The 57671-nt window shown below is 61.8% G+C and carries 49 protein-coding genes, 1 tRNA gene, 1 pseudogene, 1 riboswitch and 1 other annotated feature (1 of these 53 running past the window's edge); of the genes and pseudogenes, 24 read left to right on the top strand and 27 right to left on the bottom strand.

The features are described from left to right. Window positions 1-55 precede the first annotated feature (55 nt). The gene (locus SAJA_RS04710; protein ID WP_123657514.1) at window positions 56-367 is read right to left on the bottom strand and encodes a hypothetical protein; all 312 of its coding nucleotides are present in this window, start codon (window positions 365-367) and stop codon (window positions 56-58) included. 243 nt (window positions 368-610) lie between these two features. Between SAJA_RS04710 and msrB the strand changes: the two genes are divergently transcribed. Together msrB and msrA are read left to right on the top strand one after the other, a co-directional pair. After that, complete coding sequence (gene msrB, locus SAJA_RS04715; RefSeq protein ID WP_123657515.1) at window positions 611-1057, top strand: peptide-methionine (R)-S-oxide reductase MsrB; 447 nt, start codon at window positions 611-613, stop codon at window positions 1055-1057. Continuing rightward, window positions 1054-1563, top strand: coding sequence for a peptide-methionine (S)-S-oxide reductase MsrA (gene msrA / locus SAJA_RS04720; protein WP_123657516.1), 510 nt, complete (start codon window positions 1054-1056; stop codon window positions 1561-1563). The genes msrB and msrA overlap by 4 nt, the downstream gene beginning before the upstream one ends. Window positions 1564-1637: 74 nt before the next feature. Here the strand turns inward: msrA and SAJA_RS04725 are convergent, their stop codons facing one another. Then, window positions 1638-2597, bottom strand: coding sequence for an ABC transporter substrate-binding protein (locus SAJA_RS04725; protein ID WP_123657517.1), 960 nt, complete (start codon window positions 2595-2597; stop codon window positions 1638-1640). Window positions 2598-2813: 216 nt separating this feature from the next. On the opposite strand from SAJA_RS04725, the gene SAJA_RS04730 reads away from it, so the two are divergent. Beyond that, window positions 2814-3164: a hypothetical protein gene (locus tag SAJA_RS04730; RefSeq protein ID WP_123657518.1), complete on the top strand. Its 351-nt coding sequence runs from the start codon at window positions 2814-2816 to the stop codon at window positions 3162-3164. On the opposite strand, the gene SAJA_RS04735 is transcribed toward SAJA_RS04730, so the two are convergent. Further along, a complete protein-coding gene (locus SAJA_RS04735) occupies window positions 3161-4051 on the bottom strand; it encodes a polysaccharide deacetylase family protein (protein WP_123657519.1) in 891 nt (296 codons plus the stop codon). The two genes, SAJA_RS04730 and SAJA_RS04735, sit on opposite strands and share 4 nt — an antisense overlap. A 79-nt stretch (window positions 4052-4130) precedes the next feature. On the opposite strand from SAJA_RS04735, the gene SAJA_RS04740 reads away from it, so the two are divergent. After that, window positions 4131-5012, top strand: coding sequence for a DNA ligase (locus tag SAJA_RS04740; protein ID WP_123657520.1), 882 nt, complete (start codon window positions 4131-4133; stop codon window positions 5010-5012). On the opposite strand, the gene hmuQ is transcribed toward SAJA_RS04740, so the two are convergent. Continuing rightward, complete coding sequence (gene hmuQ, locus SAJA_RS04745; protein WP_123657521.1) at window positions 5009-5311, bottom strand: heme-degrading protein HmuQ; 303 nt, start codon at window positions 5309-5311, stop codon at window positions 5009-5011. The genes SAJA_RS04740 and hmuQ overlap by 4 nt on opposite strands. A gap of 115 nt (window positions 5312-5426) precedes the next feature. On the opposite strand from hmuQ, the gene SAJA_RS04750 reads away from it, so the two are divergent. Then, on the top strand, window positions 5427-6299 hold the full coding sequence (locus SAJA_RS04750) for an AEC family transporter (RefSeq protein ID WP_123657522.1): 873 nt from the start codon (window positions 5427-5429) through the stop codon (window positions 6297-6299). A 746-nt stretch (window positions 6300-7045) separates the two neighbouring features. Here the strand turns inward: SAJA_RS04750 and SAJA_RS04755 are convergent. Together SAJA_RS04755 and SAJA_RS04760 are read right to left on the bottom strand one after the other, a co-directional pair. Further along, window positions 7046-7657, bottom strand: a complete 612-nt coding sequence (locus tag SAJA_RS04755; RefSeq protein WP_123657523.1) for a class I SAM-dependent methyltransferase — start codon at window positions 7655-7657, stop codon at window positions 7046-7048. Window positions 7658-7781: 124 nt separating this feature from the next. Then, window positions 7782-9713, bottom strand: coding sequence for an aconitate hydratase (locus tag SAJA_RS04760; RefSeq protein WP_123657524.1), 1932 nt, complete (start codon window positions 9711-9713; stop codon window positions 7782-7784). A 289-nt stretch (window positions 9714-10002) separates the two neighbouring features. On the opposite strand from SAJA_RS04760, the gene SAJA_RS04765 reads away from it, so the two are divergent. The 13 genes from SAJA_RS04765 (at window position 10003) to nuoN (ending at window position 24724) form a co-directional block, all read left to right on the top strand. Beyond that, window positions 10003-10455: an NADH-quinone oxidoreductase subunit A gene (locus SAJA_RS04765; RefSeq protein ID WP_123657525.1), complete on the top strand. Its 453-nt coding sequence runs from the start codon at window positions 10003-10005 to the stop codon at window positions 10453-10455. 29 nt (window positions 10456-10484) lie between these two features. Next, on the top strand, window positions 10485-11138 hold the full coding sequence (locus SAJA_RS04770; protein WP_123657526.1) for an NADH-quinone oxidoreductase subunit B: 654 nt from the start codon (window positions 10485-10487) through the stop codon (window positions 11136-11138). A 4-nt stretch (window positions 11139-11142) separates the two neighbouring features. Further along, window positions 11143-12891 carry an NADH-quinone oxidoreductase subunit C/D gene (gene nuoC, locus SAJA_RS04775; RefSeq protein ID WP_123657527.1) on the top strand — a complete coding sequence of 583 codons (1749 nt, stop codon included), beginning with the start codon at window positions 11143-11145 and terminating at the stop codon, window positions 12889-12891. Next, the gene (gene nuoE / locus SAJA_RS04780) at window positions 12888-13358 is read left to right on the top strand and encodes an NADH-quinone oxidoreductase subunit NuoE (protein ID WP_123657528.1); all 471 of its coding nucleotides are present in this window, start codon (window positions 12888-12890) and stop codon (window positions 13356-13358) included. The genes nuoC and nuoE overlap by 4 nt, the downstream gene beginning before the upstream one ends. Further along, window positions 13358-14677 carry an NADH-quinone oxidoreductase subunit NuoF gene (nuoF, locus tag SAJA_RS04785; protein ID WP_123657529.1) on the top strand — a complete coding sequence of 440 codons (1320 nt, stop codon included), beginning with the start codon at window positions 13358-13360 and terminating at the stop codon, window positions 14675-14677. The genes nuoE and nuoF overlap by 1 nt, the downstream gene beginning before the upstream one ends. Before the next feature lie 18 nt (window positions 14678-14695). Next, window positions 14696-17383 (top strand): NADH-quinone oxidoreductase subunit NuoG, encoded by a 2688-nt coding sequence (nuoG, locus tag SAJA_RS04790; protein ID WP_123657530.1) that lies wholly within the window; start codon window positions 14696-14698, stop codon window positions 17381-17383. Further along, on the top strand, window positions 17383-18357 hold the full coding sequence (gene nuoH, locus SAJA_RS04795; RefSeq protein ID WP_123657531.1) for an NADH-quinone oxidoreductase subunit NuoH: 975 nt from the start codon (window positions 17383-17385) through the stop codon (window positions 18355-18357). Before nuoG ends, nuoH begins: the two co-directional genes overlap by 1 nt. A 63-nt stretch (window positions 18358-18420) precedes the next feature. Continuing rightward, window positions 18421-18969, top strand: coding sequence for an NADH-quinone oxidoreductase subunit NuoI (nuoI, locus tag SAJA_RS04800; protein ID WP_123657532.1), 549 nt, complete (start codon window positions 18421-18423; stop codon window positions 18967-18969). Between the two features lie 10 nt (window positions 18970-18979). Further along, on the top strand, window positions 18980-19540 hold the full coding sequence (gene nuoJ / locus SAJA_RS04805; protein WP_123657533.1) for an NADH-quinone oxidoreductase subunit J: 561 nt from the start codon (window positions 18980-18982) through the stop codon (window positions 19538-19540). Further along, window positions 19537-19845 (top strand): NADH-quinone oxidoreductase subunit NuoK, encoded by a 309-nt coding sequence (gene nuoK / locus SAJA_RS04810; RefSeq protein ID WP_123657534.1) that lies wholly within the window; start codon window positions 19537-19539, stop codon window positions 19843-19845. The genes nuoJ and nuoK overlap by 4 nt, the downstream gene beginning before the upstream one ends. Continuing rightward, window positions 19842-21695: an NADH-quinone oxidoreductase subunit L gene (gene nuoL, locus SAJA_RS04815; protein WP_123657535.1), complete on the top strand. Its 1854-nt coding sequence runs from the start codon at window positions 19842-19844 to the stop codon at window positions 21693-21695. Before nuoK ends, nuoL begins: the two co-directional genes overlap by 4 nt. Window positions 21696-21707: 12 nt before the next feature. Further along, complete coding sequence (nuoM, locus tag SAJA_RS04820; protein WP_123657536.1) at window positions 21708-23243, top strand: NADH-quinone oxidoreductase subunit M; 1536 nt, start codon at window positions 21708-21710, stop codon at window positions 23241-23243. A gap of 23 nt (window positions 23244-23266) precedes the next feature. Beyond that, complete coding sequence (gene nuoN, locus SAJA_RS04825) at window positions 23267-24724, top strand: NADH-quinone oxidoreductase subunit NuoN (RefSeq protein WP_123657537.1); 1458 nt, start codon at window positions 23267-23269, stop codon at window positions 24722-24724. Between the two features lie 542 nt (window positions 24725-25266). Here nuoN and SAJA_RS04830 read toward each other — a convergent pair. The 5 genes from SAJA_RS04830 to SAJA_RS04850 form a co-directional block, all read right to left on the bottom strand. Beyond that, entirely contained in the window at window positions 25267-25968 is a 702-nt protein-coding gene (locus SAJA_RS04830; RefSeq protein WP_123657538.1) for a hypothetical protein, read from the bottom strand. Window positions 25969-26180: 212 nt separating this feature from the next. Further along, the gene (locus SAJA_RS04835) at window positions 26181-26780 is read right to left on the bottom strand and encodes a short chain dehydrogenase (protein ID WP_123657539.1); all 600 of its coding nucleotides are present in this window, start codon (window positions 26778-26780) and stop codon (window positions 26181-26183) included. A 23-nt stretch (window positions 26781-26803) separates the two neighbouring features. Continuing rightward, entirely contained in the window at window positions 26804-28546 is a 1743-nt protein-coding gene (locus SAJA_RS04840; RefSeq protein WP_123657540.1) for a flavin monoamine oxidase family protein, read from the bottom strand. Between the two features lies 1 nt (window position 28547). Further along, window positions 28548-29720 (bottom strand): FAD-dependent oxidoreductase, encoded by a 1173-nt coding sequence (locus SAJA_RS04845; RefSeq protein WP_245963232.1) that lies wholly within the window; start codon window positions 29718-29720, stop codon window positions 28548-28550. A 370-nt stretch (window positions 29721-30090) separates the two neighbouring features. Beyond that, window positions 30091-30894 carry a helix-turn-helix domain-containing protein gene (locus SAJA_RS04850; RefSeq protein WP_123657542.1) on the bottom strand — a complete coding sequence of 268 codons (804 nt, stop codon included), beginning with the start codon at window positions 30892-30894 and terminating at the stop codon, window positions 30091-30093. Between the two features lie 379 nt (window positions 30895-31273). Here SAJA_RS04850 and SAJA_RS15580 point away from each other — a divergent pair. Next, window positions 31274-31463 (top strand): annotated as a pseudogene (locus SAJA_RS15580) (IS3 family transposase); the annotation flags it as partial. Then, window positions 31333-31448, top strand: a sequence feature (AL1L pseudoknot). It overlaps the preceding pseudogene by 116 nt. A gap of 811 nt (window positions 31464-32274) precedes the next feature. Here the strand turns inward: SAJA_RS15580 and SAJA_RS04855 are convergent. The 9 genes from SAJA_RS04855 to SAJA_RS04895 form a co-directional block, all read right to left on the bottom strand. Next, window positions 32275-33702: an FAD-binding oxidoreductase gene (locus SAJA_RS04855; RefSeq protein WP_123657543.1), complete on the bottom strand. Its 1428-nt coding sequence runs from the start codon at window positions 33700-33702 to the stop codon at window positions 32275-32277. Window positions 33703-33704: 2 nt separating this feature from the next. After that, a complete protein-coding gene (locus SAJA_RS04860; RefSeq protein ID WP_123657544.1) occupies window positions 33705-34595 on the bottom strand; it encodes a TIGR01777 family oxidoreductase in 891 nt (296 codons plus the stop codon). Between the two features lie 67 nt (window positions 34596-34662). Next, window positions 34663-36495, bottom strand: coding sequence for an allophanate hydrolase (atzF, locus tag SAJA_RS04865; RefSeq protein WP_123657545.1), 1833 nt, complete (start codon window positions 36493-36495; stop codon window positions 34663-34665). Window positions 36496-36538: 43 nt separating this feature from the next. After that, on the bottom strand, window positions 36539-40153 hold the full coding sequence (gene uca, locus SAJA_RS04870; protein ID WP_123657546.1) for an urea carboxylase: 3615 nt from the start codon (window positions 40151-40153) through the stop codon (window positions 36539-36541). Window positions 40154-40250: 97 nt separating this feature from the next. Further along, a complete protein-coding gene (locus SAJA_RS04875) occupies window positions 40251-40889 on the bottom strand; it encodes an urea amidolyase associated protein UAAP2 (RefSeq protein WP_123657547.1) in 639 nt (212 codons plus the stop codon). A 25-nt stretch (window positions 40890-40914) separates the two neighbouring features. Next, window positions 40915-41637: an urea amidolyase associated protein UAAP1 gene (locus tag SAJA_RS04880; protein ID WP_123657548.1), complete on the bottom strand. Its 723-nt coding sequence runs from the start codon at window positions 41635-41637 to the stop codon at window positions 40915-40917. 3 nt (window positions 41638-41640) lie between these two features. Further along, window positions 41641-42438, bottom strand: coding sequence for an ABC transporter ATP-binding protein (locus SAJA_RS04885; protein ID WP_123657549.1), 798 nt, complete (start codon window positions 42436-42438; stop codon window positions 41641-41643). Then, window positions 42435-43262, bottom strand: coding sequence for an ABC transporter permease (locus SAJA_RS04890; RefSeq protein ID WP_123657550.1), 828 nt, complete (start codon window positions 43260-43262; stop codon window positions 42435-42437). Before SAJA_RS04890 ends, SAJA_RS04885 begins: the two co-directional genes overlap by 4 nt. Before the next feature lie 25 nt (window positions 43263-43287). Then, entirely contained in the window at window positions 43288-44340 is a 1053-nt protein-coding gene (locus SAJA_RS04895) for a putative urea ABC transporter substrate-binding protein (RefSeq protein ID WP_123657551.1), read from the bottom strand. A 64-nt stretch (window positions 44341-44404) separates the two neighbouring features. Then, window positions 44405-44511: riboswitch (guanidine-I (ykkC/yxkD leader) on the bottom strand. 279 nt (window positions 44512-44790) lie between these two features. Here SAJA_RS04895 and SAJA_RS04900 point away from each other — a divergent pair. Together SAJA_RS04900 and SAJA_RS04905 are read left to right on the top strand one after the other, a co-directional pair. Beyond that, window positions 44791-44866 (top strand) — tRNA-Gly (locus tag SAJA_RS04900). A 673-nt stretch (window positions 44867-45539) separates the two neighbouring features. Further along, window positions 45540-46526 carry an NADPH:quinone oxidoreductase family protein gene (locus tag SAJA_RS04905; protein ID WP_123657552.1) on the top strand — a complete coding sequence of 329 codons (987 nt, stop codon included), beginning with the start codon at window positions 45540-45542 and terminating at the stop codon, window positions 46524-46526. A 564-nt stretch (window positions 46527-47090) separates the two neighbouring features. On the opposite strand, the gene SAJA_RS04910 is transcribed toward SAJA_RS04905, so the two are convergent. The 4 genes from SAJA_RS04910 to SAJA_RS04925 are packed head-to-tail and all read right to left on the bottom strand — an operon-like array spanning window position 47091 to window position 50458. Next, a complete protein-coding gene (locus SAJA_RS04910; RefSeq protein ID WP_123657553.1) occupies window positions 47091-48053 on the bottom strand; it encodes an ArsA family ATPase in 963 nt (320 codons plus the stop codon). Beyond that, on the bottom strand, window positions 48050-48325 hold the full coding sequence (locus tag SAJA_RS04915; RefSeq protein ID WP_123657554.1) for a cory-CC-star protein: 276 nt from the start codon (window positions 48323-48325) through the stop codon (window positions 48050-48052). The genes SAJA_RS04910 and SAJA_RS04915 overlap by 4 nt, the downstream gene beginning before the upstream one ends. Then, the gene (locus SAJA_RS04920; RefSeq protein WP_221180129.1) at window positions 48322-48771 is read right to left on the bottom strand and encodes a hypothetical protein; all 450 of its coding nucleotides are present in this window, start codon (window positions 48769-48771) and stop codon (window positions 48322-48324) included. The genes SAJA_RS04915 and SAJA_RS04920 overlap by 4 nt, the downstream gene beginning before the upstream one ends. 1 nt (window position 48772) lies before the next feature. Further along, complete coding sequence (locus SAJA_RS04925) at window positions 48773-50458, bottom strand: carbon starvation CstA family protein (protein WP_123657555.1); 1686 nt, start codon at window positions 50456-50458, stop codon at window positions 48773-48775. 171 nt (window positions 50459-50629) lie between these two features. Here SAJA_RS04925 and SAJA_RS04930 point away from each other — a divergent pair, with 171 nt between their 5' ends. Both SAJA_RS04930 and SAJA_RS04935 read left to right on the top strand, forming a co-directional pair. Further along, complete coding sequence (locus SAJA_RS04930) at window positions 50630-51157, top strand: TetR/AcrR family transcriptional regulator (RefSeq protein WP_123657556.1); 528 nt, start codon at window positions 50630-50632, stop codon at window positions 51155-51157. Next, a complete protein-coding gene (locus tag SAJA_RS04935) occupies window positions 51154-52332 on the top strand; it encodes an MFS transporter (protein WP_123657557.1) in 1179 nt (392 codons plus the stop codon). Before SAJA_RS04930 ends, SAJA_RS04935 begins: the two co-directional genes overlap by 4 nt. Window positions 52333-52339: 7 nt before the next feature. Here SAJA_RS04935 and SAJA_RS04940 read toward each other — a convergent pair whose 3' ends face one another. Genes SAJA_RS04940 through SAJA_RS04950 form a run of 3 tightly spaced genes read right to left on the bottom strand, consistent with a single transcriptional unit; the run spans window position 52340 to window position 55924 of the window. Continuing rightward, complete coding sequence (locus SAJA_RS04940) at window positions 52340-53440, bottom strand: permease (protein WP_123657558.1); 1101 nt, start codon at window positions 53438-53440, stop codon at window positions 52340-52342. A gap of 22 nt (window positions 53441-53462) precedes the next feature. After that, window positions 53463-54566 (bottom strand): molybdopterin-synthase adenylyltransferase MoeB, encoded by a 1104-nt coding sequence (gene moeB, locus SAJA_RS04945; RefSeq protein WP_123657559.1) that lies wholly within the window; start codon window positions 54564-54566, stop codon window positions 53463-53465. Further along, window positions 54563-55924: a DNA recombination protein RmuC gene (locus SAJA_RS04950; RefSeq protein WP_123657560.1), complete on the bottom strand. Its 1362-nt coding sequence runs from the start codon at window positions 55922-55924 to the stop codon at window positions 54563-54565. Before SAJA_RS04950 ends, moeB begins: the two co-directional genes overlap by 4 nt. 96 nt (window positions 55925-56020) lie before the next feature. Here SAJA_RS04950 and SAJA_RS04955 point away from each other — a divergent pair, with 96 nt between their 5' ends. Then, window positions 56021-57671, top strand: partial view of an ATP-binding cassette domain-containing protein gene (locus tag SAJA_RS04955; protein ID WP_123657561.1) — the 5' portion only. The gene runs 242 nt beyond the window's last position; only the first 1651 of its 1893 coding nucleotides appear in the window; the start codon lies at window positions 56021-56023; the stop codon falls past the right edge of the window.

The following is a 57671-nucleotide window of genomic DNA, read 5'->3' on the forward strand; positions in this document are numbered from 1 at the left end:
TATCAGCCTCAGATCGCTCGGTGAGCCGCTTGGTTTCAGTCGGGCGAGATGGTATCTAGCGCCGATTGGCGTGGTTGACTGCCACTTCGTTGCGATGTGACTTCGGCGCAGCTGCCATATCGCGACGGGTGGTCGTCGGCTGTACGCCGTCCTGGTAGATCGTCGGCTGAGCGCGCGTATTGGCCATCCGCGATTCACCGACAGCCGGTGCGCGATCGCGTTGTTCTGACGTGTGGTCGATACGGGTTGTATCCGACTGCACGTGCGTTTGGTAATTGCCGGGCTGCACAGCGGCCTGCGCACTCGTGGCGAGGCCAACGCTGATGATGCCGGCGATGAGCGTGGAAAAGATCAGTTGCTTGTTCATCATTAACCTTCCGGTATTAGACTTTCGTCGTATGCATATATAGTGACACCCAATCGGATAAGTTCAAGCGATTGCCATAAACTAAATATGAATCGGTTCCATAGCGTCGTGCGATGGACCATGTCCCATTAAGAGACAGCCACCGGACACCCAGGGCCTGTTGCCACAACTCGGCTATCACGGCTTGATTTCATGGTTCCGCGCCGGCATCTACGGAATATTGGTTGTTTACAGACAGGCGTTATGACGCGTTACACCAAAGATCAGGACACGATCTCTCGTCTATCCGCCGAGCAGTATCGAGTCACTCAGGAAAACGGCACCGAGCGGCCCGGCACCGGTTCTTATCTGGATAACAAGCAGGCCGGCATCTATGTGGATATCGTCTCGGGCGAGCCGCTGTTCGCCTCGAGTGACAAGTACGAGTCCGGCTGTGGCTGGCCGAGTTTCACCAAACCGATCGAGCCGGCCCACGTCGCCGAGCTGAGCGATTCATCGCTTGGCATGACGCGCACCGAAGTACGCTCGACCCACGGCGACAGCCACCTGGGCCATGTCTTTCCTGACGGCCCGGCTGATCGCGGCGGCTTGCGCTACTGCATCAACTCGGCCTCGCTGCGCTTCGTGGCCAAGGATGATATGCAGGCCGAGGGCTACGGCGACTATATCGATCAAGTGGAGGACGTATGAGCGAACAACGCGCGATTCTGGCCGGCGGCTGCTTCTGGGGCATGCAGGATCTGATCCGCAAGCAGGACGGCGTACTGGCCACCCGCGTGGGTTATTCCGGTGGCACGATGAAGCACCCGTGCTATCGCGATCACGGCCATCATGCCGAGGCCATCGAGATCGTCTACGACGATGCCCGCATGAGCTATCGGCGTCTGCTGGAATTCTTTTTCCAGATTCATGACCCAACGACGAAGAACCGACAAGGCAACGACCGGGGCGAGTCGTATCGCTCGGCGATCTATTATCTAAGCGATGACCAGAAAGCCGTGGCTAAGGAGACGATCGCCGACGTCGAGGCCTCCGGGCTTTGGCCGGGCAAGGTCGTGACCGAGGTGGCCCCGGCCGGCGAGTTCTGGGAAGCCGAGGATTATCACCAGGATTATCTGGAGCGCATCCCGCACGGCTACACCTGTCATTTCCCGCGCAAGGATTGGGTGCTGCCCCGGCGTACCGAAAACGCCTGATCGGTAATTGATGGCGAACACGAAAAAGCCGGCGTCCAGGCGCCGGCTTTTTTGATGCTGCTGTCAGACCAGACCTACTCAGCCATCGCTTTCTTTAACGCCGCGAGTGCCTGGGTCTTGCCATCGGCGGTGGTCACGCCGTCGAGCCACTGAGCCACCCGGTCCATATGACCGGTAATCCAGCGGCGCGCCACGTCGTCGGCCGATTGCTTGTCGTAGCCATAGTCGTAGATCCACTGGCTCTGAATCTTGGACGGCACGATCATCTGCTCCAGAAACCGCGTGGCGTTGGGATTGGCTTTGGCATAGGCCGGGTTGATGGCTGTCCACACCGACGAGCCGCCGCCCCATATCTCTTTCGGATCCTCGAGATAACGCAAGTCATACTTGATGTTCATCCAGTGCGGTTTCCAGCCCAGAAACACGATCCAGCGCTTGTCGTCGATCGCCCGGCCGGCCTCGGCCAGCATCGCGGCGGTACTGGAAGCTCGCAAATCCCAATCGCCCAGGTCATAGACATTGTCGTCGATGGCGTTCTGAACGATCTGATTGCCATCGTTGCCGGCCTCGATACCATAGATCCGGTGATCGAACCTCTCGGCCCGGGCATTCAGATCACCGATGCTGTGAATCCCGGCGTCCCAGACATAACCCGGCACGACGAGATCGTACTGGGCATCGGGCACGTTCTTGACCAGCAGATCGATCTTGCCGGCATCCACCAGCGGCTGCACCGTGGATTTCTGGGTCGGCATCCAGATGCCCAGATCGGCATCGATATCCCCGCGGACCACGCCCTGGAGCGCGATCGTCCAGCTGGCGTTGGTCAAATCAGTCTCGTAACCGATCGCCTCCAACACGGTCTGGGCGACCGTGGTCTTGACCGTTACGCCGGGCCACGGCGCCGAGGCAAAACGCACGGTTTGCGTGCTGTCGGCCCCCGTCTGCGCCTGGGCCGGGCCGGCCGCAAGGCCCAACGCCAGAACCGCCACGCCAGCTGTAACCATCAAGCTGCGTCGTAATTGATTGAACATATCGTCTCCCCCGTAAATCAATGGTTGGCACCCCGCGCCAACGCGGCGCTGGTATGAAACCTCAACACGCCCTAAATCATACGCAAGGTCGATCGCGTTTGGCGCGCATCATGCATCGACATGAGCGTTGGCAACACGCTGGCTTACGAGCGCATCTGGCGTCATAGCTTCAACCCGCATGACACATGAATATCGTAAAAGCCGGCGCCGTCGGCCGTGTTCTTGTATGCCCTGGGCTTGCCACCCACGCCGCTGGCACTGGTGCTGCACTTCGGCGTGGGCTTTGTCGGCGCGGCCGTGCTCTATCTGCTGTTCGGGCGCGGCATCAATCCGCTCAACGGCATTGGCCTGGCACTGGTGCAATGGCTGTTGTTGATGGTCGTGGCCGGCCCGAGCATTGGCCTGGGCTTTTTCGGTTTCGGCGCCCCGGGCCACGCACTATCGGCCGAGGCCCCGTTGCTTCTCGGCCAGACCATCAAATATCTCGTGCTCACATTCGTGCTGCACGTCATCTACGGCGGCCTCAACGGCACCTTGATTGCCCGCTGGCTTGGCGCGGCCTGCTAACCAGGGCACACACCGGCGTAGTGGTCGGCGATCGCCCCGGCGGTGGTCAACCAGATATCGTCTCGATGCGCGGCGATATGGCTCAGCGCGCGTCGCAGGCTGCGAATGCGAAACGGCTGGCCCATGATGTAGGGATGCAGCGCGATGCCCATGACCAGCGATTGGCGCTTCGATTGCGCCAGCATTTCATCGAATTGATCGACGATACGTGCCTCGAATTCACGATGATCGCCGCGGTGCGGCACGATCGCCGGGATATCGTTGATCTCCTGCGGATAAGGCACTGACAGGATCGAGCCATTGCCACGGGTGGCCATCCACACCGGCTGGTCGTCATGGGCCCAATCCATGTGATAGACAAAGCCGGCCTCGGCCAGCAGGTCCGGGGTGCGCGCGCTCTGGGCGATCCACGGCCCCAGCCAACCCACCGGCCGCTCGCCGAACACATCCAGCAAGTGATCGCGTGATTCAGCGATGAGCGCGGCCTCGCCGGCCTCGTCGAACTCGTTCTGGGATTCGCTATTGGTGCGGCCGTGGGCGATCAACTCACTCGACAGCCGCGCGCGATAGGCCTGGATCAGTTCCGGGCAGTAATCGGCGATCGTGGAATTGACGATCAGCCCGACCGGAAACCCGAGTGACTCGAACATCTCCAGCATGCGCCAGGCCCCCACGCGGTTGCCGTAATCGCGCCAGGCATAGTTGAGCACGTCCGGCTCGTGCCGGCCGGGCACCAGCGCGGGGCCATAACCGTGGCCGAAGTGGAAATGCTCGAAGTTCAGGCCGATGTGTACGGCCAGGCGCTTGCCCTCGGGCCATTCGAAATCGGGCCGCTCCGTGATCGGGCGATAGGGATAACGATGATGATGATCCAGTTCGAGTGTCATGACTGGGGTCTACAGGTGTTTACTGTTCAGTCTATTCGATAGGATCGAGACAACGAAGCGATCGATTGGGGGATCGACAATGCGCCGTACTTGGCATGGTCTACACGGGCTATTCTGGATAACGCTTGCGCTCGTTGTCTCTGCCCAGGCCCGGGCTGCCCCGCCACCCGAAGTCGCGCTGGCCGACGTCTACGACGAAAGCCTGGATGTCTCGAAATACTGGGTGTCCGAGAAATACGACGGGGTCCGGGGCTACTGGGACGGCGACACGATGCGCACCCGCGCCGGCACGGTGATCGATCTGCCGGCCTGGTTCACCGCGGGCTGGCCCGAGCGGGCACTCGACGGTGAGTTGTGGGCCGGACGCGGGCACTTTTCGATCGCCTCGGCGATCGTACGTACCGCCGAGCCGGATGATGCGGCCTGGCGTGACGTGAGTTATCAGGTTTTCGATCTGCCCGAGCACACAGGCGACTTTACTGCCCGCCAGATAGCGCTCGCGCGTCTGATCACGCGTATCGACCAGCCGTGGGTACGCCACGTGAAGCAGACACGGGTGGGCGATAAGCAAGCGCTCATGGCGCGTCTGGATCGTATCGTGGCCCGGGGCGGCGAAGGGCTGATTCTGCGCCGCGCCGATCGGGGCTATGTCGCCGGCCGGCATGCGGGGCTGATCAAACTCAAGCCTTTCCAAGACGCTGAAGCCATGGTCGTTGGCATCAACCCGGGCAGCGGCCGGCTGGCCGGGTTGATGGGCTCTCTCGATGTCAGAACACCCGGCGGGCGTACGTTTGCCATCGGCACGGGCTTCACCGACGACCAGCGCGCCGACCCGCCGGCCATCGGCGACTGGATCACCTACGGCTTCAGTGGCCGTACGGCCACGGGCCTGCCCCGGTTCGCACGATTTCTGCACCGACGCCCGGGCGGCCCGCCGCCAGAGGTCAGCGACGCTGACTAGATCTGTATCTCGAAGCCCTCGAACTGCGGCGGGCCCAGATACATCTCGCGCGAGCCGCCAGCCCCGGCGTGTGCCTTGCGAAACGCCTCGGACTGGGTCCAGGCCGTGAACGCATCCTTGGATTCCCAGGTGGTGTGGGAAACGAAAAGCGTGTGCTCATCGGTGGTCGGGCCCTGGAGCATATTGAACTGCTTGAAACCGGGCACGCCGTCCAGATGCGAATCCCGATTGCGCCAGACCTCTAGAAACTCGGCCTCGTGGCCAGGGCGGATACGGAACCGATTCATGGCGATATACATACAGCGATAGCGGGTTTGAGAATCACGCGGTCAGTGTAACGGAGGCGCATCGGAACCGGTTCCACCGTACAATACGCGCCCCGGTCCTGTGCGAGGGCTTGCTAGAGGGTTCGACGTGCTGCTTCGTATTCTCGAGATCATCGTGCCGGTGTTCGGCGTTATTGCTGTCGGCTTCGTCTATGGCCGGCTGCGAGCCCCGGACGTGCGCGAGGCCAACGCGCTCAACATCACGATCTTCACGCCGGCACTGATCTTCTATGCGCTGACCGAGGAGGCAGGCGGGCGCCTGCCGCTGGGCATGGCCGCGTTCGCAGCCGCCATCGTGGTTTTTGGTGCCGGGGCCGTGGGCCTGGCCTGGGCTCGTCTGACAAAACGACGGGCCGCGGTCTATGTGCCACCGCTGATGTTTCCCAACTGCGGCAATCTGGGCCTGCCGCTCGCCCACCTGGCCTTCGGCGCCGAGGGTCTGGCCCTGATGGTCGTGCTCATGGTGGTGGAAAACACCTTGCAGTTCACATTGGGGCTATGGATTCTGGGCGAACGCATGTCGCCCAAGCGCCTGGCGACCAACCCGATGATTCTGGCCACCGTGGCCGGCCTTGTCTGCATGATGGCCGGCTGGCATGCGCCCGACATGATCCAGCCCGCCATCAAGATGCTGGGCGAGGTATCCATTCCATTGATGCTCGTCGCACTCGGCGTGCGCCTGTCCGCCGGGGCCAAGGGCCAGTGGCAAGCGGGGCTGGTCGGCGGACTGGCCGCACCGATCGCCGGCCTGGTCATCGCCTTGCCCTTCGTCTGGCTGGTTGAACCCGCGCCCACGCTGACGGCACTCATCATCATCTTCGGCGTCATGCCGCCAGCGGTGCTCAACTACATGCTGGCCGAGCAATACGATGTCGACCCGCCCCAGGTCGCCGCCATCGTGGCGGTGGGCCACGTCATCGCTCTTGTGACGATTCCGCTGACCTTGGGATTCGTTCTTTAAGGGCTGTTGGTCCGCAAATGAACGCGAATTACCGCGAATGGCGAATTGGGTTGTTGGCGCTATAGGCTTGAGGCGCCGCTGCCTTTTTTGGCTTCGTTCTTTAAGGCTATCCGCAGATGGACACAGATTACGCAGATGGCGGATAGCGTCGGGTGGTGTTGATCACTCAAGGCGCCACGATTTTAAGGGCTGCGGTCCTTGGAGACAGTCCGCTAATGGGCGCGAATAAGCGCGAATGGCGGGCTGGTTCGTTGGCGCTATCCGCTCGGGGCGTTGCTGCTTTTTCTCGGCTTCGTTCTTTAAGGCTATCCGCAGATAGACGCCGATTGCGCAGATGTGGGCTTGGTGGGCCGTTTGGATTACCGGCTAGATGCATGGCCGAATATTCAGGGCAGGCGCTTTTCCCTAAATCGTGTTCAAAGAACAAAGAACAAAGAACAAAGACAGCAGGATTGGCGGCGCCCGAATCGGTCAACACCATTTTTAATCGACCGCCAATCTGCGTAATCGGTGAAATCTGCGGATAACTCCACAAGGAAGACAGCCATCAAAAGGCGTGGCGCCCGGAGCCACAAACGCTGCCGAGTCCTATCCGCCATCATCTGCGTCTTCGGCGTCCATCTGCGGATAGCCTTAAAGAACGAAGCCCCGAGAGCAGTGGCGCCCCGGCCACTAACCGCCCCAGAAACAGCCCGCCATTTGCGCTTATTCGCGTCCATTTGCGGACTGACTTCAAGAAACAAAGCCTATGAATTGCGCGCGTGGATCAGGGTCCAGTAGCCGAAGGCGTTGACGTTCTGGGTATCGATGACTTCGAGATCAGCCATGGCCAGAAAATCGTCCAGCGGGAAGGAGGGACGAAAGCCCACGAGCTTGGACAGTGGCGAAGCCAGACGTTCGAGCTTGGCCATGGGGCCTTTCTGGCTGAAGTGGTTGACGATGAACAGCTCGCCGCCCGGCTTGCAGACGCGCTTCATTTCATCGACCACTTTCTTCGGGTCGGGTGCAACCGATACCACGTACATAGCAACGACTTTATCGAAGCTGTCGTCCGGGTAATCAACGGCTTGAGCGTCCATTTCGGTAAGCGTGATGCGACTGCGCTGTTCCTCGCTCAAACGCTCGCGCGCGTGCTCAAGCATGTCCGGCGACACGTCGATGCCAACGACTTCCACGCCTTCGGCGTATTGCGTCAGCGACAGCCCGGTGCCAACACCGACCTCGAGCACTCGATCGCCGGCCTGACAGCCCATCTTTTCGATCGCGACTTGGCGTCCCTGCTCGAACACCGGACCGAAGAATCGATCGTAGGTGCCAGACAGGCGGCGATAGGCAGTGACGACTGAACGTTCATCCATGAGACGTACCGGAAGCAGGCTAGAACGGTGCAGCGCGAAAGGATACGCCGAACCGTCGTGTCTTACAAAAACGGCCGCACCGTGATGCGACACGGTGCGGCCGTCAGGACACGCCTTGCGATGGTTATGCCTTGTCGCGCATCCAGTTGATCAGGCCACCGGCCAGAAGAATCTCGATCTGGCGCGACGACAGCGCATGCTTGCACGCGATCCTGCCCCCGTCCTCGGTCTCGACCTTGATATCCGTGCCGGCTTCCAGCGCCTCATGCAGGCCACTAACACGCAGCTTGGCACCCTGCTTGAGCTGGTCGTGATCGTCCGCGTTGTCGAACGTCAGCGGCAGGATTCCAAAGTTGACCAGGTTCTGCCAGTGGATACGGGCATAGTCCTTGGCGATGACCACTCGTAGACCGAGATAGCGCGGGGCAATCGCCGCATGCTCTCGCGAGCTGCCCTGGCCGTAATTGGAACCGCCGATGATTGCGTGATCGCCGGTGTCCTTGGCCCGATCCGGATATTCGGCATCCACGCCGTCGTAGACGAACTTGGCGATCTCGGGAATGTTGGATCGAAACGGCAGCACTTCGGCACCGGCACGCATGATCTCGTCGGTCGAGATATCGTCGCCGACCTTGAGCAGCACCGGCAGATCAAATTCATCCGGCAAGCCTTCGAAGTCCGGCAGCGAGGCAATGTTCGGCCCTTTGACCAGCTCGACCTTGCGCGCTTTCTCGATATCCAGCGGCGGCTCGAGCATGTCTTCGTTGACGATGGGATCGTCCGGATTGCTGACCTTGGGATAATCAAAGTCCAGCGTGCGTGGGTCGGTGATTTTTCCCATCAGCGCGCTGGCCACGGCCGTTTCCGGCGAACAGAGAAAGACCGAATCCTCTTTCGTGCCCGAACGGCCCGGGAAGTTGCGCGGCGTGGTGCGCAGGCTGTTGCGCCCGTGTGCCGGGGCCTGGCCCATGCCGATACAGCCGTTGCAGCCGGCCTGGTGAATACGCGCGCCCGAGCCGATCAACACACCCAAGCGGTCATCGCGTGCCAGCGTCTGGAGCATCGCCCGCGAGGACGGGTTCACGTCGAACGAGACATGCTTGGAGGCCGTGCGGCCGCGCATCATCTCGGCCGCCACGGCGAAATCACGATAGCCGGGGTTGGCCGACGAGCCGATATACGCCTGGTAGAGCTCGTCGCCGGCGACCTCTTCGACCGGCACCACGTTGCCCGGCGAGGTGGGCTTGGCAATCAGGGGCACGAGCGTGGACAGATCGATCTCGTCGTGCTCGTCGTATTCACAGCCTTCGTCGGCGACCAGTTCTTCGTATTCGTCGCCGCGATCCTGAGACTTGAGAAAGCGCTGGATCTCGTCATCAGCGGGAAAGACCGTGGTGGTCGCGCCCAGCTCAGCGCCCATGTTGGCGATGACGTGCCGATCCATGGCTTCGAGCTCGGCCAGGCCCGGGCCGTAGTATTCGATGACCTTGCCCACGCCGCCGGACACGCCGTGCCGACGCAGCATTTCCAGCACCACGTCCTTGGCCGAAACCCAATCAGGCAGCTTGCCCGTGAGCTTGATACCAAAGACCTTGGGCATCTTGGTGTAGAGCGGCTCGCCGGCCATGGCCAGGGCCACTTCCAGCCCGCCGGCGCCGATGGCCAGCATGCCCATCGAGCCCGCGGCCGGCGTGTGGCTGTCCGAGCCCAGCAGCGTCTTGCCCGGCCGACCGAAGCGCTCCATATGCACGGCATGGGAAATACCGTTGCCCGGGCGCGAGTAGTACACGCCGAAGCGCTCGCAGGCCGACTGCAGGAACAGATGATCGTCCGGGTTCTTGTGGTCTTCCTGAATCAGGTTGTGATCGACGTATTGGGCCGATATTTCGGTCTTCACACGATCGAGCTTCATCGCCTCCAGCTCGAGCATGACCAGTGTGCCCGTCGCATCCTGGGTCAGTGTCTGATCGATTTTCAGCGCGATCTCTTTGCCCGGGGTCATCTCCCCGTCCACGAGATGCGATTCGATTAGCTTTTGTGCAACGTTCTGGGCCATAGCCGACTCCTCATGAGCGATTGCCTCACTCTAGCCTGTCGGCCGGCCGATTAGAAAGCACCGCAACATGGCTTGCGCGCTGATTGCGAATCACTCGCATCTGCCACGTCGAAATACCGCACGGTGGCAACAAACATTCGCCAGTCGCCCCTGAATTGGGCTATTTTTGCTTCGCACGATACGAGGATTCAGGAGGCGACCGGCCTGGCTATTTCCTTGTAGAATACAGCCACCGCCTTGGCAATCGTCTGCATCCGCAGCCCGTGCGTCGCGTAGGATAGACAGAGTTATGGAACCCGCTGTGCAACACACCGTCGTGATCTGGCCGCTGATTCTCTTCTTGGTGGCAGCGCTTGGCCTAGTCACCGTCATGCTGGGCCTGTCCTATGTACTGGGCGGACGCCACGACAATCGTTTGGGCAACCAGCCCTACGAGTCGGGCATCAAGCCCACCGGCAGCGCACGCACCAAGTTCTCGGCGAAGTTCTATCTGGTTGCGATCATCTTCGTGTTGTTCGATCTGGAAATCGTGTTCATTTTCTCCTGGGCCATCTCAGCACGCGATCTGGGCTGGGTCGGCTACGAGGCGTTTCTAACGTTCTTGTTCGATCTGACGCTGGGCTTTGCCTATGCCTGGAAGATCGGCGCCCTGGACTGGTCGCCACGCGCGCCCCGCCAGCTGCGCCTGGACGCGATCGAATCCAACCAGCAGCGTAATCTGCCCAGCGAGCAGACTTCGTAATCCTCATTTGCATCAAACGGTAGCAAGCCATGGCTTGGTCTCTTACCAGCGCTGACAAGAATCCCACACCCGGCTCGGGCACGCCCGGCGATGATGGCGGTACCATCGAGGATGCGATGGCCCGTAACGTCGTCACGGCAAAGCTGGACGACATGATCGCCTGGGGGCGCAAGAACTCGCTCTGGCCGTTCAACTTCGGCCTCTCGTGCTGTTACGTGGAAATGGCCACCGCCCTGACCGCCCCGCACGACATGGCGCGCTTTGGCTCGGAGGTTATCCGTGCCACACCGCGTCAGTCGGACGTGATGATCGTGGCCGGCACCTGTTTTCTGAAAATGGCCCCGGTAATCCAGCGGCTCTATGAGCAGATGATGGAACCCCGCTGGGTGATTTCGATGGGCTCCTGTGCCAATTCGGGCGGCATGTATGACATCTATTCCGTCGTGCAGGGCGTGGACAAATTCATCCCGGTGGATGTCTATGTCTCGGGCTGCCCACCGCGGCCCGAGGCGTTCCTGGAAGGTCTTTTGCTGTTACAGGAATCGATTTCATCGGAGAAACGCCCGCTGTCCTGGATGATCGGGCCGCAGGGCGTGACCCGGGCGCCGAAGCTGTCGCAGCGTGACACCAAGCGCACCGAGCGCCTGTCGGCCACGACCCTGCGCTCGCCCGACGAGGTCTGATCACATGCTCGACACCACGCATATTCAGGAGCAGCTGTTCGAGCGCTTCGGCCGGGATCATTTCACGATTCAGATCACCGCCGACGGTATTCCCACACTCTGGGTCGGCCGCGACGAGATCATCGAGGTGCTTCGCTATCTACGGGCCGAGTCGACGCCGGCCTATCGGATGCTCTATGACCTGACGGCCATCGACGAGCGCGCGCGTCACAACCGCCCCGGCCAGCCGGATTCCGACTTCACGGTGGTCTATCACCTATTGTCGTTGAAGCCGGTCGCCGAGGTGCGCCTGAAAGTCGCCCTGCTCGAGGATGACCTGCATCTGCCGACCGCGACGACCGTCTGGCCCAACGCCAACTGGTACGAGCGCGAAGTCTGGGACATGTTCGGCATCGTCTTCGACGGGCACCCGAACCTGCGGCGCATCATCATGCCGCCCACCTGGCAGGGGCATCCGCTGCGCAAGGATCACTCGGCCCGTGCGACCGAGTTCGAGCCGCTGCATCTGGACCCCAAGCGTCAGGACATCGAGGAAGACGCGCTGCAGTTCAAGCCCGAGGACTGGGGCATGGAGCGCGCCTCCGAGGATAACGAGTTCATGTTCCTCAACATGGGCCCGAACCACCCCTCGGTCCACGGTGTGTTTCGTATCGTGCTGCAGCTCGACGGCGAAGAGATCGTGGGCGCGGTGCCGGATATCGGTTATCACCATCGCGGTGCCGAGAAGATGGCCGAGCGCCAGTCCTGGCATACCTATATTCCGTATACCGACCGGGTGGATTATCTGGGCGGCGTGATGAACGAGCTGCCTTATGTGATGAACATCGAAAGCGTCATGGGCATCGAGGTGCCCGAGCGCGTGAAGTGCGTCCGCGTGATGCTCTCGGAGTTCTTCCGTATCACCAGCCACCTGATGTTCTTTGGCACCTACGTCCAGGATATCGGGGCGATGAGCCCGATCTTCTGGATGTTCTCGGATCGTCAGAAAGCCTACGACGTGATCGAGGCCATCACCGGTTTCCGTATGCATCCGGCATTCTTCCGGATCGGCGGCCTGTCGATGGATCTGCCGAAGGGCTGGGACCGGCTGGTCGGCGAGTTCCTGGACTGGTTCCCGGATCGGCTCACCGAGTACAAGAAAGCCATGGCGCGCAACGCCGTGCTGGTCGAACGCTCCAAGCATATCGGCGCCTATTCCCAAGACGAGGCACTGGACTGGGGCATCACCGGCCCGGGCCTTCGCGCGACCGGCTATGATTTCGACCTGCGTCGCGACCGGCCGTATTCCGGCTACGAGAACTACGACTTCGAGGTGCCGCTGGGCAAGAACGGCGACTGCATGGACCGGCTCGATGTCCGTATCGAGGAAATGTTCCAGAGCTGTCGGATCATTCGTCAGTGCATGGAAAACATGCCCGAAGGCCCGTACAAGTCGGACCATCACCTGACCACGCCCCCGGTCAAGGAACGCACGATGCACGACATCGAGACCTTGATCGCGCACTTCCTGACAGTGAGCTGGGGCCCGGTCATTCCGGCGATGGAGTCGTGCACGATGGTTGAGGCCACCAAGGGCCTGAACAGCTATTACTCCATTTCGGACAAGAACACGATGAGCTATCGCACGCGTATCCGTACGCCGAGCTTTGCCCATCTCCAACAGATTCCGTTGATCTCCCAGGGCGGCCTCGTGGCCGATCTCGTGGCGATCATCGGCTCGATCGATTTTGTTATGGCGGACGTGGATCGATGATAGAACTCAGCCAAACCGAGATCGAGCACATCCAGCACGAGATGACGCTCTACGAAGACCCGGGTGCCGCCACGATCGAGGCACTCAAGATCGTGCAGGAGCATCGCGGCTGGGTGTCCGACGAAGCCATGGAAGCCGCGGCCAAGGTCGTGGGCGTCACCCCCACCCAGATGGAGGCCGTGGCCACCTTCTACAACCTGATCTTCCGCCAGCCCGTGGGCCGGCACGTGATCATGTTGTGTGACTCGATCTCCTGTTATCTCGTGGGCTATGAACAGGTCCGCGATCATTTGAAGACCACGCTCGGCATCGATTTCGGCGGCACGACCGAAGACGGTCGTTTCACCCTGCTGCCGATCTGTTGTCTCGGCGACTGCGACCGCGGCCCGGCCATGCGCGTCGGCGAGGTCTATCACGATCAGCTGACCCCGGAACGCGTCGACGCCATTCTGGCGGAGTATCCGTAATGGAACAGACCAAAGTACTCACCCAGCGTATCCGTGACGACCGTGCCCCGGTCTGGATCGATGACTATATCAACGAGGGCGGCTACGAGGCGCTGAATAAAGCGCTGTCCGACTACGGTCCGACCGAAGTCGGCCCGCTGATCAAGGAAGCCGGCCTGCGCGGACGTGGCGGCGCCGGTTTTCCGACCGGCGTGAAATGGTCGTTCATGCCGCGCTTTGAAGACCGGCCCGACGAGCGCCCCAAGCATGTCTATCTCGTGGTCAACGCCGACGAGATGGAGCCCGGCACGTTCAAGGATCGCATGATCATGGAGGGCGATCCGCACCAGCTGATCGAGGGCATGATCATCGCGGCCTATGCCATCGGCGCGGACATGGCGTACGTCTTCATCCGCGGCGAGTACGTCGAGTGCCAGAAAAACCTGCAACGGGCCATCGACGAGGCCCACGCCAAGGGCTATCTGGGCGACGACATCCTGGGCTCGGGCTTCAACCTGAAGATCTACCTCCACATGAGCGCCGGGCGCTATATCTGTGGTGAGGAATCGGCCCTGCTGTCCGCGCTGGAAGGCCGTCGTGCCGTGCCGCGCCACAAGCCGCCCTTCCCGGCGGCCTCGGGCCTGTTCGGCCAGCCGACGACGGTCAACAACGTCGAGACCATCTGTAACGTCCCGCATATCGTGAAAAACGGGGTCGAATGGTACAAATCGTTGGGGCACAACAAGGACGGCGGCACCAAGATCTTCGGTGCCTCCGGCCATGTCGCCAAGCCCGGTTTGGCCGAGTTCGGCCTGGGCGTAAAACTCGGCGACGTGCTCGAACACTTCGGCGGTATCCGCAACGGGCGCAAGCTCAAGGGCCTGTTGCCCGGCGGCGGCTCCACGCCGTTCCTGACGCCCGAGCACCTGGATACGCCGATGGACTACGACGGCGTGGGCGCGGCCGGTTCGCGCCTCGGCACGGCCACGATGATCGTTTTTGATGATCAGACGCCCATCGTTGGTGTCTTGAAGAACCTCGAGCATTTCTATGCCCAGGAATCCTGTGGTTGGTGCACGCCCTGTCGCGACGGGCTGCCGTGGGTCGAGAAGATGCTCATCGGCCTGGAAGAAGGCCGTGGCCAGCCGGGCGACATCGAGCTTCTGGATCTGCACGTCAAACTGCTCGGCCCGGGCAAGACGTTCTGTGCCCATGCGCCGGGCGCGATGGGCCCGCTCGAGGCCGGCCTCAAGTATTACCGCGACGAGCTTTCGGCGTTGATTCCTGACGATGCGACCACGCTGTCGCTGACCCAGGCCGCCAACGCCAACCCTCTTTAACCAGCACACGGTTTAGCCATGGCACATATCACGATCGACGGCCGCGAATACGACGTCGACGATACGGAAAACCTGCTGGCCGTGGCCCTGTCCAAGGGCTTCGACCTGCCCTATTTCTGCTGGCACCCCGAGCTGCACAGCGTCGGCGCCTGTCGTCAGTGCGCGGTCAAGTCCTACCGCAACGACGAGGACGAGAAAGGCATGGTCGTCATGGCCTGCATGACGCCCTGCTCGGACGGCGGCCGTTTCGAGATCGATGATGAAGAGGCCGCCGAGATGCGCGCTCAGGTCATCGAATGGCTCATGACCAACCACCCGCATGACTGCCCGGTCTGCGAGGAAGGCGGCGAGTGTCATCTGCAGGACATGACGCTGATGACCGGCCACACCCAGCGGCGCTATCGCGGCGCCAAGCGCACGCATACCAACCAGGATCTGGGCCCGTTCATCAATCACGAGATGAATCGTTGCATCGCCTGTTATCGCTGTGTGCGCTATTACCGCGACTATGCCGACGGCGACGATCTGCGCGCGCTGGGCTCGCATAACAACGTCTATTTCGGGCGTGAGCGCGACGGCGCCTTTGACAACGAGTTCTCGGGCAACCTGGTCGAGGTCTGCCCGACCGGCGTGTTCACCGACAAGACGCTGGGTGCCCACTACAACCGCAAATGGGACATGCAGAATGCGCCCGGCATCTGTACCCATTGCTCGCTGGGCTGCAACACGAGCCCGGGCTCGCGCCAGGGCGTGTTGAAGCGTATCCAGAATCGTTTCCACGGCGAGATCAACCACTACTTCCTGTGTGATCGCGGCCGCTTCGGTGCCGGCTTCGTCAATCGTGACGACCGCCCGCGCCAGCCGTTGGTTCGTAACGCCGACGGCGTCCTCGAGCCGCGCGACATGGATGCCATGCGCGCCACCATGGAAGAAGTGCTGGCGGCCACCACCGGCATGATCGGTGTCGGCTCGCCGCGGGCCTCGCTGGAAGACAATTACGCCTTGCGTAATCTCGTCGGCGCGGATTTCTTCACCACCGGCATGTCGGCCCACGATCAGGCTGCGAGCCTGGCGGGCAAGGCTGCGCTCGAGGCACACGCCGAGCGCATCGCCACGCTGCGCGAAGTCGAATCCTGTGATGCCGTGCTGGTGCTGGGCGAAGACGTCACCCAGACCGCGCCACGCGTAGCGCTGTCGCTGCGCCAGGCCCGACGCAACCGCCACCTGGAGTTGGCCGCCCAGAACAAGATCCCGAAATGGCACGCTCGCGCGGTGCGCGATATTGGCCAGTACAACAACTCGCCGATCTTCTCCGCGACCACCCAGGCCACGCGCCTGGACGATATCGTCATCGAGCCGCAGCGCCTGCGCCCGGACGGCATCGCCGAGCTCGGCTTTGCCATCGCCCATGCGCTGGATAACACCGCACCCGCGGTCAAACAGCTCGACGACGATACACAAGCCCTGGTCGATTCCATCGCAGCCACCCTCAAGGGCGCGAAGAAGCCGTTGATCGTGGCCGGCACCAGCCTGGGTGACCCGGCGATCGTGCATGCGGCCAACAACGCCATGAAGGCCCTGGCCGCGGCCAACGCCGAAGCACGGCTGTTCGTGACCTTTGCCGAGGCCAATAGCCTGGGCCTGGCCATGATGGATGCGCCCGATATCGAGCAGGCCTTCACCGCTATCGAGAACGGCACCGCCGACACGCTCGTGGTGATGCAGAACTGTCTGTATGAGCGCGCGCCCAAGGCCCGCGTGGACGCCGTGGTCAAGAAGGCCAAAAACGTCATCGTTATGGATCACTCGCTCAACCGCACGGTAGGCGAGGCAGCCACCCACGTGTTGCCGGCCGGCAGCTTTGCCGAGGCCGATGGCACGCTCGTCAACAACGAGGGCCGTGCCCAGCGTTTCTTCCAGGTCTTCATTCCCGATGCGCCGATGCAGGAAGGATGGCGCTGGGCCGCCGACCTGGCGGATGTCGCCGGGCGTGATCCCGAATGGGCCGGCATGGATGACATCATCGATGCCATCGTGGCTGATTACCCGGCCCTGGCCGGCATCAAGGACGCGGCACCCAGCCAGTCGTTTCGCAAGTTCGGCATGCGTTTTCCGCGTAGCCCGCACCGGTATGCCGCGCGCACCGCACTCTATGCCAACGTGAATGTACGCGAGCGCCGGCCCACGGTGGATGCCGACAGTCCGCTGTCATACTCCATGGAAGGCTATTACGGCGAGGGCCAGCCGCCCTCCACGCTGGCTTTCGCCTGGAGCCCGGGCTGGGACTCCAACCAGGCCGCCATCACCCGCTTCCAGGACGAGGTCGGTGGCCATCTGAAAGGCGGCGACCCGGGGACCCGGCTGATCACGCCGGGCACCGACACCGCCTTCGCGCCGGCCGACGTTACCCGCGTCGACGGCTGGCAGGCGGTGCCGATGTATCATATCTTCGGCAGCGAATCGCAGTCGGCCCGGGCCGAGGCGATCGCCGAGCGCATGCCCGAACCGGTCTTTCGGGTAAACGCCGAGGGCGCCAAGACGCTGGGCATCACGCCGGGCAATGACCTGTCACTGACCATCGACGGTGAGACGCATGCGTTTCCCCTGGACGTCGACCCGTCCCTGCCCGATCAGACCATCGCCGTGCCGGTCGGCATGCACGGCGTGTGTGGTGTGCGCCTGCCCGTGGGAGTCGAGCCGAAATGATGGAATTCACGCAAGCCGAAGCCCTGGGCGTGCTGGCCACGGTGGCCAAGACCCTGATCATCCTGGTCGGGGCGGTATTGATGGCCGCGCTCATGATTCCCATCGAGCGGCGTCTGCTGGGGCTTTGGCAGGACCGCTACGGCCCCAACCGCGTGGGCCCGTTCGGTTCGCTGCAGGTCGTGGCGGACATGGTCAAGATCTTCTTCAAGGAAGACTGGATCCCGCCGTTCGCCGATAAGGCCGTGTTTGTGGTGGCCCCGGCCATCATCATGGTCACGTCGTTGCTGGCCTTCGCGGTGATTCCCTTCACCCCGACCTGGACCGTGGCTAATCTCAACGTCGGCGTGTTGTTCCTGCTGGCCATGAGCTCGTTGGGTGTCTATTCGGTGATCTTTGCCGGCTGGGCCTCGGACAACAAGTACGCGCTCATCGGTGCCATGCGTACCGCGGCCCAGATGATCTCTTACGAGGTCTTCATGGGCCTGTCGCTGCTGGGTGTCGTGCTGCTGGCCGGCAGCTTCAATCTGGGCGATATCATTGAATCCCAGCGCGGCATGTGGAACGTCATTCCGCAGTTTCCGGCCTTCGTGATCTTCTTCATCGCCGGCTGCGCCGAAATTCACCGGGCGCCGTTTGATCTGCCCGAAGCCGAACAGGAGCTGACCGCCGGTTATCACACCGAATACTCGGGCATGAAGTTCGGCATGTTCTTCGTGGGCGAGTACCTGGGCATCGTGCTGATCTCATGCCTGGTCACCGTATTGTTCTTCGGTGGCTGGCTCGGGCCGTGGCTGCCTGGCTTCGTGTGGTTCTTCCTCAAGGCCTTCACGTTCATGTGCTTTTTCGTGCTGTTGCGTGCCTCGACGGTGCGCCCGCGCTACGACCAGCTCATGGCCTTCGGCTGGAAGATCCTCTTGCCGATCGCGATCGTGAACGTGGCCATCACGGGTGCCATTGTGGTGGCCACCAGCTAAATCGTCTGTCGCACGGGCCACGACGGCCCGTGCTGTCTTCATCGTCTTGCACCTGAGTCGTTTATGAAAAACGCCGCACAGACCGCCTTTTCTGCCACGTCGAGCGTGCTGCGCACGATCGGCATGACGTTCATGCACTCTTTCCGCAAGCGCGAAACCGTGCTTTATCCGGAAGAAAAACCGTATCTGCCGCCGCGCTATCGCGGGCGTATCGTGCTCACGCGTGATCCGGACGGCGCCGAACGCTGCGTGGCCTGCAATCTGTGCTCGGTGTCCTGCCCGGTGGACTGCATCTCCGTGGTCAAGGCCGAGGACGAAACCGGGCGCTGGTATCCCGAGACGTTCCGGATCAATTTCTCGCGTTGTATCTACTGTGGCTTCTGCGAGGATGCCTGCCCGACCTACGCGATCCAGCTGACCCCGGATTTCGAGATGGGCGAGTTCGATCGTCAGAACATGGTCTACGAGAAATCAGACCTGACGATCGCCGGTGTCGGTAAACGGCCGGGCTATAACTTCTACCGCGTGGCCGGCATGGCCGTCGGCGGCAAGGACAAGGGCGAGGCCGAGAACGAGGCCAAGCCGGTCAATATCAAGACATTGTTGCCGTAAGGGGGCCGAAGTGGAATTCACGTTCTTTGCCGCAGGCATCGTGGCACTCGCGACCACCGCACGTGTGATCACCTGTGCCAATCCGGTGCATGCGTTGCTGTATCTGATCACCTCGATGCTGGCACTGGCGATCGATTTCTATGCCCTCGGTGCAGCGTTTGCTGCCGTGCTTGAGGTCGTGGTCTATGCCGGTGCGATCATGGTGTTGTTCGTGTTCGTGGTGATGATGCTCAACCTGAACAACGAAACCGTGGCACGTGAGAAAAGCTGGCTGCGCCCGCAGCTGTGGGCCGGGCCGGCCGCGGCGGCCGGACTCTTGCTGCTGGCGCTGCTCTGGGCGCTGATCTTCGGCGGCATCGAATACGGCGGCATCACCGGCGAGGAACTGGCCGCGCGCGAAGTGGGCATGAATCTGTTCGGCCCCTATGTCCTCGTGGTCGAGCTGGCGGCCTTCTTACTGCTGGCCGCCCTCGTGGTCGCCGCCCACATCGGGCGTGACGATACCGATCAGGTCAGCGATGCCGCCGCCCGCGGCGAGCGTGTCACGACCAACGTGAGAGAGTCGCGATGAACGAACTATCCATGGTCTACGGCATGGGACTGGCCGCACTGCTGTTCCTGCTCGGTTTTATCGGCGTGGTCATTCGCCGCAACACGTTGTTCGTGTTGATGTGTCTGGAAATCATGATCAATGCGGCCGGTCTTGCGTTCATCGTGGCCGGTGCCCGCTGGTCGAGCCCGGACGGCAACACCATGTTCATTCTGATCATCGCGGTCGCCGCGGCCGAGGCCGCCATCGGGCTGGGCCTGCTGCTACAGCTGCAGAAGCGTTTCCGCACCATCGACATAGACGCCGCGAGTGAGATGCACGGATGAGCCTCCTAGTATTCACACTGATCTTCCCGCTGCTCGGCGCCATCACGCTGAGTCTGTTCCCGCGCATGAGCTATGGCGCGGCCCGTACCATCGGTACGGCCTCGGTGGGCCTGGCGGCCTTCACCACCGCGCTGGTCGCGATCTTCTGGAGTGCCGCCGGCGGCTTCCCCTTCATCCAGACGCTCTGGCAATGGATCGATGCCGGTGATTTCCAGGTCAACTTCAGCCTGTATCTGGACGGCCTGTCACTGACCATGCTCGGCGTGATCACGGGCGTGGGGTTTCTGATCCATCTGTTCGCGGCCTGGTACATGGTTCACGATCTGGAAGGCAAACCCGGCATGGCCCGGTTCTTCGCCTACATGAACCTGTTCATCGTGGCCATGCTGCTGCTGGTGCTGGGCGATAACCTGCTCCTGCTCTATCTGGGCTGGGAAGGCGTCGGTCTGTGCAGTTATCTGCTGATCGGCTACTACTACGAAACCCCGGCCAACGCCTGGGCGGCCTTCAAGGCGTTCATCATCACCCGTATCGGCGACGTGTTCCTGGCTATCGGCCTGTTCCTGCTGTACGTGGTTTTCGGCACGTTGAACATCCAGGCTATCCTGCATGCCGCACCGAGCGTGCTGGCCCAGGGCGGCACCCTGGCCAACGTGGCCGCCCTCATGGTGCTCTTGGGCGCCTGTGGCAAGTCGGCCCAGCTGCCATTACAGACCTGGCTGGCCGACGCCATGGCCGGCCCGACGCCGGTCTCTGCCTTGATCCACGCGGCCACCATGGTCACGGCGGGCGTGTATCTCATCGCCCGGACCTATGGCCTGTTCCTGATGGCCCCGGCCGTGCACGAGCTGGTGGGTATCATCGGCGTGGTCACGCTGGTCATCGCCGGCTTTGCAGCCCTCGCCCAGACCGATATCAAGCGGGCGATCGCCTACTCGACCATGAGCCAGATCGGCTATATGTTCCTGGCACTGGGCGTGGGCGCCTGGCAGGCCGCGATCTTCCACCTGATGATCCATGCCTTCTTCAAGTCGCTGCTGTTCTTGACCGCCGGCTCGGTGATCATCGCCTGCCATCACGAACAGAACATCTTCAAGATGGGCGGCCTGCGCAAGAAGCTGCCCTTTGACTATGCGATGTTCGTCATCGGCGGTGCCGCGCTTTCGGCTCTGCCGCTGGTTACCGCCGGCTTCTATTCCAAGGATGCGATCATCTGGGAAGCCGTGGCCAACGGGCATGGCTTCCTCTGGGCGTTTGCATTGTTCGGGGCGTTGATCACCTCGATCTATACCTTCCGTCTGATCTTCGTGGTCTTCCACGGCGAAGCCAAGACCGAGGCCCATGCCGGTCAGGGCCTGGCGCATCATCTGCCGCTGGCCGTGCTGGCCGTGCTGTCGACCTTCATCGGTGCCATGATCGCGTTGCCGCTGGACGACGTGCTGCCACACGACATGGCCGAGGCCAGCCACTGGGTCGAGCTGTTCTTCGAAATTCTGGCCGCCCTCGTGGCGCTGGCGGGCGTGGCCATTGCCGCGGTGTTGTTCCTGGGCAGCCGCAAGACGGTCGACACCGTGGTGGAAAGCCATCAGGGCCAGCGTGCCTGGCAGCTGTTCCACGGCGGCCTGGGCTTCGACACGCTCTATGATCGCGTGTTTGTGCGCCCCTTCCGCGCCACCGCCCGTGCCCATGAAAAACGCGACTGGATCGAGACCATCGTGAATATCGTGCCGGCGCTGACACGCGGCGCCAACACGGGGCTGGCCGCCGGCCAGTCGGGTCGCGTACGCGCCTATGCGATGATCATGTTCGCAGGTGCCGCGGTACTTCTCGCTCTGTTGATGTTCGGATAAGAAGGACGACCGATGCTCCTCTGTTGGCTATTATTCATTCCGTTCATCGGCGGCCTGGCCTGCTGGGCAACCAGCCGTGGCCGCGACAATGCCGGCCTGGCCCGCGTTATCGCGTTTCTGAGCATGGCCGCGGTCTTTGTGCCGGCGGTCGTGGTGTGGTTCACCGGCGATTTCTCGCTCTCGGGCGACCCGTCGATTGCCCCGGCCTGGCAATACGAGATTGCCGCCGACTGGATCAGTCGCTTCGGCATCGAGTTCCATCTGGCGCTCGACGGGCTGTCGCTGGTCATGGTCATGCTGGCCAGCGTGCTGGGCATGCTGTCGGTGGTCGCCTCGGCTTCGACCGTGAAATCCTGTGTCGGTGTCTTCCACGCCAATCTGCTGTGGACGCTCGGCGGCGTGATCGGCATTTTCCTGGCGATCGATCTGTTCCTGTATTTCTTCTTCTGGGAACTGATGCTGATCCCGATGTATTTCCTCATCGCCCTGTGGGGGCATGAAGAAAACGATCGGTCGACCAACACGGCGGCCGCGGTCAAGTTCTTCATCTACACCCAGACGTCCGGTCTGGCCATGCTGGCCGCGATTCTGGGCCTGGTGTTCTTGCACTATGACCAGTCGGGCGTACTGACCTTCGACTACAACCAGCTGCTGACCACCGATACCTCGGGTGCGTTCGGCATGGTGCTCATGCTGGGCTTCTTTCTGGCCTTTGCCGTCAAACTACCGGCCGTGCCCTTCCACGGCTGGCTGGCCGATACCCAGGCCAACGCGCCCACCTCGGGTGCCGTGGATCTGTCGGGCATTCTCGTCAAGACCGCGGCCTATGGCCTGTTGCGTTTCGCCCTGCCGCTGTTTCCCGAAGCCTCGGCCAACTTTGCGCCGGTGGCAATGACACTGGGCCTGATCTCGATCTATTACGGCGCGGTCATGGCCTTCGCCCAGAACGACATCAAGCGCCTGATCTCGTATTCGAGCATCTCGCACATGGGCTTCGTGCTCGTGGGCCTGTATGCCGGCACGATGCTGGCCCTGCAGGGCGTGGTTCTGCAGGTACTGGCCTCGGCGGTCTCGACGGCCGCGCTGTTCATCCTGGCCGGCCAGCTCTATGAGCGCATGGGCACGCGTGACATGCGCGCGCTGGGCGGTCTGTTCGGGCGGCTGGGTGCGTTGCCCGGCTTCTCGCTGGTTTTCGTGGTTGCCTCGTTGGGCATGCCGGCTACCGGCAATTTCCTGGGTGAATTCCTGATCCTGTTCGGGGCGTTCGCCGCGCATCCCTGGTTCGTTGTCATCGCCGCCGGCGGGATGATTCTGGCGGCTGTCTATGCGCTGTACATGATGCACCGCGTGTACTGGGGCAACCCGGACGCCGGCGGCACCATCGCCACCATGCGCGTGCGTGAATACACGATGATGATGGCGCTGGTGCTGATCACGCTCATCCTGGGGCTGTTCCCGAACACGGTGCTGCACGTCACTCAGACGGTCACGCACGATATCTCTTCCTGGTTCGCCGCCGGCGTCATCGCCGCCGCCCAGACCAGTTAAGCCCAGCCAAGCGATAAGCCGACATGAACGATACCTGGTTCCAAATCCTGGGCGCGCTGCCGCCGCTTCTCGTTGCTCTTTCGGTCATCGGCCTGTTCGTGACGCTGTGTATCGCGCGTCACGAGCGCTTGGTCTATGCCATGACCGTGGGCGGGCTAAATCTGGCGCTGGTGGCCACCATCGCGCTGATCCCGCTGGGGCCGGTGGCCGTCACGCCGCTGTATATCGTGGATTTCTATACCCTGTTCTTCTGGGGTGTGATTCTGGTGGCCACGCTGGCCTGTGCGGCCTTCGCCATGCCTTATCTGTCGGGCTTCAATGACCGGCGTGAAGAATTCTATATTCTGCTGGCCACTTCGGCCCTGGGGGCCATGTCACTGGTGGCAGCGCGTCACTTCGGCTCGTTGTTCGTCGGCCTGGAAGCGTTGTCGATTCCGCTCTACGGCATGGTGGCCTATACGTTTCGTACCCGCGCCTCGCTGGAGGCCGGCTTCAAGTACATGATCCTGTCGGGCGTGGCGTCTGCATTCCTGTTGTTCGGCATGGCGCTGCTGTACGGCGCGACCGGATCGTTGGCCTTCACCAATCTGATTCCGGCCGGCGGCTACGACGCCGATGCCGGGCCGTGGATGCTCATGGGCATCGGCATGATGCTGGTCGCCCTGACCTTCAAGCTCTCGCTCGTGCCGTTCCATGTCTGGACGCCGGACGTCTATGAAGGCGCGCCGGCCCCGGTGGCTACCTTCCTGGCTACGGTAAGCAAGACCGCGGTGTTCGCCCTGCTGCTGCGGCTGTTCGTCTCGGCCCCCATCACCGACAACGCCTGGCTGCTGACGCTGGTCGGAGTTCTGGCGTTAGCCTCCATGCTGATCGGCAACCTGCTGGCGCTGCGCCAGGACAACCTGAAGCGCCTGCTGGGCTATTCCTCGATCGCGCATCTGGGCTATCTGCTGACCACGCTGGTGGCCGGCGCCTCGCTCTCGATCGAAGCCGTGGCCGTGTATCTGGCCACCTATGTTGGCACCAGCCTGGGCGCTTTCGGCGTTGTGTCGCTGGTGTCCAGCCCGTTTGCCGGCAAGGACGCCGCCCATATCGATCACTTCCGCGGGCTGTACTACAAGCGCCCGGTGCTGGCGGTGTCGATGGCCATCATGATGCTCTCGTTGGCCGGTATTCCGCTGACGATGGGCTTCATCGGCAAGTTCTATATCCTGTCGGTCACCATGGCCTCGGGCCTGTGGTGGCTCACCGGTGGTGTGATCGTGGGCAGCGGCATCGCCCTGTTCTATTACTTGCGTGTCATGGCCATCCTGTTCATGGACCGCCCGGCCCATGCCCGTGAGCCGCAATTATCCGGCACCGGCGACAACTGGGCCCAGACCGTCGTCTGGCTCTTGGCCGCCGCCACGATCCTGATGGGCATCTACCCGGCCCCGCTGATCGACCTGGCAGCCGTGGCCGGCATCACGCTCGGCAGCTAGTTCTCTACCGCGTCGCCTTGAAACGCCCGCGATCGCGGGCGTTTTTGTTTGTGCTCCGCCAATGGACGCGAATAAGCGCGAATGGGGGTTGGGGTCAAGCCTGAAACCTGGGCGTCGTCGCTGTTTTTGATGGACGGCTTGATCTGAGAGATCGAAAGCGCTGCAGGGCGGCGTACCTACGCTGACCTTGGGCGATCGATGATTGCGCGCTATCGTTTTTGATGAACGCTAATACTGGTATCGACGAATACAAACTTTCTGTATTCGTAGCTTAAGGCAGATGAAACGTAGATGGCTCTCATAGAAACGACGCATCGAGCCGTCGTTACTCATGTAGCAACTTCAAACTTGAGGGGCAGATTCTTCAAACAGTGCCTATCGCGTATTTCATATTGGCGTCTACATCAAAGTGAGTCACTGCCGCAGTTGCGTGGTCAAATGTGTATTGCCGGGTCAAGAATCATAACTTTCGCGATACGCTTCGGCCTTTGCTCAGTGGTCGCAGGTACTCATAGCGCATCATTGCTTTCACTTGCCACGTGCTAGCCATAGCGCCATTCAGGATGGACCCAGGTCGCCGGCAGCACGTCATCTATCGCGCTGTTTGGCGCCAGAACGTATCGCCTGGCGTTAATTCCGCGGATTCGATCATAGATGTAGATCGGCGCGACCTTGTGCGAATCGTTGGTTAAATGAGCATGTGCGCCGCCATGGGCGGATGGATGCGTGAGCTGAACCTCTACGCCCCCTCGTTGACCGATGGTCATATTTTTCACCTGACGTGTTCGCCTGCTCATCGTGACTGGCGTCGACCAAGACTCGGCTCGGCGCTCCCGCGACAGCGGTTGATCGCCGACCGGAGCGCACGAGTCTCCCGTAACAGTACGAATATGCTCAATCCGACGGGGAGCGGAAACACACTGCCGAAGCCGGAGCGCCCGATTGGAGAAAAGTACGGCCGTGCTTGCTCGACCGGTCAGATCCGATCTGAGGGCTGCTCGTTTTGGGAATGTGAGATTGCACAGCCCATCACCCGAAAGCTCGATCCAGTCGGTAAGGTCGAGCATGTGACTGTGAGGGATTTCAACCAGGATCGACTGAGGCTTTTGAGCCCTCGCAACAAAGTTGATCTCGTCAGCAATTCCCGACGCCGGCACCATAGGTAGCGAGACAGTCTGATCTGGCGGCGAGATGATGTTCTCGAACCATACGTACCCGAGCGGCGAACGTGAAGCGCCCTTCATGTGAGCTTCTACCAGATGCCGAATGTGTTGGGCAGCGTGATGTGACGATTCTCCCGAGTGTAGTAACAGCCGGACGCGATCGATACGGGCGCTGCTCGACGGCTCAAAAGAGCCGGCCCTAGCAGTGATGCTCGCCCAAGGGGCTAAGCCAACGATGCCTGCCCCGAACCCAGCGGCGAGCAGGCGCCGTCGATGTAAATCAACAGTGGTCATCACCGCACGTAGAAGATCTGCCCGGTCTGGCAGCCTTCAATACTCTTTTGGTACGCCATGCCCACTCGGGCGGCGGGGACTGTCTCGAAACCTGGGAAGAACTTGCCATATTTGGACCATGACTCATCCAGGACGCAGGGATTGACCGAGTTCAGCCGTAGCCCTCGCCCCAGCTCGAAGCTCGCACTGCGCACGAATGTTTCAACACCGCCGTTGGCCATCGAAGCGGATGCCCCGCAGGCGATTGGATCATCAACCATCACACCCGTTGTCAGCGTGAAGCTGCCGCCATCGGATAAATGGTGCTGACCGATCAACACGGTGTTGACCTGGCCCTTGAGCTTGCTGTTGATCGCGGTGTCGTTGTCTGCCGGTGTCAGTTCGCTCAACGGCTTGAACGCGGCACCACCTGCGGCGACGACAACCGCGTCGATCCGATCAAGCCGCTCGAACATCGACTCAATCGATTCTGGAGACGTCATATCGACCTGGATGTCTTGACCCTGGCGGCCGGCGCGAATCATGTCGTGATCCGATCCCATCCGGTCGATTACGGCCTGCCCGATCGTCCCGGAAGCGCCCATGATTAGAATATTCATCTGTTTCTCCTGGTTACATGAAGTTATCGGCCGAGGTAATACGTGGCGTTGAGCCAATCAGGCGGCTCAAGACCCATCACGTCCTGCAGGCACCGTTCGGCGGTACACAAAGCGCCTTCGACCCAGCCTTGCCGGTCGGAATATGCTTCGCCGACCACATGAATCGCCATGCCATAGCCAGGATTTCTTACCCGTTCCATGGTCTCTTTCACACCGACTCGTGGAAGCCAGGCGTGATAACCGCCACCGTAGGGATCGGCGGACCAATCCATAACAGCGACCGCCTCGGGGAAGGGCACGTCAGTCTCGTGGAGCTCTGACAGCTCAGCGACCGCTTCGGCGATGAGTGGATACCAGGCGGGATCGCGAAATTCGGATGGCGCGAGAGCCGTGGCTCCGGCGGTCGCTGGCGCTCGGTCGAGCTTTACCCACCTGTCACTCATTTGCGAAGCGACGCTTTGATCTCGCGGAATGAGCGCACGCCAGAATTCCACCGTCGACATGTCGTTGTAGCTAGCCAGCAGCAAGGCCTTGCCGGAATGACGATCTCGGCCGAAGTAGAGACACTGGCGAAGTGGCAAATCAGTGACGGATTTTCCGTATTCGAAGCCGCACGCATCCAACCACCAGGCTCGGTCAAAGAGCATGACCAGCTTGAAGGCCGGCGCTCCCTGTACCGAACGCAGTGCGCCGACGAACTCTCCGATCTGGCGGTCATCGAACATGAAGCTCGTCTGGTCGAGGAGCTCGATGGAACGGCGCGGTAGGGCGAGGATTATCCGGTCGGCTTCGACAGACCACTGAGCGCCAGCTATCTGATTGTTTATAACCAGCTGGTAACGCCGATTCTTGCCGGGCCTGATAGACACGAGCTTGTTCTCGGTCCAGAACATCTGCCTGGAACCATCGTCATAGCCATGCGTTGCCATTGCGGTGACGAGTTCGTCATATCCTCCGGTGATCGCGCGATATTCGCCTTCCGCCGATTCTTTATCACCGATCAGATAATGCAGCGCCTCCGCGGCGTTCCAGTTCTGGGTATCCGAATAGTAGCCACAGGCATCAGCCAGATACTGGTAATACTCGTGTGAAAGCTGATCCTTGATGACGTTCTGGAATCCGAGATCCCGGACAAGCATCCCGTCATAGGCACTGCCGGCGCGAACGTAACGGAGTGTCTGTTTAATTGCATCCCAGTCGGCCCTCGACAATAGAAGCTCGGCATCATCCTCAACGACATGAATCTTCCATCGAAATCGCCGAGCGACCTCGCTGTCGGCGAGCAAAACCCGTGCGGCGAGCATCTTGAATACGGCCCCCGGTGCCAGCCGCTGCGCACTCTGACCGATGTCGTAGGCGGATTGGCATGACTGTTCGCTGGACACCGCGGAGATCGCAGCTGAGACGCGCTTGCGGCGTAGATAGGCGAACCGGGTCTCATCGATTCCGTCGAGAAAGCGGTGCCAGTCGAGGGCGAGCACGTTCTCAATCAGGCTGGAGGTGATTTCGTGAGAGGTGTGATACCGCATGCCGCCAAGCTCGGCGATCAGATCAGTGCCTGGTACGGGGCTGGACAGCAGCCGGCCGCCGAGACGGCCCGAGCTTTCGAACAGATCGACATCCAAATCCTCCCCGGCGAGGCGCCAAGCGCAGTAACATCCGGCGACACCGCCGCCAATGATCGCGACGTCGGTCGTCACGCCTTCTTGCAAGTCGCTACGAGTGCGTGGTGGTGCGTCTGTGATTTTTTTGGTCGAGAACGTCATGCTAAGTCTCCAGACGGAATGGCGTGATATCGGTTGTCGTCTGGCCACGAAGCGCGAGTTGGGCGGACAGCCGACCAAGTTCAGGCGCGACTTTCGCGCACCAGCCGGCCGCGCAAACTGCGACGTTCGGGCCGCGAGAGATCAAATCCATAAACAGGGGTTGCTCGGTCGTGGACAAAGCCAGCATGCATCGACTCTGATATGCAGGCTCGGGGCGAAGGGACGGCATGTGTCTTCGAACCCATTCAGTGGTGCCGGCGAAATCGTCATCCGACGGTGTTCGTCGTGTCCTGGGGTCGTCGTAAACGGCAAATGGGTAATCCGGACAGACGCGCATATGGCCCGGCGGACCGTTGTCGACGGGTGGGAAACCGTAATAGAGGTCTGGCGAGCCGTCCGGGGACTGATGGAACGCGAACCAGGTGGGCAGTGACGCGGCTTTGGATGATTGGATCGGGTAATAGCAAGAAACCATGTCCCAGATCTTCACTGGCGCGCGATGACCGAATGGGGCGAGCGTTTCATTGATGAAAGGCCCCGTCGTTATGACAAGGCTTGCCCCCACGTACCGCTGGGTTGCGCTTGTTAGAACAACATGCCCACCAAACTCTCCAATATCGTCAATTCGCTCGTTGGAAACCATGTGAATGCCATGCTTGTGACATTCACGAAGGAGCACATCGATCGTCGATTCGAGATCAATTGTCCCGCCGTTCGGCTGCAGAAAGCCGGCATAGTCATCAGGTAGGCCAGAGAAGCCAAAGCGTTGTTCAAGGTCTTGAGCCGACACATCTTGGCTTGGGATGCCGAGCTGCGACATGGTTTTTTTAGCCGCGCCGATGCCGCCTTCGGTCGTCGTGAGATCGGCATGGCCGAACCAGAGGCTTCCTGAGTCACTAATAAGCGAAAATCCGGCTCGATCGCTTAAATCCTTCCAGAGCGGCACGGACTGCATGACCAACTCGGTCATATAGGGCTGGCTGTACTGATACCGGAATTGACGAGTCCGGCCGGCACTGCTCGATTGATCGTTTCCGAACTCGAACTGGTCGATGATCAATATGCGGTGGCCGGGGATCACAGGATGACCGTTCATCGTCTCGGCGGCGCTCAGTGCAGCCGATAAACCAATCGCGCCGCCGCCCAGAACCACCAAGTCATAGTGTCGATCCATGCTCACCGAACGCTCCCTCTTTGAAACTCAGACGACGAGGTGCTGAAGTCATCGTCTGAGAGTCAAAGTAGGCCGCGGGGCTTCCAATAACATTAGGCAAACCGCGCTTGACGTTCAGTTTTTGAGCAATGTTCCAAGCATTCCACGAACTGCATGGTGTAACCGTCTTTCATGGTCGTACCACTCGACCAAACCGGGCTCAGCAATTTCGCGTTCTCAATAGATCGAGACGTGCCCAGTCATAGGAATGCGGTCGGTCAAGGCCGCGGATAGACAGGACCCGCCGTGGGGTGAGACCGGGTCGCTGTAAAACCATCGTTTGCTATTGGCGGGTCAAGTCTCGACGCGATTGTGAGTTACACGATGCCGTTCAAGCCGATCGATCGAGTTGTTCGCGCACCTTGGAGCGGTATACGGCAGGCGCGTGCCCAGTATGGCGCTCGAAAATATCGATGAAACTCGATGTGTTTTCGTAGCCGAAGCTCAGCGCGATCGACTTGACAGAATCGTCTGTTTGCTCAAGTAAGCTCCGAGCATGATCGATGCGCGCTCTGGTCACTGCCGCCTTGGGCGAGAGCCCATATTTCTCTCGAAACACGCGACGGAAATTCGCCGGCGAGAACCCATGTCTTCTGGCAGTGGTCGATACCGAGGAAAAAGTTGAGCAATCCAGCAGCTCGCCGTATGCGGTCGACAGCCGCTCGGCTCTTTTTTCCTGGCTTACGGCCTTGGACTCGGGGCGTCCAAGCATCGTACTCAGCATATCCAGACTGGGTCTTGCGACTGCGAGCAGACCCTCGCGATTGAACTCGGCTTCGTGTGCGAGATAACGCGTGAAGCGGGCAACGTGAGGTGCCAAGCAGATCAGCGAGGTGTCCTGAGCATCAGAGCTGAGCAGGCCTTCATAATCCTGGTCCATGTTAATCACCAGAAACGATCCACCGGTTGGCGCGTTGAATGAATGACGCGCGCCTTTGAGAATATAAACGGCGTTAGACAAGTCGGCACGACCGCTCACCCCACCCGTTTCGAATTCCATGGGGGCGTTGAGCGGTACCACGAGTTGATGGCACTCATGGACATGAACCTGACCATCAAAGATGCACCGTGACAGATAGATGTCACCCGCGTAGTCGTCACGGGTACGTTGAGAGGCTGAATCGATGTCGGGCATCGCGGTTTGATAGATATATGCTTGATACACATAAAATCGACTAGCCGCAGCGGGATTTCAAGTAGCAAGGCATCTCTCCACGCGGTAGCGATCCGGCCGGTTGTGGTATCTCTTTGAGATGCCACACAAAATCGCTAACGTGAATTTTATATGAAACTTGGCCGCCCAAAGATCTGAATCGCCCGGGACCGTGGGAGGCTCCAATTCTTGACACACTGGAACCAGGAAACAGAGCAAACGATATTCCGTGGAACTCCAAGAGCGCGCAGTCCGGATGATCTTAGAACAACAAAGCGAGTACACCTCGAAGTGGGCAGCGATCGGCTCGATGGCGGCGGAATTCGGCTGCATACCCGAGCCATTGCGCCATTGAATCCGCCAGACTGAGCGCGAGATCAAAGAGCTGCGTCGTGCCAGCGAGATCCTGCGCAAGGCATCCGCCTAAATTCTCCAGGCGGAGCTCGACCGCCAAGGCATGTGATGGTCGACTGCATTCATCATCAACGCGACGTCTACGGTGACGAGTCGATTTGCAAGATTTGCCGATCCTGTCGTCTACGTACTATCGCGTTAAAACCGAACAAATCGAGCTAGCGCGGGGCAGAACGTCGCGCAAAACGCGGTGCGATCAACGCCAAACACCGCACAGTGACCCTACTCGGCGAGACTTTACGCTGTTCTATTATCTGCGTGTCAGGGCCATGCTGTTCATGGCCCCCCCCGTGCCCGCGAGCCGCAGCTATCGGCACCGGCGACAACTGAGCCCAGACCGTCATCTGGCTTCTGGCCGCGGCGACGATCCTCATGGGCATCTACCCGGCGCCGCTGATCGACCTGGCCGCCGTGGCTGGCATCACGCTCGGCAGTTAGTTTTCTGCCTTGGCGCCCTTGAAACGCCCGCGGTCGCCGGCCTTTTTGTTTCTGGTGCGCGAATAAGCTCGAATGTGGGTTTGGGGTCAGCCTAAAACCTGGGCGTCGTCGCAGTTTTCGACGTACCGCGTGGGCTGGGTGATCAAAGACGCCCGCCAGGCCGCGGACCTGCGCTAACGACGAAACGATCGACGATCACGCGGTTTCGATTCGGATGTAGGCTAATTCTGGCGCCGAAGATAATCGCTCGGTCACGGGGTGGCATCGACGAATACAAGCTGTTTATCCGCCGATTGACGCCGATGAAACGCAGATGGTTTTCCTGGGCAGCCAGCATCGAGTCGTCGTCATTCGTTTGGACAACGTCGAACCCAAGTAAACAATATTTAAAGCAGCACTCGTTCCGTATTTCCTATATGCGTCAATCGGCGTCCGTCTGCGGACTATCTTTTCCTATTCGCGCCTATTCGCGTTTATTTGCGGATAAAAAAGAAGAACAAAACGCAAAGCCTAAATACGAACCAAAACCCCAGGGTTCATTCGATTATTCGGGTCCAGCGCTTTCTTGATCGCTCGCAGCATATCGATTTCGACCGCCGGTTTGAGACGCACGATTTCATCGACCTTGAGCCGGCCGACACCGTGTTCGGCGGCCACCGAGCCCTGCATGGCCGCCACACGATCGTGAACCACGCGGTTCAAATCGGCCTCGCGGGCGCGGAAATCCTCGGCCGTCATGTCCAGCGGGCAGCTCAGGTTGAAATGCAGATTGCCATCACCGACATGGCCGAAGGCACAGGGCCGGATACCGGGTACGACCGCGGCGACATCGTCGGCCGCGGCGGCCAGAAACGCCGGCAGCTTGGAGACGGGCAACGAGATGTCGTGCTTGATCGAGGCGCCTTCGGCGGTCTGCGCCGCAGGGATCGATTCGCGCAGGCGCCATAACGTGCGCTGATCGTCTTCGGTTTCGGCCACGGCCAGGTCGCGGATATCGTCGCGCTGCTGGGCCGCGGCGAGTGCCGCGTTGAAAATACCGGCCAACCAGTCGCCGCGAGCGGCGGTGGCCACCTCGATCAACAGATACCAGTCATGGCGCGGCTCGAACGGCCATTCGCAATCTTCGGTATGGGCGACCGCCAGCGCCAGCGCCTGTCGCGACATCAGCTCGCAGCCGGTGACCTGATCGCCGGTTTCATCGCGCAAGGCCCGCTGGATACGCACGGCGGCCGCGGCGTCACGAACCGCACAGAAGGCCACGCCGCGTTGGCGCGGCGGGTGCGCCAGCGACAGCACACAGGCGGTGATCACGCCGAGCGTGCCCTCCGAACCCACGAACAGATCGTTCAGGTCATAGCCGCTGTTGTCCTTGCGCAGGCCCGTCAGGTTGTCCCAGATACGGCCATCTGCCGTGACGACTTCCAGACCCAGCACCTGATCACGCGTATTGCCATAGCGAATCACGTTAAGGCCGCCGGCATTGCTGGCCAAGTTGCCGCCGATACGACACCGCTCGCGCGAGGCCAATGCGATCGGCAGATAAAAGCCTTCGGCCTCGGCAGCATCCTGAGCCGCAGCCAGCGTACAGCCGGCTTCCACGGTCATTGTCGCGTTATCGGTATCGATCGCGCGGACTGCGGTCAGGCGCTCCAGATTCATCAGAATCTGGCGCTCGGGATCATGGGCCGCCGAGCCGCCTACGGTGCCGGTGTTGCCGCCCTGCGGCACGATGGCGGCGCCGTGCGCGATCGCCACCGCAACGACATCGGCCACTTCGGCCGTCGAGCCGGGCCGCACCACGACACGCGCGACCGGGGCGAAAGCGCCCCGCCATTCGGTCAGATAGGGTACGGCGGCCTCGGCGGTCGCATCGATGACGAAATCTGCGCCGAGCTTGGCTTCTAGATCGGTGATCAACGGGTTGGAATCAGCCGTCATGCTCAGCCCACCAGATCGGCCATGGCCGCTTCCAGATCGGTGAACACGAATTCATAACCCAGCGTCTGGAGTTTGCGCGGCACCGCGCGCTGGCCGGTCAAAAGCAGATGCGACATCTCCCCCACGGCCACCTTCAATGCCGGCCCGGGCACCCAGGCAAACGAGGGCCGATGCAGCACGCGCGCCAGCGTGTCGGTGAACGTCTGATTGGTGACCGGCTCGGGTGCTGCCAGATTGAACGGCCCGCGGGCTTCGTCGTTATCCAGCAGAAAACGGATCGCCCCGGTTTGATCTTTGATATGAATCCACGGCATGTACTGCTCACCCGAGCCAAAATGCCCGCCCAGGCCGAACTTGAACGGCGTGATCATCTGCGCCAGTGCGCCGTCCTTGGCCCCCAACACGATGCCGGTACGAATCAAGCACACCCGCACGCCGTGCGCTTCGGCCTTCAACGCCTCGGCCTCCCAGTCACGACACAGATCGGCCTGGAACTCGTCGCCCGGGGCTTTTTCTTCGTCCAGCACCTCGGTGCCGCGCGCGCCGTAATACCCTACGGCCGAGCCGCTGACCAGCACCGCCGGCGTAGTGTCACACGCGCCGATGAAGGCCACCAGATCGCGCGTGATCGACAAACGCGACTCGCGCATCTCTTTCTTGCCCGCATCCGTCCAACGCCCGTCGGCCAGATTTTCACCGGCCAGGTTCACGATCGCCTGGGGCTGACTCGCCTTGTCGAGGGATTCGATACACACAACCGGCTTGGGCAGCGTCTTCTCGGCCGCGGCCTTGTCGCGCGTGAGCACCTCGATCGCCCAGCCCTCATCGAGCAACTGTGGAATCAGGTGGGTACCAACAAAACCGGTGCCGCCGGTGATCAGGATGTTCTTCATGACTGCGCGCTTTTCGCCGTGTTACATCGTTAGAATACGCGTTCAGCTCGGGCGTTGATGCCTCGGCTCAATTAGTGGGCGCACCGGCAGCCTGCCAGGCCGCCCATCCCCCAAAATCCGTGATATCGACGACGTCGTGGCGATCGAGCGCGGCACCGGCCTCGCAGATGAAGCCGGTATGCCACTGGCCGTCGGCGAGCTCGACCTTGCCAAGGCCAAGCGGCGCGGGGATATCGGCTAGGAAGCTTCCGACATGAGCCATGGGCAGGCGCCAGACCTCGATGGCGATAGCCGCGCCTTCGGCATCACGAACCAGCGCCGGGCGCGGCGGCTGATCGGCCGTCATGGCCTTCAGTCGATAGCCCGACGCGGTCCTCCCCGCATGGATACATACGCCCCCACGCGCAACGAGCTGGTAATTGAGCGCCAGGCCGCTCAGATGGGCCCCGCAAACCACAATATCCAAGCTGCCATGACGTGCTGGCGTAAGCCCCGGCAACGGCTCATGGGGCCTACCCGTCGCCCCGAGTGGCAAACCACAGGCATCATCGAGCACACGAGCCGCGCTCAGCAGACGCAAATCCTCGAACGCCGCGCCAAATAATGTGACCCCGGCCGGCATGCCCGTATCACTGAAGGTTACCGGAACGGCCAGCGCGCTGTAGTCGAGCAGATTCATGAAATTGGTCCATCTACCCAAGCGCGTGTTGAGAGTGACAGGTTCGGCGCTCACTTCGGCCTTGGTCGGATGACAGACCGTAGTGGGGGCAACGACAAAATCCACCGTGGCCAGCGCCTGGTCGGCTAGATGCTTGCATTCAGCCAGACGATACATGGCATCAAAGGCCTCGACGGCACTCGGCTTGGCTCCGCCCTGAATGATCTTACGCGTAACCGGATGAAAGACATCGGGCTCGCGTTCAAGCAATGAGCCAACCGCATGATAACGCTCGGCCAGCCAAGGCCCACCGTAGAGCAGCGCCGCTGCATCGAGCATCGGTTGGCAGTCGATGGTGATGGCCTGGCCGCCGGCCGTCTCGAGCGTCGCCACAGCACGTTCCATCGCGCGGGTGTAAGCGGTTTCGGTCTGCCATTGGGATCGTGGCGGCACACCGAAAACGAAACCCGGCGCGATCTGGCCATAGCGTTGGCCGGCGGCCTCGAAACCGTGTGACCGGGCCTGTGCACAATCCACATCGTAATCGGCCGCAACCGAAAAGATGGTGTTCGCGTCGTCGGCGGTGAGCGCGAACAGGCTGATCGTATCCAGGCTTTTACAGGCCGGCACGACCCCAGCGCTGCTCAACAGTCCCAGGCTCGGCTTGACGCCGAACAGGTTATTAAACGCGGCCGGTACGCGGCCCGAACCGGCTGTATCGGTACCCAATGCGAAAGATACCTGGCCCGCCGCCGTAACCACCGCGGAGCCACTGCTCGAGCCGCCGGGAATATAGTCTGCGTCAAAGGCATTGCCGGGCGTGCCGTACTCGGCCATTGCCCGCTCACCCACTAGACCGGTGGCAAATTGGTCGAGATTGGTCTTGCCCATCGGTATCGCCCCGGCCGCGATCAAGCGCTCAACGACGTAGGCATGGCGCTCTGGCGTATAAGCGTAGGCCGAGCAGCCGGCAGTCGTCGGCACCCCCGCCAGATCGATATTGTCCTTGATCGCAAACGGTAGGCCATATAGCGGCAGATCGTCGGGCGAATGCCTGGCCAGAGCGGCAAGGTAAGGCGCAAGTTCGACGCGCGAAAGCCGATAGATCCAGCTGGCATCGCGCTCCACCTCGTCGCTAGTCGCCAATAACGCGTCGATGACTTCTTCAGGGCATGTATCACCGCGGCGATAGGCCGCGTGCAAGGCGCTGCGGGTCAGTGAATCAGTTTTATGATAGGTCATGTTAAGCAGCCTGTCGGGAACCCGGGGGGGGATACGGGCGTCGTCACTGGCCATCGGCCAATACGATAATTGGCTGGCCAGCCGTTACCGCCCCACCTTCTACGATCGGCAACCGAGCGACCCGTCCGGCCCGACGGGCCACGACTTCTATCTCCATTTTCATAGACTCGACGAGAGCCACGCGCTGGCCGGCGGAAACGTCGTCGCCTTCGCCGATCTCCAGTTTCCATAAGCTGCCGGACACAGGACTGTCGATCGCAATCTCATCGGCGCCAAGCGCCGTGCTTTGGCTGGCCTCGGGGGTATGGTCCTCGAATGTGAACTGGCCGTTGGCCCGCCAGCGCGCCATCTCCTCGGCGAATGCCGCATCGCGACGGGCCGTGAACGCGTCGATATCGTCCTGACGGGTTTCCAGAAACGCTTCGTGTTCGGCCAGAGAAAACTGCGTTTTTTCCATATCCAGCGCGAAGCGGCCCTGCGGGAAATCGGCGCGGATCTGCATCAGCTCCTCGTGGCTGACTTCATAGAAACACAGCTGGTCGAAAAACCGCAGTAGCCACGGATTATCGAAATAGCGGGTCTTTCGATACCGATTCCACATCTGCAACGTCCGGCCCACGAACTGATACCCGCCAGGGCCCTCCATGCCGTAGACACAGAGATAAGCACCACCGATGCCGACCGAGTTTTCGGCCGTCCAGGTACGTGCCGGGTTGTATTTCGTTGTGACCAGGCGCTTCGTCGGGTCCAGCGGCGTGGCCACCGGCGCGCCGAGATAGACATCGCCCAGGCCCATCACCAGATAGCGCGCGTTAAAGACCACGTCGCGGATATCCTCATGGCTGTCCAAGCCGTTAATGCGTTTAATGAAATCCAGGTTACTCGGACACCAAGGCGCATCCGGGCGCACGCTGCGCTGGTATTTGTCGATCGCTTCTTGGCAGGCCGGGTCATCCCAGGACAGTGGCAGATGCACCACGCGAGACTCGACGACCAGATCCTCGACGTTATCGAGTTCCTGTGCGGCCTGGCCCAGATGGGCCAGCAGAGCAGCCTGTGACAATCGCGCCGGATCGTAATGGATCTGCAGTGAGCGAATGCCCGGCGTGAGTTCGGCAACGCCTGCCAGGGGGTGCTCCTGGAGCCAGAGCATCCATGCATGGGCGCGAAAACGCAGGCCAATGGCCAGCTGCATCGCGCCGAACTCGATGAGCAGGAAATCGTCCCCGGCGCGGCGGTAGACGATACGGTCATCCGGGTCGTCGGCTTCGCGCGTCGCGATGACCGGATCATCGCGTTCGGCGCGCAGCGGCTCTTGCTGCACCGGAGCGAGATCGGCCAAAACCTGCTCCTGCGCCTGTTCCAGCGCCCGGGCACGCGCCAGCGCGATCGGTACGAAACGTACACGATCACCGGCGGCAAGTTGGCCCAGCTTCCAACGCTCGGCCCGGACCGTGGTGGCCGGGCAGACGAACCCCCCCAGTGACGGCCCATCCGGCCCGAGAATCACGGGCATATCACCGGTGAAATCGATGGTGCCAAAAGCATAAGCATTGTCGTGGATATTCGACGGATGCAGCCCGGCCTCGCCGCCGTCTTCACGCGCCCATTCGGGCCGCGGTCCGATTAAGCGCACACCGGTGCGGCTCGAGTTGAAGTGCACCTCCCAATCGGCAGCGAAAATCGTATCGATATCGTCGTCGGTGAAAAAATCAGGCGCCCCGTGGGGGCCGTAAAGCACACCAATTTCCCAGCGCCGCCCACCATCGTCGTCGCTGTCTTGCCCAAAGCTCGGGACCAGCGACGGTGCAAGCGTACGCGCTGACACCGGCGCATGCTTGGCCAAAGCAAGAACATCCCCGCCCCGCAAGGCCCGGCCGGCATGGCCGCCGAACTGGCCCAGGGTAAAAGTCGATCTAGAGCCTAGATACACCGGGCAGTCGATACCGCCTGCGACCAGTAGATAGGCACGTGCCCCGCCGCCGCTGACACGTCCGCAGTCGAGTACGCTACCCGCGGCCACATCGAGCACCGTCCAACCTGTAACTGCTTCACCGTCGAGGGTAGCAGCCAGCGTGGCACCGGCCAGCACGATCTGGGTCGCGCGGTTGAAACACAGCTGCGGCCCGGTGAGAGTGATTTCCAACCCGGCCGCATCGGCCGGATTGTCCAACAGCCGGTTGCCCAGCCGAAACGACCAATCATCGAACGGCCCAGACGGCGGTACGCCGACATCCCAAACGCCGGTACGCCCCGGCACATCCTGGATCGTGGTCATCGTGCCGCTATCCAGCACATCGATGGTCGGCGGCGCCCAGGACAGATCCGCCAGCCAACGGGTATGAAAATCAGCCGTCGCAAATCGCGTGTCGGCCAGTACATAGGACAGCCAGCTACGGTTGGTCTGGATACCATAGAGCCGGGTCGCGTTCAGCGTATCCACCAGGCCGGTGGTCGCTTCGTCTCGATTGACGTCGTGGACAATAATTTTGGCCAGCATGGGATCAAACAGTGGCGATACTTCAAGGCCCGCCTCGATCGAATGATCGATTCGCAGCCCAGGCGCGGTAGGAAAAACGACCTCGGTCAGCAACCCTGCACTGGGTCGAAAATCCTTGTGGGGATCTTCAGCATAAAGCCGTGCCTGGATAGCGTGCCCGCTCGGCACAAGCACTGCGGCTCGCGCGGCCAGATCGGGCAATTCACCGGCCCCGAGTGCCAGCATCCACGCCACGATATCCACGCCCCAGACCATTTCGGTAACGCCATGCTCGACCTGCAGGCGCGTATTAACCTCGAGAAAATAGAAACGCTGCCGGTTGGCGTCGTAGATGAACTCTACCGTGCCGGCGCTGCGATACGACACCGATTTACCGAGCGCGACCGCGGTCTGCAACAGCGCGTCTCGTACCGCTTCCGGTAGAGCCGGGGCCGGACATTCCTCGAGCACTTTCTGGTTACGACGCTGTGTCGAGCAATCACGCTCACCCAGAGCCACCACTTCGCCCTGCCCGTCACCAAACAGCTGAACTTCTAAATGCCGGGCTTTTTCGATATAGGCCTCGACGAACACACCGTCGTCGCCGAAATTACGCTGGCCCAGCCGACGCACGGAATCGAAAGCCCGTTCCAAACCCGCCTGGTCATGACAGACCTGCATACCGATACCGCCGCCGCCGGCGGTAGATTTGAGCATCACCGGATAACCGATACGCTCTGCCTCACCCACTGCGGCAGCGGTATCGGCCAACAAACCTGAGCCGGGCACCAGGGGCACGCCAGCGTCCTCGGCGATACGCCTTGCTTCATGCTTCAAGCCAAAAGCGCGTACCTGTGCCGGGGTAGGACCCAAGAACACCAGACCAGCGGCTTCTGTATCGGCGATGAAGGCCTCGTTCTCGGAGAGAAAACCGTAGCCCGGATGAATCGCCTCGGCGCCGCATTCACGCGCAATGGCCAATATTTTTTCACTTGCGAGATAGGTATCAGCCGCGCTGCCCTCACCCAGGGAATAGGCTGCATCAGCCTGCTGCACAAATAGCGCATCGCGGTCGGCTTCGGCATACACCACGACAGCGGCGACCCCCAGTTCACGCAGCGTGCGCTGGATCCGCGTGGCGATCGCCCCGCGGTTAGCAATAAGAACTTTCTTGAACATGGCGACGTGACTACATCGATGCGGGTCGTCCCGCGGAGGCATACGACATCACGGGTCGTCCCGTACGTCTGGACCAAGTTGATTCGAGTCTGGCGGCTCAGTCCCAGACCAGAATATCTAGCGGCGTGGGATTGAAACCGCTACAGGGGTTATTGAGCTGCGGGCAGTTGGAAATCAGCACCACAACATCCATCTCGGCCTGCATCTCCACGTACTTGCCTGGCGCCGACAGACCGTCATCGAAATACAGTGCGCCGTCGGCAGTGACCGGCACGTTCATGAAGAAATTGATGTTGTGAGCGATATCACGTTTGTCGATGCCGTATTCAGGATGATTAGCAATCGCCAGCATCCAGTTGTCACGACAACTGTGCATATGTCGTTTTTCTAGGTCGTAGCGCACGGTGTTCGATTCGCTGGCACAGGCGCCGCCCAAAGTGTCGTGGCGCCCGACCGTATCGGCGGTGATCGTAAGCATCGGGTTGTTCAGATTCGAGCGCAGGGTCGAGCCGGTCGTCAGATACACCTGCGCTTGCTCACGTACGGTATCCATGCAGCTATAGCGCTCGGCCGGATCGGCCAGATTGAAAAACAAGGTATCGGCGGCCTCGTTGCCCTCAACGTCCACCAAGCGGATCGTCTGTCCGGCACGAACCGGGCCGATGTAATGTTCACCCGCTGGAATACGATGCTGAAACACCGCGTTTTCAATGTGTTTGGTACTGCTGATCGTCATGTCTTGCTCCCTTGTCGGGCCGCGCTTAGGCAGCACCCAGGTGATACAGGCGATTGTTGGCAAAGCCGCGTGCGTTCTCGGCGCAGTGGCGATAACAGACATCGTCATCACCCACGGGTGCGGCCGAGCCCAGTCCGATGGTTACGCCACGTTTGGGATAGTCCGCGGCCGGATCCAGCGGGTGTGGGCAGGTATGCAGCGCCACCAGCGTGTCCATCTCGAAGCGCAGCGTGAGTGAAGCACCGGCCTGGCAATGCCCAGGCACGTAAGACAGCCGGCCGTCGTCATCGGCCACGACCTTGCTGAACAGGTTCAGATTGGCCGCCAGATCTCGCGCGCCCAGCTCATACTTGGCCAATTCGATTAGAAAACTATCGTGGCCGGTCTGGGTGCGATCGTTCAGGGCATCCTGGAAACTGACCGGCTGCCAGCCTTTTTCGATCATGTGGGCCGCGTGCAAATTACCGCCTACGCTGTCGTGCCAACCGAGGTCGTCGGCGACGATCGAGGCGAATATTCGTCCCATGTCCGAAAACAGACAGTGGCCGGTCGTGAGCTTGAACGTATGCTGAGCCTTGAGCGTGTCCGGCAGGCTCAAGCGTTCGAGCAGGTTTTCCGGGTTGTAAAAGAGCATGCTGACGTTGGTATCGGCGGCCTCGGCGCTAAGCGTCATCGTGGTGCCGCGGCGCAGGCGAAGCGACCAATGCTGGCCGCCGGGCAGAAATGTTTGATAATCGAAATCAGCCATGGTTCAGACCTCTTCGGTTGCAGGGTGTGTAGCCGAGGCGCCGCGTGCCAGCGTGGCCGCCGCTGCCGCCTTCATGTCGCGGTTGCGATCCACGTCTAGATCGTAGGTAATCGTCGCACCGTAGGCATTCGGCGCCTGGGGATCGTGTCGAACCTTGTCGAACACCCAGACCCGCGTGCCTAGCGAAAAGGCCTCTTCCAGGTCATGGGTGATCATGAACACAGTCAGCCCCAGCTCTTTCCAGAGCCGGGTGATCAGCTCGTGCATATCGCCTCGGATGCCGGGATCAAGCGCCCCAAATGGCTCATCCAATAGCAGGATGCGCGGACGCATCATTAGCGCCTGGGCGATAGCAAGGCGCTGTTGCATGCCGCCAGACAGCTCGTGCGGGTATTTGTCCAACGCATCGTCTAGGCCGACCTCGCCAAGCCGTGCCACAGCTGCCTCGCGTGCCCGTCGGCGACGCTTACCAAACAGCTTGCCCAGCACTGGCGCGCGCGCCAGCTCCTCGGCCATCATCACGTTGCCCAGCACGCTCAGGTGCGGAAACACCGAATATTTCTGGAACACGACGCCGCGGTCCGGGCCAGGTTCGCCCGGAATCGACGCGCCGTTGAGTGCCAGTTCGCCGGCCGAGAGGGCTTCGGTGCCCAGCAACATTTTTAGGAACGTGGTCTTACCGCATCCCGACGCCCCGACAACGGTGACGAACTCACCGGCCTCGACCGTGAAATTGAGCCGCTCGAGTACGACGTCGGTGCCGTAGTGTTTCTCGAGATTTTTTGCGTACACCAAGCTCATGCCGAGGCCTGCTCATCCACGTGATACCAGCCGAACCACTTGCGCGAGATCAAATAAAGCGCGCGGTCGATGATGAAAGCCAACAACGTAATCCAGGCTACGTAGGGCAGGATCACGTCCATTGATAGATACCGCCGTACCAAGAAGATGCGATAACCCAGCCCTGACTGAGCGGCAATCGCCTCAGCCGCGATCAGGAACAGCCAGGCACTGCCCAGTGCCAGCCGCGTGGTCGAGATCAAGCGCGGGGTCAGCTGGGGCAACAACACGCGAATCAATACCTGCCACGAGTTTGCACCCAGCGTCTGTGCCTTGATGCGCTGCTCTTCGGGTAACCGCAAGGCCTCGCCCTGCAGATCGCGAATCAAAAACGGCGTGATGCCGATCACGATCAACGCGATCTTGGCCATCTCACCTGTGCCAAAAACAATGAACAGGATAGGCAAGATCGCCATGGGCGGAATCAGTGAAACCACCGTGATGAGCGGCGAAAACGGAGCACGAAACAGCGGGATTCCGCCGCTTACCAGCCCGAATATCAGTGCTGCCGTGGCACTGATGGCAACGCCGATACCCAGACGTTGCAAGCTCGCGCGCGTGTCGGCCCAAAGCGCGATCTCGCCGCTACGCATATCGGCCTGGGTGGCCATGCGCGTCATTGTCTGGCTCATCTGCTCGGCGGTCGGAAAGAGCCGCTGGTTAGGATTGAACTCGGTCTTTTGATTGGCTATCGCGATATAGGCCGTAGCCAAGACAATGAACGGCAATAACGCCAGCGCAATACGCAGACCACGCCCACCACGTAGATTGATCAACCGCTTCATGACGGGCTCCCGGTGCGGGTATCGCTCACTTCGCCTGCTCAACGTGCGTCGTAAAGCGCGGATCAAAACGCAGCTTTATATTGCCGCGATTCCCGTAGACCCCCGCCGGCGTACGGATGCCGATCACGTCAGGCCCCGGTGCAGACGGCCCGAGCAGGCCTTGTTCGAAACTGAAACGGGCCACCTTCTTCATGGTGTCCAGCAGCTCGGGATCGGTCATCAGGGCCGCCGCATTGGCCGGGTCGGAGTACAGATGGGTTGCGGCCAGCTGTTTGCGATAGCCGGCCAGGTCGGTCCCGGCCGCTTCGGCCATGATCGACAGTGCCTTCGGATCGTCGGCTGCCATTTTGGCCATGGTTTCGTACCAGGCACCGGCCAGTGCCTTACCCAGATCCGGGTTGGCCTTGAGAACATCCGTGTTCACGATCGTCAAATCTAGAATTTCACGAGGAATCTGCTTGGAGCTGAAGATCATATTCGCCTCCGGCATATTCGAGATTACCGAAAGCTGTGGGTTCCACGTGACGGCAGCCGTGACATCCGGATTGGCGAAGGCTCCGACAATATCGGCATCTGCCGTATTGACCGGTGAAACATCACGCTGGCTCAACCCGACGCTTTCCAGTGCCCGCGACAACAGATAGTCCGACACGCTGTACTGCACCAGATTGACCTGTCGGCCCCGGATATCTTTTAGCGAGCGAGCGTTCTTGAGCACCACCCCGTCGTTGCCGTTGGAATAGTCACCGAGAATAATCACGGTGGTATCGACCCCGCTGGCGGCTGGCAGCGTCAGCGCATCCATATTCGTAGCCGTCACGCCGTCGACGTTGCCCGATGTGTACTGATTTATCGACTCGACGTAATCGTTGACTTGGACCAGATCGATATCGATGCCGTACTTATCTGCCCATTTGTCGACAACCCCCTGGCTGTCGGCATAGGCCCATGGCATCCAGCCAACGTATATCGACCAAGCGATACGAAAATCATCGCGTGCATGCTGTGCCATAGACACCGGCGATACGGCCAGAAGAACGGTCGCGATAAAGAAGACAGACAGCTTTTTCACGGTCATTGATGGCCTCCAAGGTCATCTTCGAATAAAAGCCGGAGGTATCGAGCACAGCACCCTGTGTCTGACCTCCCGGGCTTTTATCCCGCCGTGTAACCGCCGCTGTCTCGCGTCCGGTCGATCGCTCTCGGTCCAGGCCCGGCGACTGCCAGCGGAACCCTAGCCATCCATTGTTCTTCGTGCGACAAGCCTGCTGCTGTCGACACCTTTCAGCTGAGTATTACCAAGCACAGAGCGTGCCAGAAGCATTAAGCATCTGATTCGAATGGAACAACCGCCTGAACGCGACTCGAGACCCTCGCCTATGCTCGGTGCAACGCACCGATCCCGAACAAGCGATACGCCGAATGCACCATTACACAGCAATGCGGGCAATCGCCTGGCGAAACCGCATCACTGCTCTTTCGGCCTCTTGCTCTGTGCCGCGGAATATCGCAACATCTCGGATGTCGAGCGGCGGTAGCTCAGTTGGTAGAGCGCGACCCTCCCACGGTCGAGGTCGCGAGTTCGAATCTCGTCCGCCGCTCCATTCCCTCTCTCTCACGCGGCTGTAACAGCCCGGCGTCTTTGAGCGCCTGTGTTGTGGCCACAGCGACCGCTTGCGCGCGGGCGCGCAGATTATCGGCATCCGGCGGGTTTTCGATCGCCAATTTGGCCGCGATCGCCTGGGTTTCGGTATCGATCACGCTTACGCGATAGGCCGGTGCCCCGTTGGCCAGGACTTGACGCGATGTGGTTGTCGGGTCGATCAGCTCGATCACGAGGGCGGCCTGGGCGCCGGAGGTGCGCATGGCGCGTTGGCGCGTAGCGCTGTCCTGGGGCGACGTGGGCGTGGCGATCGCCAGCATGGGCACACAGGCATGCCCGGCCTGTCTCAGGCGCGCGCAGAGTGCTTTTTCGAAGCGGCCTTCGATCACCAGATCCTTGAACGCGCCATACGCCAGAAAGCCGTCGTAGGTCTTGTCGTGCGCGCCGGCTGCCAGATAACGCGCAGCCGGCGGCGCGCTCGCACAGCCGGCGAAAAACAGCGCTAACACAACCAGGATGGCCAGACTAGCCCAGCGAAAGACAGACATATACAAGACTCTAAAACGGTAATAATGGCCATGGCGATCTACGCCTAATGACGTAGACGTCAATTAACAAAACAGCGTTTCGGTAACGCTAGAGTGTGGGCTGAATTCTCGACGGAACATAACGCGATGAAAGCGCTACTCTGCAAACAGTTCGGCCCGCCGGAAACGCTGGTGGTCGAGGATATCGAACCGGCGGCTCTCGCGGCCGATCAGGTGCGTATCGATGTCCACGCCGCCGCCGTGAATTTCCCGGATTCGTTGATCATCGAGAACAAGTACCAGACCAAGCCCGAACTGCCGTTCTCGCCGGGCGGCGAGCTGTCGGGCGTGATCGCCGAGGTCGGCAGCGATGTCTCGCATCTGGCAGTGGGCGATGAGGTGATCGCCTTTACCGCTTACGGCGCGTTCGCCGAGCAGGTGGTGGCCGGCGCGGATCGCGTGATTACGAAACCGCAAGGCGTGGATCACGTCACCGCCTCGGCGTTCGTGATGACGTATGGCACCAGTTATCACGCGCTGATGGATCGGGCCGCGCTTCAGGCAGGCGAAACCGTGCTGGTGCTGGGTGCGTCGGGCGGCGTGGGCCTGGCGGCCATCGAGATCGCCAAAGCCGCCGGCGCACACGTGATCGCAGCAGCTTCCACGGCCGACAAGCTGGCGGTCTGTGTCGAGCACGGCGCGGATGAGACGATCAACTACGTCGAAACCGATCTACGCGACGAGATCAAGCGTCTGACCGACGGCCGCGGGGTGGACGTGGTCTATGACCCGGTCGGCGGTGACTTGACCGAGGCCGGCCTGCGCAGTTGTGCCTGGCGCGGCCGGCATCTCGTCATCGGCTTTGCTGCCGGCGATATTCCCAAGCCACCGCTCAATCTCGCGCTACTTAAAGGCTGTGCCATCGTCGGCGTGTTCTGGGGCCGTTTCGTGGCCACCGAACCCGAGGCGAATGTCGCCGATCTGAAAGCCCTGTTCGGCCTGCTCGCCGCGGGCAAGCTACGCCCGCACGTTGCAGCAACCTACCCGCTGGCTCGCGGCGGCGAGGCTATCGCGGCCCTGGCGGGTCGCGAAGTCTCTGGCAAGCTCGTCATTACCCCGCGTTCTGAGTCGTAGCTTTTGAAGACAATCCACCGATGCACGCCGATTGACGCGGATGGCGGATTGCCGCATCGGCCAAGCGACGATCGGGTCGCCACCGTTTCGGGCGGCCTCGATCGTTTACGATCATCCGCAGATTTCACAGATTACGCAGATTGGTTGGGTGTTTTTTTAAGACAATCCGCAGATGAACGCCGATAAACGCAGATGGCGGTCGAGCCACAAAGACGCTACGAATTCCGCAGCGCCTCGCTCCCGGGCTGCCTACGCCGTGACCGGGAAAAGCTGATAAATCATTCAAACGAGCACCTACGTAGCGTCTGAAAAACGTGGCGCCCCGATCTTTCTAGGCCACGAAGGCACAACCGCCATCTGCGTTTATCGGCGTCCATCTGCGGATAAAAATCTTGCAGAACGAAGGCATGACAGTAGATGCGCCCTGATGGCATAGCGACGCAGTCACCCGCCGCAAATCTGTGCAATCTGCGAAATCTGCGGATAGTCTTCAAAGACCGTCGTTTTCATCGGCGGCTATCGGCAAACATCGGCGGTTAAGCCTTCAAGCAACGAAGCCTCGATTCAAAGCGGCCCCAGACGCTCGGCCAGGGCATCGAGTGCGGCGCGGCCGTCGATGTCGCGCGCGCTCTGTGCAACTTCGATCAAGTCGTAGTCGATAAAGCGCCGACGGATTTCTTCGAGATAATCGCTTTGCTGGGCCACGCGCTCGGCCATGAAGGCGCTCGTCGCATCCGCCGGCCATAGGCGATTGACGAAGACATCGCCGACGGGGATACCGGCTTCGCCAAGCTGGGCGATCACACGCACGGTTTCTTCGATCGGCAGACGCTCGGCGAGCATTACGGGATGGAATAGCGTTTCCTCGTGCAGACGCTTGCGGGCCGCGGCGAAGCGCTCGGCGCGGCGGCGCAGGCGCACCAGGACACGATCCTCGCGCTCAGGCTCGGCCACGCCGGCCATGCTGCGCCACATGCCTTGTAGCTTGTTGACCTTGGCGCGCTGGCTGGCCAGGCCCTCGACCCAGGCGCCGAGCATCGAGGGCAGCGTGAGCAGGCGCAGGGTATGCCCGCTGGGCGCGGTATCGAAGACGATACGATCATATTCGGCGGGGCAGCGTTCCATGAGCTGGGTGAACCGATCGAACAAGGCCGACTCGGCCGTGCCCGGCGCTTGCACGGCCAGCTTCAAGTGTCGGTCCAGCGCGGGCAGCACGGCTTTCGATACGGCCTCGCGGGCATCTTCACGGATGGATTCGACATAGGCCTCGGCGTCTTTTTCCGGGTCGATCTCCAGCGCCCAGAGCCGCTCGCCGGCCGGCTTGGCCTCGGGGCCAAGCGGGGTTTCCAACAGATCGGCCACGGAATGGGCGGGATCGGTGGAGACCAGCAGCGTGCGATGGCCGGCCACGGCCAGCCGGATCGCATGGGCAGCCGCCAGCGTGGTCTTGCCCACACCGCCCTTGCCGCCAAACAGCACGAATCGTGCGGGCCCGTCGTGGTCGTGTTGATGGGCATGGGCGCTCAACAACACACCCCCGCTTCGGGAAACGTGTCCATGCCCATCCGTTGATGCCAGCGATGAAACGCCTCGACCAGATCCGGATAGAGCTCCAGGGCGTAGTAGTCCGCCGGGCCGGGAATACCCAGTGCTTCCAGGAACAACAACGCCACCAGGATCTCTTCTTCGTTACGCGCCTGGCGGGCAATGCCGGCCCGCCACGGGGCCATGAACAGCTCATCATGATAGGCGTTGATGCGCTGCCAGAGGCTGGGCGCGTCGTCGTCATCCGTTGTCATGAACCGCTCAATCGTTGCTCGATGGCCGCCACCACATCAGCGGTTTGGGGCATACGGCCCGAGAACAACACCTCGCCGTCCAGAATCACGGCCAGGGCTGCTCCGGCACGCCGCAGGCCGGCAAAGCACTCGCGCGCCGAGCGTCCGGCCGCGCGGGCATCCTGCCACACGGCAGGATAGAGCCAGACCGTGTTACGCGGATCGACCACCTCAACGGTGAGATCGGGCAGGCGCGCGCGCACTTCGCGATAGACCGCGCCGATGTCCTGCATCAGAACGCGGCTGTGGCGATAATCCGCCGCGCCGCCCAGATCGGTATGGGCCTCGCCCAGCCGGCCACAGCAGCCCGAGCCCGAATGCTGGGCATCCTGTTCGCGCACGAGGATCAGCCGATGCGGGCCTCGGCTGCCCTGGGGCAAATGATCACGCCAGGAGCGCGCCGCCACGTCAGGCCGTGCGTCGCTGGCGGTTGAGTGCGGTCACCGCCTCGACGATCAGCCAGGCGGTGAGCACGAAGATCCCGGCGTCCATGATCAACAGCATCCAGCTGCCCTGGGCCAGGAAATCCAGCAGATTGAGAATCAACGCCCAGCTGGTCATGAATAACAAGAACGTCAGCGGGACGATCGCCGCCAGCGGGTTACGGTTGCGCGCCATGACCCAGACGCTGATCACCGAGAGCGCCAGGCCGGCCGTGAGCTGGTTGGTGGTCCCGAACAGCGTCCAGAGCTGGCCGAAGGCAAAGCCCTTGCCGCCCGAGCTGTCGCCGCCGGGCACCAGCGCCAGCGCCAACGGAATCAGCACGGCCAGCGTGGTCAGCAGAGAGGTCTTGCCGACCAGCGCCTTGAAGCCGGCCAGCTCGGCGATCTCTTCAAGGATATAGCGCTGCAGGCGCACGCCGGTATCCATCGTGGTGCCGGCGAAAGTCACGACCACCACCACGGCGAACGAGGCGCCCAGCGCGGCATCGATGCCGATATTGGACAGAAAATGGCCCACGCCGGTCACAAAATGATCCAGCGCCCCGCCCGAAGCCGCGCCAAAGCTGGCATAGGCGGTGTTCCAGTCGGCCGCACTGCCCAGCCCGGCCGTACAGGCCAGGATGGCCGCCAGCGCCAGCGCGCCCTCGCCCATCGCCCCGCCGTAGCCGATATAACGTGCATCGGTCTCGTTGGCGATCTGCTTTGAGGTCGTGCCCGAAGCCACCAGGCTATGAAAGCCCGAGATCGCCCCGCAGGCGATGGTGATGAACAGATACGGGAACCAGTGTTTGGTGCCCTCGGCCACGTCGTTGACCGCCGGCGCGGTGATCGTGTCCCAGCCCACGACCACGCCAGTGAAGATGACGGCGAGGGCGACCAGAAGCTGTTGGCCGTTGATGTAATCCCGCGGTTGTAGCAGCAGCCACACCGGCAGGCGGGAGGCCACCCAGGTATAGGCAAAGATCAGAATGACCCAGGTCGTGCGCACCGACAGCCCCAGCATGTCAGCCAGGCCGTCAACATGGATAGGAAACATCTGCCCGACGGGAATCGCCGCATAAAGCAGCACCAGCCCGATGATCGAGGGAATCAGCACCGCGCCGCGCATGCGATAGACCCACTGGCCGATACACATGGCAATCGGTATTACGATCACCGCCGGAATCACGCTGCCCGGATGCGCCTCGAACAGGATGGCCATCACCACGCCGAAGACCGCGTTCACCAGCGTCAGCAGGAAGAAGATGATGAGCAGAAACAGCGTGGAGGCCCGCGCCGAGATCACCTTGCCGGACAGGGTACCGATATTCTGGCCACGGTTACGCGCCGAGGTCACGATCGCGCCGAAATCATGCACGCCGGCGCCAAAGACCGTGCCCAGAATCACCCAAGCGATGGCCGGCAGCCAACCCCAGTAGACCGCGATCGCCGGGCCCACGATGGGTGCAGCACCGGCCACGGCCGTGAAGTGATGCCCGAGCAGAATGTGCTTGTTCGTGGGCACGAAATCCACACCGTCGGCCAGCTCGTTGGCCGGCGTCTTGAAGTTCGGATCCAGCGCATAGACCCGCTCGGCCAGGTATTTCGAATAGAAGCGATACCCCAGATAGAACGCACCAAGGGTGATCACGATCAGATAAAAAGCCGGCATCCGGGGCTCCAGAACAACTGCGCCAGGCAGAAAACGCTGTAAGCGCAACAGATTAACCCCTGCTGAGCGATCTAGACAGTGAACTATTGTCGAAACGAGGCCCAGATCATCGGCTCATGCCGGCGCCGATAGATCTTGACGTGTGTAAAATGATCGTTTTACATTGTCGCCATGGATATCGATACCCGCATCAACGACACCGCCGAGAACCTGTTCGACACGAACGGCTTCAACGCCACCGGCATGAGCCGGCTCATTCAAGCCACGGGGCTGTCGAGCCGGACCGTCTACAAGCACGTCGCCAGCAAGAACGCGCTGGTGGCTCGCGTGTTGGCGGAACGCCAAGCACGGTTTTTCACTGTCATGCGCTTTGACGATATCAACGCGCTGTTCGCCGGCCTGGCCGATTGGACAGTGCGTGAAGGCGCGCGCGGCTGTCTGTTCTTTCGCCTACAGGCCGAAACAGGCGGCCAGGTCGAGGCGATCGAGGCCGCGGTTGCGGCTTATCACGCCGAACTGCACGGCCGTATCACCGCACTCGTGACCGCCGCACTCGGTCGGGCCGATACCCACGCAACCGATCAGATCCTTGCGCTGTTCGAAGGCGCAACCACCGCGGCTACTTATCGCGGCACATCCGTGATCGAGGCCGCACGGGCCGGCGCGCATCGCCTGCTCGATTTGGAGACGAACCCATGAACCCAGCACTACGCATCGGCGCGACGGGCTTCGGCCTGATCGCGGTCTGTTACGGCTTTGCCCGTTTCGCTTTTGGCTTGTTCCTGCCGCAGATGCGTGAGGATCTGGCGCTTTCGGCCAGTCTTGCCGGATTGATCTCCGGTGGGGCGTTTTTCGCTTATTGCGTGGCGATCATCATCTCGGCGCGTGTTTCCGAGCGGATCGGCGCGCGGGCGGTTGCCGTGGCCGCTGGCCTGGTGGCGACGGCCGGCATGATCGGTATCGCGGTCGCGCCCTCGCCTGTCTGGCTGGCTGTATTTGTCGTACTGGCTGGTACCAGCACGGGCCTGGCCTCACCGCCCATGGCCGATGCCGTGGCCCAGGGCGTGGCGCCCGAGCGCCGGGACAGCACCAATACCTGGATCAACGCTGGCACCAGTGCAGGCGTGGCACTGTCCGGGCCCATCGCCCTGGTGCTCGGCGGCCAGTGGCGACTGGTGTTTGTCCTGTTCGCGGGCGTTGCCCTGGTTCTGGCTGTGGCCGCTTTTTTCGCCTTGCCCAGGACCAGCGCTGCGCAACGTGACAAGAACGCGTCTGCCGGCCTGCCAACGCTGTCGCCGAATTTGGCGCGATTGATCGGCGCGGCGTTTCTGATGGGCGCGGCCAGCACCACGATCTGGTCGTTCGGCGGCGAAATTGCGTCTACACAGCTCGGCTGGACCACGACCGGCATCGGCCTGCTCTGGATCGCGATCGGCGCGGCCGGCATCACCGGTGCGGCGGCCGGCGCGCTCGTGGCTCGTTTTGGCATCAATACCGTGCATCGCGTGTTTCTTGGCGTGTTGGCGGCGAGCCTGGCGCTTGTTGGCCTGGCCTTTACCACTCCGCTGCTCACGCTTGTCGGTGGCGCGCTGTTCGGCGCAGCTTATGTGATGCTGACCGGCGTGTATCTGGTCTGGGGCACGACCACGTTGGCCCAGCGCCCGGCCACGGGGTTGATGGTGGGTTTTCTGACCATCGCCATCGGCCAGACGCTGGGCGCGCCGGTCTTTGGTTTCGTGATGGGCCACGTGGGGCTAGCGCCCGCGGTCTGGGCATTTGTCGGCGTGGCCCTGGCGACCGGCGTGTTCGGCTACGACACGCCGCAGGCATCCGGCCGTGCGCGTCTGGACACAGCCGAATGCCGCCCCGGCTGATACGCAATCAGCCGTGGTGGGCACAGTGGGCGTTGTGCTCGGTCTGGCCCGACAGCCACCAGAGCGCGGCCCCCACGACCGCGAAGATCAGGTTCAGCCAGAAAGTGTAGTCAATGGCAAAGAAATGCATCTCGCCGATCTTGCTGGCCGCGGCATCGGGCACCCAGCCAAGAGCGGTGAACAACAGATCCACGATGAAGCCGGTGATGGCCATCGCCACGTAGAGGATCAGCCCCAGGGCCACGGTCAGGCGCGTGCCGTAATAACGCCGATAGACCAGCAGCATGGGCACGACGATCAGATCACCGTAGATGAAAGCGATCGCCCCGCCGAAGGTGATGCCGCCGTTGAACAGAGCCGCCGCCATGGGCACGTTGCCCACCGAGCACACAAAGCTGAGCACGGCCACCAACGGGCCGACCAGGGCGTTTTCGATACGTTGGAGCCAGCTCACGCCGTCGCCCCCAGCCAGGAACAGCGCCTGCCAGAAGGTGTCCGGCACCCAGACGACGATCGCCCCGGCCACGATCACGCCGATGGCGATGTCCTTCCAGATCATCGACCAGTCCATGACGAAGGCCGAAGCCGCCTGGGCCCAGCCGTCCTTGGAGGTCATCGATGGCACGTCGGCATCGTCGTCCGAGCCGTCTTCGCCGGCCTGTTCGCGCAGGCGCTTGAAGCCGGCGACCGGGCCCACGGTCTTCATCAGGAAGGTTACGATCGCGATCAGGATGATGCCGCCCACGAACTCGGCCACTACGAACGGCCAGCCCATCAGCGACCACAGCACGAAGCCCAGCTCGACGACCAGATTGGTCGCCGCGATCATGAACACCACGGCGGCGATGGGATGTGCGCCGCGCAGAAACACGCTGCGTGCCATGGCCGCCGCCGCGTACGAGCACGACGAGCTGATCGCGCCGAAAAACCCAGCGCGGCTGATCGAGCCCGCGCTGTCGTCGCCCATGACCTGCACCATGCGGCGTTTGGGGATGAAGGTCTGTACCGCGCCGGAAACGGCAAAACCCAGCACCAGCGCCCAGAAGATCTGCCAGGCCATGCCGGCGATGGTGTAGAGCGTGTCTCCGATCATGGAAACGATTTGCATGATGATCTCGTGTTCAATGCGTCTAGCCGCAGACCGCACAACGCGGGTTGGGCTCTAGATTCAGCGTGCGCCAGCGCTGGCGTTGTACATCCAGCGTCAGCAATCGAGCCGTCAGTGTATCTTGCATGCCAACCAGCAGCTTGATGGCCTCCAGCGCCTGTAGCGTGCCCACCAGGCCGGGCACAGCCCCGATCACCCCGGCCTCGGCACAGGTCGGTGCGCTGCCGGCCGGCGGCGCTTCGGCGAACAGACAGCGATAACAAGGCTGCCCGCCGGCCGGAAACACGGCCACCTGGCCAGAGAATCGTTCGACTGCGCCGTAGACGAGTGCCACGCGTTGGGCCACGCAGGCATCATTGATGGCATAGCGCGCGGTGAAGTTGTCCGAGCCGTCGATGACCAGATCCTGGCCGGCGACCAGCTCGCCTGCGTTGTCCGGTGATACACGGGCCTCGATCGGCACGATCTCGATGGCCGGGTTCAGACCGGTAAGTGTGGCCATCGCCGAGCGCACCTTGGGCTGGCCGATGGTGGCCTCCCGATGGATGATCTGGCGATGCAGGTTGGAACGATCGACCGTGTCGTGATCCACGATCGTGATCTTCCCCACCCCGGCCGCCGCCAGATAAAGCGCGGCCGGGCTGCCCAGCCCGCCGGCACCGATCAGTAGCACCCGCGCATCGCGCAGCTTCGTCTGGCCGGCTTCGCCGATTTCGGGCAGCGTGAGCTGGCGGGCATAGCGCGCCCGGTCGCCGGCATCCAGCATGGCCGGTGTGTCAAAGGCGAGGCCAGCGTCTTTCCAGGCATCGAACCCGCCGGCCACCGAACGCACATCCCGATAACCCAGCTGGCCCAACTGATCGGCCGCCAGCAGCGAGCGCGAGCCCGAGGCACAGAGCAAAAGCACGGTATCGTCAGCCGCGGCCCCGGCCTGTTCCAGGCGCATTTCCAGAAAGCCGCGGCCCATCGGACGTGCGCCCACCGGCGTGCCCTGGGCTATCTCATCGGCCTCGCGGATATCTACCAGCCAGGCGCCGGCGCTGGCCAAGCGCTGGGCCTCGGCCGGTGTTACCGGCGGGATAGCCTCGCGTAGTGCATTCAAGCGGTCAGTGATCGATACGGTCATGTATCACTCTCGTGGGAGTCAGTATCCGCCGCGGCGTCGGCGCGGCGTTCGTTGGCCAGTGCGCGGTCTTCGCCCAGCTCGCCGCGCTCGGCCCAGTCGGCGGGCATGGGCTTGCCGGTCTTGGCGCCCATCGCCCGCAGCGTCTGGGCCTGATAGAGCAGGTTGCCCCGCCCTTCTGCGAGCTTGTTGCGGGCATCTGTAAAAGCCTTGTTCACGGTATCCAGGTTACGCGAGACCTTGTCCAGATCACCGATGAAGCCCACGAACTTGTCATAGAGCGTACCCGCGCGGGCGGCGATGGCCTCGGCGTTCTTCTCTTGCTTGTCCAGCCGCCAGAGGTTTTCTACCGCGCGCAACATGGGCATCAGCGTGGTCGGCGAGACCAGCGCGATATTGTGATCCAAGGCTTCACGCTGCAAGTCGAAATCCCCGCGCAGAGCCTCGACGTAGGCGGCCTCGGAAGGCACGAACATGAAGACATAATCCAGCGTGCGGATGGCCTCGATGCCTTGGTAGTTCTTGGCCGAGAGCTGCTTCAAGTGTCGGCGCACCGAGGCGATATGATCGGCCAGCGCGGCACGCCGGGCGGGCTCGTCCGCGGCTTCCTGAACCCGCAGATACGCCGTCAGCGATACCTTGGAATCGATCACCAGCGAGCGCTGTTCGGGCAGATGGACCACCGCATCCGGCAGCTGGCGCCGGCCTTCCTCGGTGGTGGCCGCGAACTGGGTCTGGTACTGGGCCGGCTGCTCCAGGCCCGAGCGTTCCAGCACGGTCTCCAGAATCATCTCGCCCCAGTTGCCCTGGGTCTTGGACTCGCCGCGCAGGGCATTGGCCAGATTGGTGGCATCCTCGGCGATGGCCTTGTTGGATTCTTCCAGGGTCTTGATCTGCTGGGCCAGGGCCGAGCGCTGGCGCGATTCGTTGTCGTAGGCCTCACGCACCTGTTTTTCAAAGCGCCCGATGTGCTCACGCAGCGGGTCGATCAACGGGGCGAGGCTCGCCTTGTTGGCGGCATCAAACGCCTTGGCTTTCTCGTCCAGAATCTCTTGCGACAGGCTCTTGAACTGGTGCGTCATCTGCTCGCGGGCATCATGCACCGCGGCGAGTTTCTCCTCGCTATGGCGCTGCTCGGCGGCCAGACGCTCGGTCAATGTCGCGTTCTCGCTACGGGCCGCGGCCAATGTTTCGTGCGCCTGGGCCAGGGCGGCTCGCTGTGCGTCACGGTCGTCTTCGAGCACACGCATGCGCGCCGTCGTGCCGGCGTCGCGCGCCCGCAGCACCATGGTGGCCAGCAGCGCGCCCGCCAGCCCGCCAGCGATCAGGCCCGAGATCAGAAAAAGCACGGCTTGTGACATGACGCCAGGCTCCAAGGCGATGGGTTCCAGTGGCGGCGTATTTTAGGCGACAACCCACGTACAATGCGCGCGATAACGCTTCCCATCGGCCCCGATATGCTGCTCAAACTGCGCGATCTGCGACTTTCCTACGGCGTCGAGGTATTACTCGACGACGCCGAGCTGGCAATCGATGCCGGCGAACGGGTGGCACTCGTCGGGCGTAACGGCACCGGCAAATCCACGCTGATGAAGATCGTCTCCGGCGAGGTGGAGCCAGACAAGGTCAAGCGCGAATCCAAGCCCGGCCTGCGTATCGCGCGCCTGGAACAGGAGGTACCGGCCGCGACCCACGGCACGGTCTATCAGGTCACCGCGGCCGGCCTGGGCGAGGCCGGCGAGGCGGTCGCGCGGTTTCACGAGATGACCGCGCGTCTGTCGGCCGGCGAAGACGTCATGGACGAGTTCTCGGCCGCCCAGGCTGCAGTCGAGGCACACGATGGCTGGACGCTGGCCCAGCGCGTCGAGGCCACGCTGTCGCGCCTGAGCCTGAACCCGGATACCGATTTCAACGCCCTGTCCGGCGGCTGGAAGCGGCGCGTGCTGCTGGCCCGCGCGCTGGTCTGTGACCCGGATCTGTTGCTACTCGATGAGCCCACCAACCATCTGGATATCGCGGCCATCGCGTATCTGGAAGAAATGCTCATCAACTGGAACGGCGCCCTGCTGTTCATCACCCATGACCGCGCGTTTCTGCGCAATCTGGCCACGCGCATCCTCGATCTGGATCGCGGCAAGCTCACCTCCTGGCCGGGCGACTACGACAAATACCTGTCCGGCAAGGAAAAAGCCCTGGCCGACGAAGAAAAGAACCAGGCCCTGTTCGACAAGCGCCTGGCCCAGGAAGAAACCTGGATCCGCCAGGGCATCAAGGCCCGGCGCACCCGTAACGAGGGCCGCGTACGCGCGCTCAAGGCCATGCGCGCCGAGCGGGCCGAGCGCCGCGAGCGCGTCGGCACAGCCAATATCGTCACTCAGGACGCCGCACGCTCCGGCAAGAACGTGGCCGTGGCCGAGCACCTGGCTTATGCCTGGGGCGACAAGCCGATCGTCACCGATCTGACCACCACCATCCAGCGCGGTGACAAGGTCGGCATCATCGGGCCCAACGGGGCCGGCAAGACCACGCTCATCCGTCTGCTGCTGGGCCAGCTCGAGGCCGATTCCGGCACGGTCCAGCTTGGCACCAATCTGGATATCGCCCACTTCGACCAGCACCGGGCCGCACTCGACGACAACATCAGCGTGCTGGACAACGTAGCCGGCGGGCGCTCGTCGATCACCATCAACGGCCAGGATCGCCATATCATGAGCTACCTGGGCGATTTCCTGTTCTCGCCCAAGCGCGCTCGTAGCCCCACGCACGTGCTCTCGGGCGGCGAGCGTAACCGCCTGCTGCTGGCTAAACTGTTCACCCGCCCGGCTAACTTGCTCGTCATGGACGAGCCCACGAACGATCTCGACGTGGAAACGCTAGAGCTGCTCGAAGAACGCCTGATCAACTTCGAAGGCACCCTGCTGCTTGTCTCGCATGACCGTGCTTTTCTCGATAACGTCGTCACCAGCTCACTGGTCATGGAAGGCGATGGCCGCGTGGGCGACTACGTCGGCGGCTACTCCGATTACCTACGCCAGCGCCCCGCCGCGTCGCCCCCCGGCACGTCGGGCAAGCCCGCGGCAAAGAAGAACACACCGGCCGCCAAACCCG

It is taken from the genome of Salinisphaera japonica YTM-1, from assembly GCF_003788585.1.
GTDB classification, from domain to species: domain Bacteria; phylum Pseudomonadota; class Gammaproteobacteria; order Nevskiales; family Salinisphaeraceae; genus Salinisphaera; species Salinisphaera japonica.

What these genes read in the sequence shown, in the direction of transcription:
- SAJA_RS04710 (WP_123657514.1), bottom strand. Translation starts at nt 367, where the DNA reads ATGAACAAGCAACTGATCTTTTCCACGCTCATCGCCGGCATCATCAGC.
- msrB (WP_123657515.1), top strand. Translation starts at nt 611, where the DNA reads ATGACGCGTTACACCAAAGATCAGGACACGATCTCTCGTCTATCCGCC.
- msrA (WP_123657516.1), top strand. Translation starts at nt 1,054, where the DNA reads ATGAGCGAACAACGCGCGATTCTGGCCGGCGGCTGCTTCTGGGGCATG.
- SAJA_RS04725 (WP_123657517.1), bottom strand. Translation starts at nt 2,597, where the DNA reads ATGTTCAATCAATTACGACGCAGCTTGATGGTTACAGCTGGCGTGGCG.
- SAJA_RS04735 (WP_123657519.1), bottom strand. Translation starts at nt 4,051, where the DNA reads ATGACACTCGAACTGGATCATCATCATCGTTATCCCTATCGCCCGATC.
- SAJA_RS04740 (WP_123657520.1), top strand. Translation starts at nt 4,131, where the DNA reads ATGCGCCGTACTTGGCATGGTCTACACGGGCTATTCTGGATAACGCTT.
- hmuQ (WP_123657521.1), bottom strand. Translation starts at nt 5,311, where the DNA reads ATGTATATCGCCATGAATCGGTTCCGTATCCGCCCTGGCCACGAGGCC.
- SAJA_RS04755 (WP_123657523.1), bottom strand. Translation starts at nt 7,657, where the DNA reads ATGGATGAACGTTCAGTCGTCACTGCCTATCGCCGCCTGTCTGGCACC.
- SAJA_RS04760 (WP_123657524.1), bottom strand. Translation starts at nt 9,713, where the DNA reads ATGGCCCAGAACGTTGCACAAAAGCTAATCGAATCGCATCTCGTGGAC.
- SAJA_RS04765 (WP_123657525.1), top strand. Translation starts at nt 10,003, where the DNA reads ATGGAACCCGCTGTGCAACACACCGTCGTGATCTGGCCGCTGATTCTC.
- SAJA_RS04770 (WP_123657526.1), top strand. Translation starts at nt 10,485, where the DNA reads ATGGCTTGGTCTCTTACCAGCGCTGACAAGAATCCCACACCCGGCTCG.
- nuoC (WP_123657527.1), top strand. Translation starts at nt 11,143, where the DNA reads ATGCTCGACACCACGCATATTCAGGAGCAGCTGTTCGAGCGCTTCGGC.
- nuoE (WP_123657528.1), top strand. Translation starts at nt 12,888, where the DNA reads ATGATAGAACTCAGCCAAACCGAGATCGAGCACATCCAGCACGAGATG.
- nuoF (WP_123657529.1), top strand. Translation starts at nt 13,358, where the DNA reads ATGGAACAGACCAAAGTACTCACCCAGCGTATCCGTGACGACCGTGCC.
- nuoG (WP_123657530.1), top strand. Translation starts at nt 14,696, where the DNA reads ATGGCACATATCACGATCGACGGCCGCGAATACGACGTCGACGATACG.
- nuoH (WP_123657531.1), top strand. Translation starts at nt 17,383, where the DNA reads ATGGAATTCACGCAAGCCGAAGCCCTGGGCGTGCTGGCCACGGTGGCC.
- nuoI (WP_123657532.1), top strand. Translation starts at nt 18,421, where the DNA reads ATGAAAAACGCCGCACAGACCGCCTTTTCTGCCACGTCGAGCGTGCTG.
- nuoK (WP_123657534.1), top strand. Translation starts at nt 19,537, where the DNA reads ATGAACGAACTATCCATGGTCTACGGCATGGGACTGGCCGCACTGCTG.
- nuoL (WP_123657535.1), top strand. Translation starts at nt 19,842, where the DNA reads ATGAGCCTCCTAGTATTCACACTGATCTTCCCGCTGCTCGGCGCCATC.
- nuoM (WP_123657536.1), top strand. Translation starts at nt 21,708, where the DNA reads ATGCTCCTCTGTTGGCTATTATTCATTCCGTTCATCGGCGGCCTGGCC.
- nuoN (WP_123657537.1), top strand. Translation starts at nt 23,267, where the DNA reads ATGAACGATACCTGGTTCCAAATCCTGGGCGCGCTGCCGCCGCTTCTC.
- SAJA_RS04830 (WP_123657538.1), bottom strand. Translation starts at nt 25,968, where the DNA reads ATGAAGGGCGCTTCACGTTCGCCGCTCGGGTACGTATGGTTCGAGAAC.
- SAJA_RS04835 (WP_123657539.1), bottom strand. Translation starts at nt 26,780, where the DNA reads ATGAATATTCTAATCATGGGCGCTTCCGGGACGATCGGGCAGGCCGTA.
- SAJA_RS04840 (WP_123657540.1), bottom strand. Translation starts at nt 28,546, where the DNA reads ATGACGTTCTCGACCAAAAAAATCACAGACGCACCACCACGCACTCGT.
- SAJA_RS04845 (WP_245963232.1), bottom strand. Translation starts at nt 29,720, where the DNA reads ATGGATCGACACTATGACTTGGTGGTTCTGGGCGGCGGCGCGATTGGT.
- SAJA_RS04850 (WP_123657542.1), bottom strand. Translation starts at nt 30,894, where the DNA reads ATGCCCGACATCGATTCAGCCTCTCAACGTACCCGTGACGACTACGCG.
- SAJA_RS04855 (WP_123657543.1), bottom strand. Translation starts at nt 33,702, where the DNA reads ATGACGGCTGATTCCAACCCGTTGATCACCGATCTAGAAGCCAAGCTC.
- SAJA_RS04860 (WP_123657544.1), bottom strand. Translation starts at nt 34,595, where the DNA reads ATGAAGAACATCCTGATCACCGGCGGCACCGGTTTTGTTGGTACCCAC.
- atzF (WP_123657545.1), bottom strand. Translation starts at nt 36,495, where the DNA reads ATGACCTATCATAAAACTGATTCACTGACCCGCAGCGCCTTGCACGCG.
- uca (WP_123657546.1), bottom strand. Translation starts at nt 40,153, where the DNA reads ATGTTCAAGAAAGTTCTTATTGCTAACCGCGGGGCGATCGCCACGCGG.
- SAJA_RS04875 (WP_123657547.1), bottom strand. Translation starts at nt 40,889, where the DNA reads ATGACGATCAGCAGTACCAAACACATTGAAAACGCGGTGTTTCAGCAT.
- SAJA_RS04880 (WP_123657548.1), bottom strand. Translation starts at nt 41,637, where the DNA reads ATGGCTGATTTCGATTATCAAACATTTCTGCCCGGCGGCCAGCATTGG.
- SAJA_RS04885 (WP_123657549.1), bottom strand. Translation starts at nt 42,438, where the DNA reads ATGAGCTTGGTGTACGCAAAAAATCTCGAGAAACACTACGGCACCGAC.
- SAJA_RS04890 (WP_123657550.1), bottom strand. Translation starts at nt 43,262, where the DNA reads ATGAAGCGGTTGATCAATCTACGTGGTGGGCGTGGTCTGCGTATTGCG.
- SAJA_RS04895 (WP_123657551.1), bottom strand. Translation starts at nt 44,340, where the DNA reads ATGACCGTGAAAAAGCTGTCTGTCTTCTTTATCGCGACCGTTCTTCTG.
- SAJA_RS04905 (WP_123657552.1), top strand. Translation starts at nt 45,540, where the DNA reads ATGAAAGCGCTACTCTGCAAACAGTTCGGCCCGCCGGAAACGCTGGTG.
- SAJA_RS04915 (WP_123657554.1), bottom strand. Translation starts at nt 48,325, where the DNA reads ATGACAACGGATGACGACGACGCGCCCAGCCTCTGGCAGCGCATCAAC.
- SAJA_RS04925 (WP_123657555.1), bottom strand. Translation starts at nt 50,458, where the DNA reads ATGCCGGCTTTTTATCTGATCGTGATCACCCTTGGTGCGTTCTATCTG.
- SAJA_RS04930 (WP_123657556.1), top strand. Translation starts at nt 50,630, where the DNA reads ATGGATATCGATACCCGCATCAACGACACCGCCGAGAACCTGTTCGAC.
- SAJA_RS04935 (WP_123657557.1), top strand. Translation starts at nt 51,154, where the DNA reads ATGAACCCAGCACTACGCATCGGCGCGACGGGCTTCGGCCTGATCGCG.
- SAJA_RS04940 (WP_123657558.1), bottom strand. Translation starts at nt 53,440, where the DNA reads ATGCAAATCGTTTCCATGATCGGAGACACGCTCTACACCATCGCCGGC.
- moeB (WP_123657559.1), bottom strand. Translation starts at nt 54,566, where the DNA reads ATGACCGTATCGATCACTGACCGCTTGAATGCACTACGCGAGGCTATC.
- SAJA_RS04950 (WP_123657560.1), bottom strand. Translation starts at nt 55,924, where the DNA reads ATGTCACAAGCCGTGCTTTTTCTGATCTCGGGCCTGATCGCTGGCGGG.